52 protein-coding genes and 5 pseudogenes (1 of these 57 running past the window's edge) are annotated in these 57083 nt (G+C 60.5%); 28 read left to right on the forward strand and 29 right to left on the reverse strand.

Annotated features, from left to right (window positions below):
- On the reverse strand, nt 1-212 hold a 212-nt coding region (locus tag MA07_RS28495), incomplete at its 3' end, for a transposase (RefSeq protein ID WP_160195366.1).
- 108 nt (nt 213-320) lie between these two features.
- Between MA07_RS28495 and MA07_RS02930 the strand changes: the two genes are divergently transcribed.
- The gene (locus MA07_RS02930) at nt 321-530 is read left to right on the forward strand and encodes a cold-shock protein (protein ID WP_036346798.1); all 210 of its coding nucleotides are present in this window, start codon (nt 321-323) and stop codon (nt 528-530) included.
- Nucleotides 531-576: 46 nt separating this feature from the next.
- Here MA07_RS02930 and MA07_RS02935 read toward each other — a convergent pair whose 3' ends face one another.
- Entirely contained in the window at nt 577-1260 is a 684-nt protein-coding gene (locus MA07_RS02935) for a hypothetical protein (protein WP_052002773.1), read from the reverse strand.
- 200 nt (nt 1261-1460) lie between these two features.
- Nucleotides 1461-1817, reverse strand: coding sequence for a 4a-hydroxytetrahydrobiopterin dehydratase (locus MA07_RS02940; protein WP_036346800.1), 357 nt, complete (start codon nt 1815-1817; stop codon nt 1461-1463).
- Between the two features lie 393 nt (nt 1818-2210).
- Between MA07_RS02940 and phaC the strand changes: the two genes are divergently transcribed.
- Both phaC and MA07_RS02950 read left to right on the forward strand, forming a co-directional pair.
- Nucleotides 2211-4055, forward strand: coding sequence for a class I poly(R)-hydroxyalkanoic acid synthase (gene phaC, locus MA07_RS02945; protein ID WP_244445139.1), 1845 nt, complete (start codon nt 2211-2213; stop codon nt 4053-4055).
- A gap of 120 nt (nt 4056-4175) precedes the next feature.
- Nucleotides 4176-4415 (forward strand): DUF6489 family protein, encoded by a 240-nt coding sequence (locus MA07_RS02950; RefSeq protein ID WP_036346813.1) that lies wholly within the window; start codon nt 4176-4178, stop codon nt 4413-4415.
- A gap of 328 nt (nt 4416-4743) precedes the next feature.
- On the opposite strand, the pseudogene MA07_RS02960 reads toward MA07_RS02950, so the two are convergent.
- Nucleotides 4744-5445 (reverse strand): annotated as a pseudogene (locus MA07_RS02960) (IS6 family transposase).
- 304 nt (nt 5446-5749) lie between these two features.
- Between MA07_RS02960 and MA07_RS02965 the strand changes: the two are divergent.
- The gene (locus MA07_RS02965) at nt 5750-6940 is read left to right on the forward strand and encodes an AI-2E family transporter (protein ID WP_052002774.1); all 1191 of its coding nucleotides are present in this window, start codon (nt 5750-5752) and stop codon (nt 6938-6940) included.
- A 216-nt stretch (nt 6941-7156) separates the two neighbouring features.
- Here MA07_RS02965 and MA07_RS28500 read toward each other — a convergent pair.
- From MA07_RS28500 to MA07_RS03000, 8 genes and pseudogenes are all read right to left on the reverse strand, one after another.
- Nucleotides 7157-7395: pseudogene (locus tag MA07_RS28500) on the reverse strand (transposase); the annotation flags it as partial.
- A 259-nt stretch (nt 7396-7654) separates the two neighbouring features.
- Entirely contained in the window at nt 7655-8134 is a 480-nt protein-coding gene (locus MA07_RS02970) for a GNAT family N-acetyltransferase (RefSeq protein WP_052002775.1), read from the reverse strand.
- 89 nt (nt 8135-8223) lie between these two features.
- Complete coding sequence (locus tag MA07_RS02975; protein WP_036346819.1) at nt 8224-9501, reverse strand: neutral trehalase; 1278 nt, start codon at nt 9499-9501, stop codon at nt 8224-8226.
- A gap of 18 nt (nt 9502-9519) precedes the next feature.
- Nucleotides 9520-10569, reverse strand: a complete 1050-nt coding sequence (locus MA07_RS02980; protein WP_036346822.1) for an ABC transporter ATP-binding protein — start codon at nt 10567-10569, stop codon at nt 9520-9522.
- 11 nt (nt 10570-10580) lie between these two features.
- Nucleotides 10581-11441, reverse strand: coding sequence for a carbohydrate ABC transporter permease (locus tag MA07_RS02985; protein ID WP_036346825.1), 861 nt, complete (start codon nt 11439-11441; stop codon nt 10581-10583).
- The gene (locus MA07_RS02990; protein ID WP_036346827.1) at nt 11438-12289 is read right to left on the reverse strand and encodes a sugar ABC transporter permease; all 852 of its coding nucleotides are present in this window, start codon (nt 12287-12289) and stop codon (nt 11438-11440) included. The genes MA07_RS02985 and MA07_RS02990 overlap by 4 nt, the downstream gene beginning before the upstream one ends.
- Nucleotides 12290-12353: 64 nt before the next feature.
- On the reverse strand, nt 12354-13637 hold the full coding sequence (locus MA07_RS02995; protein ID WP_036346828.1) for an extracellular solute-binding protein: 1284 nt from the start codon (nt 13635-13637) through the stop codon (nt 12354-12356).
- A 67-nt stretch (nt 13638-13704) separates the two neighbouring features.
- Nucleotides 13705-14712 (reverse strand): substrate-binding domain-containing protein, encoded by a 1008-nt coding sequence (locus tag MA07_RS03000; RefSeq protein ID WP_036346830.1) that lies wholly within the window; start codon nt 14710-14712, stop codon nt 13705-13707.
- Nucleotides 14713-15260: 548 nt separating this feature from the next.
- On the opposite strand from MA07_RS03000, the gene MA07_RS27470 reads away from it, so the two are divergent.
- Nucleotides 15261-16754: a DUF2231 domain-containing protein gene (locus tag MA07_RS27470; protein ID WP_052002776.1), complete on the forward strand. Its 1494-nt coding sequence runs from the start codon at nt 15261-15263 to the stop codon at nt 16752-16754.
- A gap of 142 nt (nt 16755-16896) precedes the next feature.
- Here MA07_RS27470 and MA07_RS03010 read toward each other — a convergent pair whose 3' ends face one another.
- Together MA07_RS03010 and MA07_RS27475 are read right to left on the reverse strand one after the other, a co-directional pair.
- Nucleotides 16897-17328: a hypothetical protein gene (locus MA07_RS03010; protein ID WP_036346832.1), complete on the reverse strand. Its 432-nt coding sequence runs from the start codon at nt 17326-17328 to the stop codon at nt 16897-16899.
- A complete protein-coding gene (locus MA07_RS27475) occupies nt 17325-17732 on the reverse strand; it encodes a hypothetical protein (protein WP_052002777.1) in 408 nt (135 codons plus the stop codon). Before MA07_RS27475 ends, MA07_RS03010 begins: the two co-directional genes overlap by 4 nt.
- Nucleotides 17733-17870: 138 nt before the next feature.
- On the opposite strand from MA07_RS27475, the gene MA07_RS29950 reads away from it, so the two are divergent.
- The gene (locus MA07_RS29950; protein ID WP_052002778.1) at nt 17871-18866 is read left to right on the forward strand and encodes a phasin family protein; all 996 of its coding nucleotides are present in this window, start codon (nt 17871-17873) and stop codon (nt 18864-18866) included.
- A 115-nt stretch (nt 18867-18981) separates the two neighbouring features.
- Here the strand turns inward: MA07_RS29950 and MA07_RS30415 are convergent, their stop codons facing one another.
- The 4 genes from MA07_RS30415 to MA07_RS03035 all read right to left on the reverse strand — a co-directional run bounded on the left by MA07_RS30415 (nt 18982) and on the right by MA07_RS03035 (nt 24585).
- Nucleotides 18982-20916: a PAS domain S-box protein gene (locus MA07_RS30415; RefSeq protein ID WP_052002779.1), complete on the reverse strand. Its 1935-nt coding sequence runs from the start codon at nt 20914-20916 to the stop codon at nt 18982-18984.
- Nucleotides 20917-21819: 903 nt separating this feature from the next.
- On the reverse strand, nt 21820-23109 hold the full coding sequence (gene glgC / locus MA07_RS03030) for a glucose-1-phosphate adenylyltransferase (protein ID WP_036346834.1): 1290 nt from the start codon (nt 23107-23109) through the stop codon (nt 21820-21822).
- A gap of 210 nt (nt 23110-23319) precedes the next feature.
- Complete coding sequence (locus MA07_RS30420; protein ID WP_200879315.1) at nt 23320-23460, reverse strand: hypothetical protein; 141 nt, start codon at nt 23458-23460, stop codon at nt 23320-23322.
- Between the two features lie 399 nt (nt 23461-23859).
- On the reverse strand, nt 23860-24585 hold the full coding sequence (locus MA07_RS03035; RefSeq protein ID WP_081928740.1) for a DUF2270 domain-containing protein: 726 nt from the start codon (nt 24583-24585) through the stop codon (nt 23860-23862).
- A 282-nt stretch (nt 24586-24867) separates the two neighbouring features.
- Here MA07_RS03035 and MA07_RS03040 point away from each other — a divergent pair, with 282 nt between their 5' ends.
- The gene (locus MA07_RS03040; RefSeq protein WP_036346842.1) at nt 24868-25545 is read left to right on the forward strand and encodes a protein-L-isoaspartate(D-aspartate) O-methyltransferase; all 678 of its coding nucleotides are present in this window, start codon (nt 24868-24870) and stop codon (nt 25543-25545) included.
- A 133-nt stretch (nt 25546-25678) separates the two neighbouring features.
- Here the strand turns inward: MA07_RS03040 and MA07_RS03045 are convergent, their stop codons facing one another.
- On the reverse strand, nt 25679-26083 hold the full coding sequence (locus tag MA07_RS03045) for a YigZ family protein (protein ID WP_348270393.1): 405 nt from the start codon (nt 26081-26083) through the stop codon (nt 25679-25681).
- On the reverse strand, nt 26034-26264 hold the full coding sequence (locus MA07_RS31315; protein ID WP_348270394.1) for a YigZ family protein: 231 nt from the start codon (nt 26262-26264) through the stop codon (nt 26034-26036). Before MA07_RS31315 ends, MA07_RS03045 begins: the two co-directional genes overlap by 50 nt.
- 376 nt (nt 26265-26640) lie before the next feature.
- Between MA07_RS31315 and MA07_RS03050 the strand changes: the two genes are divergently transcribed.
- Nucleotides 26641-27096, forward strand: coding sequence for a nuclear transport factor 2 family protein (locus MA07_RS03050; protein WP_036346844.1), 456 nt, complete (start codon nt 26641-26643; stop codon nt 27094-27096).
- A gap of 63 nt (nt 27097-27159) precedes the next feature.
- Here MA07_RS03050 and MA07_RS03055 read toward each other — a convergent pair whose 3' ends face one another.
- Together MA07_RS03055 and MA07_RS03060 are read right to left on the reverse strand one after the other, a co-directional pair.
- Nucleotides 27160-28872 carry a tetratricopeptide repeat protein gene (locus MA07_RS03055; RefSeq protein ID WP_036346846.1) on the reverse strand — a complete coding sequence of 571 codons (1713 nt, stop codon included), beginning with the start codon at nt 28870-28872 and terminating at the stop codon, nt 27160-27162.
- Between the two features lie 479 nt (nt 28873-29351).
- Entirely contained in the window at nt 29352-29936 is a 585-nt protein-coding gene (locus MA07_RS03060) for an IS5 family transposase (RefSeq protein WP_152568700.1), read from the reverse strand.
- A 156-nt stretch (nt 29937-30092) separates the two neighbouring features.
- Here MA07_RS03060 and MA07_RS03065 point away from each other — a divergent pair, with 156 nt between their 5' ends.
- Nucleotides 30093-30608, forward strand: a complete 516-nt coding sequence (locus MA07_RS03065; RefSeq protein WP_052002780.1) for a GAF domain-containing protein — start codon at nt 30093-30095, stop codon at nt 30606-30608.
- A 140-nt stretch (nt 30609-30748) separates the two neighbouring features.
- On the forward strand, nt 30749-31231 hold the full coding sequence (locus MA07_RS03070; RefSeq protein WP_036346848.1) for a nuclear transport factor 2 family protein: 483 nt from the start codon (nt 30749-30751) through the stop codon (nt 31229-31231).
- A gap of 98 nt (nt 31232-31329) precedes the next feature.
- Here MA07_RS03070 and MA07_RS28515 read toward each other — a convergent pair.
- Nucleotides 31330-31452: pseudogene (locus tag MA07_RS28515) on the reverse strand (winged helix-turn-helix domain-containing protein); the annotation flags it as partial.
- A 348-nt stretch (nt 31453-31800) separates the two neighbouring features.
- Between MA07_RS28515 and MA07_RS03075 the strand changes: the two are divergent.
- The 7 genes and pseudogenes from MA07_RS03075 (at nt 31801) to MA07_RS03105 (ending at nt 40508) form a co-directional block, all read left to right on the forward strand.
- Nucleotides 31801-31998, forward strand: a complete 198-nt coding sequence (locus tag MA07_RS03075; RefSeq protein WP_036346850.1) for a type II toxin-antitoxin system VapB family antitoxin — start codon at nt 31801-31803, stop codon at nt 31996-31998.
- Nucleotides 31995-32363 (forward strand): type II toxin-antitoxin system VapC family toxin, encoded by a 369-nt coding sequence (locus tag MA07_RS03080; protein ID WP_036346852.1) that lies wholly within the window; start codon nt 31995-31997, stop codon nt 32361-32363. Before MA07_RS03075 ends, MA07_RS03080 begins: the two co-directional genes overlap by 4 nt.
- Before the next feature lie 10 nt (nt 32364-32373).
- Nucleotides 32374-33291 (forward strand): annotated as a pseudogene (locus MA07_RS03085) (recombinase family protein).
- A gap of 2306 nt (nt 33292-35597) precedes the next feature.
- Nucleotides 35598-36803: a plasmid partitioning protein RepA gene (gene repA, locus MA07_RS03090; RefSeq protein WP_052002781.1), complete on the forward strand. Its 1206-nt coding sequence runs from the start codon at nt 35598-35600 to the stop codon at nt 36801-36803.
- Nucleotides 36803-37873 (forward strand): plasmid partitioning protein RepB, encoded by a 1071-nt coding sequence (gene repB / locus MA07_RS03095; RefSeq protein ID WP_052002782.1) that lies wholly within the window; start codon nt 36803-36805, stop codon nt 37871-37873. Before repA ends, repB begins: the two co-directional genes overlap by 1 nt.
- 651 nt (nt 37874-38524) lie before the next feature.
- Nucleotides 38525-39658 (forward strand): RHE_PE00001 family protein, encoded by a 1134-nt coding sequence (locus MA07_RS03100; protein ID WP_052002783.1) that lies wholly within the window; start codon nt 38525-38527, stop codon nt 39656-39658.
- Between the two features lie 331 nt (nt 39659-39989).
- A complete protein-coding gene (locus MA07_RS03105) occupies nt 39990-40508 on the forward strand; it encodes a hypothetical protein (protein ID WP_036346854.1) in 519 nt (172 codons plus the stop codon).
- A gap of 388 nt (nt 40509-40896) precedes the next feature.
- On the opposite strand, the gene MA07_RS03110 is transcribed toward MA07_RS03105, so the two are convergent.
- Nucleotides 40897-41694 (reverse strand): ABC transporter substrate-binding protein, encoded by a 798-nt coding sequence (locus tag MA07_RS03110; protein WP_081928743.1) that lies wholly within the window; start codon nt 41692-41694, stop codon nt 40897-40899.
- Here MA07_RS03110 and MA07_RS03115 point away from each other — a divergent pair.
- A pseudogene (locus MA07_RS03115) lies at nt 41642-42267 on the forward strand (IS6 family transposase); the annotation flags it as partial. The gene MA07_RS03110 and the pseudogene MA07_RS03115 sit on opposite strands and share 53 nt — an antisense overlap.
- 277 nt (nt 42268-42544) lie before the next feature.
- Here MA07_RS03115 and MA07_RS28525 read toward each other — a convergent pair.
- From MA07_RS28525 to MA07_RS03130, 3 genes are all read right to left on the reverse strand, one after another.
- A protein-coding gene (locus MA07_RS28525; RefSeq protein ID WP_200879316.1) for an IS5 family transposase occupies nt 42545-43398 on the reverse strand; the annotation gives its coding sequence in 2 pieces (ribosomal slippage) (nt 42545-43045 and nt 43048-43398; 852 coding nt in all).
- Between the two features lie 807 nt (nt 43399-44205).
- Complete coding sequence (locus MA07_RS03125) at nt 44206-44886, reverse strand: GntR family transcriptional regulator (protein ID WP_036346858.1); 681 nt, start codon at nt 44884-44886, stop codon at nt 44206-44208.
- Between the two features lie 12 nt (nt 44887-44898).
- Nucleotides 44899-45792, reverse strand: a complete 894-nt coding sequence (locus tag MA07_RS03130; RefSeq protein ID WP_036346859.1) for a dihydrodipicolinate synthase family protein — start codon at nt 45790-45792, stop codon at nt 44899-44901.
- A gap of 175 nt (nt 45793-45967) precedes the next feature.
- Here MA07_RS03130 and MA07_RS03135 point away from each other — a divergent pair, with 175 nt between their 5' ends.
- The 5 genes from MA07_RS03135 to MA07_RS03155 all read left to right on the forward strand — a co-directional run bounded on the left by MA07_RS03135 (nt 45968) and on the right by MA07_RS03155 (nt 50515).
- On the forward strand, nt 45968-46969 hold the full coding sequence (locus MA07_RS03135; RefSeq protein WP_036346860.1) for a sialic acid TRAP transporter substrate-binding protein SiaP: 1002 nt from the start codon (nt 45968-45970) through the stop codon (nt 46967-46969).
- A 147-nt stretch (nt 46970-47116) separates the two neighbouring features.
- Complete coding sequence (locus MA07_RS03140; RefSeq protein ID WP_052002785.1) at nt 47117-47620, forward strand: TRAP transporter small permease; 504 nt, start codon at nt 47117-47119, stop codon at nt 47618-47620.
- The gene (locus MA07_RS03145; RefSeq protein ID WP_036346861.1) at nt 47617-48912 is read left to right on the forward strand and encodes a TRAP transporter large permease; all 1296 of its coding nucleotides are present in this window, start codon (nt 47617-47619) and stop codon (nt 48910-48912) included. Before MA07_RS03140 ends, MA07_RS03145 begins: the two co-directional genes overlap by 4 nt.
- A 39-nt stretch (nt 48913-48951) precedes the next feature.
- Nucleotides 48952-49929, forward strand: a complete 978-nt coding sequence (locus MA07_RS03150) for an aldo/keto reductase (RefSeq protein ID WP_244445141.1) — start codon at nt 48952-48954, stop codon at nt 49927-49929.
- A gap of 151 nt (nt 49930-50080) precedes the next feature.
- Complete coding sequence (locus MA07_RS03155; RefSeq protein WP_036346862.1) at nt 50081-50515, forward strand: RbsD/FucU domain-containing protein; 435 nt, start codon at nt 50081-50083, stop codon at nt 50513-50515.
- Between the two features lie 364 nt (nt 50516-50879).
- Here MA07_RS03155 and MA07_RS30670 read toward each other — a convergent pair whose 3' ends face one another.
- The gene (locus tag MA07_RS30670) at nt 50880-51074 is read right to left on the reverse strand and encodes a hypothetical protein (protein WP_244445143.1); all 195 of its coding nucleotides are present in this window, start codon (nt 51072-51074) and stop codon (nt 50880-50882) included.
- Here MA07_RS30670 and MA07_RS30675 point away from each other — a divergent pair.
- The 3 genes from MA07_RS30675 (at nt 50997) to MA07_RS03170 (ending at nt 54092) form a co-directional block, all read left to right on the forward strand.
- Nucleotides 50997-51464, forward strand: coding sequence for an amidohydrolase family protein (locus tag MA07_RS30675; RefSeq protein WP_244445142.1), 468 nt, complete (start codon nt 50997-50999; stop codon nt 51462-51464). The genes MA07_RS30670 and MA07_RS30675 overlap by 78 nt on opposite strands.
- Nucleotides 51465-52104: 640 nt before the next feature.
- A complete protein-coding gene (locus tag MA07_RS03165) occupies nt 52105-52833 on the forward strand; it encodes an ion transporter (protein WP_348270395.1) in 729 nt (242 codons plus the stop codon).
- A gap of 320 nt (nt 52834-53153) precedes the next feature.
- A complete protein-coding gene (locus MA07_RS03170; protein ID WP_036346863.1) occupies nt 53154-54092 on the forward strand; it encodes a sensor domain-containing diguanylate cyclase in 939 nt (312 codons plus the stop codon).
- A gap of 178 nt (nt 54093-54270) precedes the next feature.
- Here the strand turns inward: MA07_RS03170 and MA07_RS03175 are convergent, their stop codons facing one another.
- Nucleotides 54271-55722 carry a hypothetical protein gene (locus MA07_RS03175; RefSeq protein WP_200879317.1) on the reverse strand — a complete coding sequence of 484 codons (1452 nt, stop codon included), beginning with the start codon at nt 55720-55722 and terminating at the stop codon, nt 54271-54273.
- A 580-nt stretch (nt 55723-56302) separates the two neighbouring features.
- On the opposite strand from MA07_RS03175, the gene MA07_RS03185 reads away from it, so the two are divergent.
- Both MA07_RS03185 and MA07_RS27490 read left to right on the forward strand, forming a co-directional pair.
- On the forward strand, nt 56303-56722 hold the full coding sequence (locus MA07_RS03185; protein ID WP_052002786.1) for a hypothetical protein: 420 nt from the start codon (nt 56303-56305) through the stop codon (nt 56720-56722).
- A 174-nt stretch (nt 56723-56896) separates the two neighbouring features.
- A protein-coding gene (locus MA07_RS27490; RefSeq protein WP_052002787.1) for a hypothetical protein crosses the window boundary here: on the forward strand, nt 56897-57083 show its 5' portion. It continues 854 nt past the right edge of the window; the window shows 187 of its 1041 coding nt (coding positions 1-187); its start codon is at nt 56897-56899; the stop codon falls past the right edge of the window.

The following is a 57083-nucleotide window of genomic DNA, read 5'->3' on the forward strand; positions in this document are numbered from 1 at the left end:
CACGGCCCCACAGACACGAAGTGATGCAGCTGGTCGTAGCCGACAGGAGCAAGCCGAGCCGCGATGGGCTGCAGGCTTTTGCGCTCACCCGGTCCAATCAGCCCAGCCACATAGAGCGGACACATGCGCCGGCGGGCTGGATGATGCAGGTGGGTGAGGAAGGGTTCAAGCCAGGATTGAAGTTCGTGCTCCCACGCCACTGAGGTGCTCATGACGACCTCCCGCGCAAAATCCTTCAGCGAGAAAAGTCGATGGGGTTCGCCCGGTTCCTCTTACCTGCCAAAGTAGTGCTAGGCGATTTCAACAGAGGGAAAAGCTTCGTGGCGACAGGAACGGTGAAGTGGTTCAACGATCAGAAGGGCTACGGCTTCATTCAGCCGGACAACGGCGGCAAGGACGTGTTCGTTCATATCAGCGCCGTGGAGCGTGCTGGCATGCGTGGCTTGGCTGAAGGCCAGAAGATCTCCTATGAAGTTGAGGCGGATCGCCGCTCCGGCAAAGAATCGGCCGTGGATCTGAAAACGGCCTGATCAGGACCGCCTGCCCCTCAGCGGAGTTGAGCGTTCGTCGGGCGTATCAGCGCTGGCGGGGGCTCAAGGAACGGGCGAGTTCGCGAATGACGCTGTCCTCGATCTCAAGATCATCCTGATCTTCCTCGTTGTCCGCTTCGGCTTCAGCCTCAGCCGGTTTCGAAGGGGCAACCGGCTGCGGAGCCGCGGCTTGCGGCTGGTGGGCTCTAAAGCGGCCCTCAAGGGCATCGAGCAGGCTGTTGAGCGCCTCGTCTGTGATCTCCACCTCAGGCACTGACAACACTCCGTTCAGAGCCATGGTGCGGCCCTGGTAGGCAGGGTCTCCGGTGACCTCAGGGCCAAACCAGGCTAGCGGCTGAAACTTGCTGGCCCGTTTGCCGTGCTCAAGTGTAACGGTGATCAGATCCAGCGGTCCGGGTGTGAGGAAGCGACAGAGAATGGCTGTTTGGGAGCCGATGTTCAGGCTGACACTCAGGTATTCCACCCGTCCGGCCGTCAGCCCCAGCAAGGCCTCGGCCTGCGAACGGGGAATGTCTGTGGCCTGCTCGATTGGGCCGTTTGGTTGATTAACGACCAGGATGAGCTGACCCGTCTCACCCTCCAGCTGTACATGGGTGCTCCGGTCTGTGCGATCCGGGAAATAGCCCTGCCGGACGCGGTGGCCTCCCCTCTCCTTCTCGATCAGCCGAGCGAGGGACGGGGCCAGCAGAAAACAGCGGGTGATGCGCATCAAGCTGGGCTCCTTCATCTTAACAAGTCATTAGCGGATTGGCTAAGTTGGCAAAAGGCTATGGGGAAGTCCTCCGGGCGGAAGCGCGTTCTCTCCGGGTCCTGCAGGTGTCCAGGCTCAACGTTAACAGCACTGAGCCCTGTCACCGGCATGGTTTTGAAATGAGCCATGCTTCAGGCCCCGGCACGGCGACGTTGCTTCTAAGGGCCAAGTGGGAGGTTTTCAGCCATGTTATCCAGCTTCGCGGCCATGATGAAGTCATTCTCGTGCAGCCCTTTGATCTTCTTGGTCTGGAGGGACACCGTCGCGTAGCCCCAGCCGAAGCTGATATCCGGGTGATGCCCCTCAGCTTCTGCGAGTTCAGCCACCTTCCTGACAAAGGTGAACGCTTCGGCAAAGTTCTTGAACGTATACGTTCGCTCAATCCGCCGAGCCTCATCCTGGACCGACCAATCGAGAACCTGCTTCCGGAAAGCTGTAACTTCATCCGGCGCGAGCGGCGGGATACCGCCGCGACACGGGGTACAGACCTTTGTGACGAGGTGTGTTCCAGTCATGATGTTCTCCACTGAGACTGAGGCGCTTAACCTCCTCCAAGACTAACCCGTCTTGAGCCATGCTGTCATAGGATCTGACACAAGGCACTTTGACCTTAGCCCATAGGAACCATCCCCGCGCAATGGCGCGTTGTTCCTTGGTCGCCCAATCGTATCAACGTGACGGACAACATCTTGGGCGAGCCCGGCTCATCCCGCTACAATGTTGGATAGCGAAGCAGGAACGGGCACCCACAAGATGCCTTTAAGCACAGGTTAACCGAGGGAAGCGCCCGGGTACATTGGAGGAAGATCATGGCCGGCGAGGACAGTGACAAGACGCAAGCGCAAGTAAGCGGGAACATGCCGGGCCCGGACGTGATGCTGAGGCTTTGGGCCTCATGGATGGACCAGATGTCCGCGCCGGCAAAGGCCCTGGCTGATCCAGGCACCACGTGGTGGCAGATGACAGCTGACAATCCTGCTTCAAACCTGATCACCGGAGGCATCAAGCAACTCCAGAGCAGCCTGTCACAGGATCCCACCCTCCGCTCCATTGACCAGATGTGGAACGCCAATCCTTTGCGCGAGGTGGTGCCCGTCGACTGGGCCGAGATCGCCCGGGCTTTGCGCATCGTCTGGCTGCGTTCGCTGCAAAAGCCCAGCGCAGCTCTGGCTGTGGCGGATCTCAACCAGGATCTGTGGCGCTCTGCCGTTGACGTGTGGCAGGAGGCGGGACAGCGCTGGCTCAACATCACAGGTGCGTCGCCGGCAAATGAACCATCGTCTGCCACAACGGACAAGCGGTTCGCTGCTCCCGAGTGGCATGCAAACCCGGTCTATCGCACTCTTCAGCAGATTTACTTGCTCGCGTCCGACTGGCTCCTGCAGCAGGGCGATGTACATGACATGGACGAGGCCGAGCAGCAGCGCATCAACTTCCATCTGCGGCAGTTCGTGGACGCCATGAGCCCCACGCTGATCCTGTTGTCGAACCCTGTTGCTCTTCGAAAAGCCATCGAGACGGGAGGAACCAGTATTGCAGCCGGGGCCGCCAACCTGGCTGCCGATCTCCAGGCTGGGCGTCTCAGCATGGTCGACACCGAAGCCTTCGCGCCAGGTAAGAACCTCGCCCTTACCCCCGGCAAGGTGGTCCACCGCAATCGCCTGATGGAGCTGATCCAGTATACGCCCACAACGGGGAAGGTTCACAAGACGCCGCTGCTGATCCTGCCGCCCTGGATCAACAAGTACTACATCCTCGACATGCAGCCCAAGAACAGCCTGGTGCGCTACCTGGTTGAGCAAGGGTTCACGGTATTCCTGATCTCCTGGAAGAACCCGGATGCGTCCATGGATGGGATCGGGATCGAGGACTACATGGACCTCGGTCCGCTCGAAGCCAGCGATGTGGTGCGCGAGATTACCGGCAGCCCTACGGTCAACGCTATGGGCTACTGCATCGGCGGGACGCTGCTGACGATGACCTTGGCTGTCCTTGCCGCCAAGGGCGACAAACGGTTCAACTCGGCCAGCTTCATGGTCTCCCTGCAGGATTTCTCGCAGGTGGGTGACACGGCCGTGTTCATGGACGAGCCGGGGGTGGACCTGATTGAGCAGCAGATGATGGAGCGCGGCTATCTCGACAGCCGAGAGATGTCGAACATGTTCAACCTGCTGCGCTCGAACGACCTGATCTGGGCTAATGTGATCAACAACTACCTGATGGGCAGCAAGCCGCCAGCCTTTGACCTTCTGTACTGGAACAGCGACGGCACCCGGATGGCCCGCGCTGCCCACGGCTGGTACCTGCGCAACACCTATGTTGAGAACAATCTGATCGAGCCGGGCAAGATCACGCTCAAGGGTGAGGCGATCGATCTCGGCCGCATTCGACAGGATACCTATGCCGTAGGGGCGGAGAAGGACCACATTGTGCCCTGGGACGCGGCCTGGCGCATCACCCAGCTGTTCGGCGGAGACGTGCGGTTCGTGCGCGCCTCCAGCGGTCATATTGCCGGGATCATCAATCCCGCGGGTGGCAAGGGTGCCTACTGGACCCGGGAAACTGGAGCCACGGCAGCGAACAATCCCGAGCAGTGGCTGCAGAGCGCCAGCCGTCATGAGGGGAGCTGGTGGCCAGACTGGACGGCCTGGCTTTCAGCTCGGTCGGGCGGGAAGAGTGCGCCACCACCGATGGGCCGCGCGAAGTACCCACCCTTGCTGGATGCGCCCGGAACCTATGTCATGGAAAGATAAGATGGCCGAGGCCAATCCAAGTAGCAATCGTGCCGCGTAGCCCGGTTTGGTTGACCTCAGCAGCGATATACGGGACCACCGTTCGGCAGCCCATCTGTTGATGCTGGAGCAGGATGTCAGATGAAGATCACCATGGATGTTGAGTGCACGCCCGAGGAGGCACGGGCCTTTCTGGGGCTACCGGACGTGAAGCCGATGCAGGAGCAGCTCATGCGAGAGGTGCAGGACCGCATGACGGCGAACATAAAGGCGATGGAGCCTGAAGCCATGCTGAGAACTTGGCTGCCAGCTACCCTCAAAGGATTTGAGCAGATGCAGGAAATCTTTATGTCCCAGATGACCGGGACAAAACGGGAGTAGGTGAAGCGAGAGGCTCCGTTGCATAGGGTCGGACCCTGAAGATCTCCGCCCTTCGTGAAAATCCATGGGTCGATCGGTCGATGCGCCGCAGCAGCTGATCGGACGTGAGATGGGCTTCGAGCGGGAACGTGCAGAACAGGCTCTCCTGTATCAGGGGACGCTCCCCATCCTGGCCCGATCCTTCCCTGGCCTGCCCCATACGGGTGATCCAAGTGTGATGTTAATTCAGGGTTGGTCTGGGCGCCAGGGTTGACGCATGGACCACGACCGGTGATGTCACGTTAACTGCTGTAGGACGCAATGAGACTTGATTGACTTTGTAGTTGGTTCAAGCGATGGCACCGACTACAGCTTTCCATTCTGCCATCGCGGTGAGGCGATGCAGATGTGTGGCAAGGGCGGATCGACGGGAACAGGGTGGAACGAAGAGGTTGCGGATGGCTGAGAACACGTTGGTGAACCGCTGAAGGCCTCCTGGTGATCGAAGGCCCTGCATGATCCGCTCTCGCCGACGCAAGGGTAGGTGCGAATTCTCTGCTCGGTTATTGAGCCCTTTGTGCGACCGGTGTTCGACGGCTAGCATGACCTGACGTCGGGCAGCGGCGTAGGAGCCGAGCTTATCGGTGATTATGCGCCGAGGTGGGCAGCCCTGCTTCCGCAACAGCCGCTTCAGCAAGCGCTTGGCAGCCTTGGTGTCGCGTCGATCTTGGACAATCTCATCGAGGACATAGCCGTCCTGATCAACCGCCCGCCACAACCAGTGTTTCTGGCCAGAGATCGTGACCACGACTTCGTCGAGATGCCAAATATCGCGACGGTTTGGTCTCTTGCGCCTGAGGCGGCGTGCATAGTCTGACCCAAACTTCAGCGCCCATCGGCGGACCGTCTCGTAGGACACGACGATGCCGCGCTCGAGCAACATCTCCTCGACCAGCCGCAGGCTCAGAGGAAACCGGAAGTACAACTACAACGCATGGGCGATGATCTCGGGCGGATAGCGATGACGTTTGTAGCTAACAGACTTGCTCATGCCGGCCCGTCTACATGGTCGGGGTCAAACCCGAGTTAACGTGACAACACCCTAGGCCCTTGTTCGACCGAAGGGGCCGGATCTGTACTGTGCCGGACCGAGTTTGGCGGCTGCGCAGCCGCGCCTGCATCGCTTGGCACGAGGGAGGCACGGATCCGCCAAGGCAGGCAAGATAGGCGCCCTGGCGGGAGCGGAAGGGTTCGTTCCCGTTGATCGCCGTTCCGGGTTGGAGATGCTGCCGTTCGAGCGATCCCAGAGCGGATCCTGGGTGGAACGCAGTCGTGATTGAAAACGTCTGATTCTTATGCAGCGCCCGACAGTCGCCCCGGACCCCCAGCCGGCCGTGAAGCCCAACGGCTCGGACGATGAGTTTGCCACCGGCAGTAAGCTCACAGGCGCGGTTGCCGTTTCGATCCATGTCTGCGCCGTCGTCCTCGGCACGGGAGCGCTTTACTTCGCCAAGCCGCTGCTTCTGCCGATCATCGTCGGCCTTCTCATTGCCCTCACGCTCATTCCGATTGTGCGCTGGCTCGAACGACGCGGCGTCCCCACAGGGCTGTCGGCCATCATGCTGGTCCTGCTACTGGCCCTCACCGTGGGGGCAGGCGCGTACCTCCTCAGTGCGCCCGTGACGGAGTGGATCCAGCGGGCCCCCACCATCGGACGGCAGGTCGAGGACAGGCTCGACAGGCTACGCGGCTCGGTGTCGGCGATCTCCGAAGCCAGCCAGACGGTGGAAGCCCTTACCAGCGCAACATCCGATCCGCAGGTTCAGGAGGTCGTGATCAAGGAGGCTGGGTTCCTATCCTCGGCAACCTCGATGCTCTGGAGTGCGCTGACCACGACCGGCATTGCCCTGGTCCTCGTTCTTTTCCTGCTCGGCTCAGGCGACATGGTTTACGACAAAATCGTGCGCGTGCTGCCGACATTCCGCGACAAGAAGACCGCGGTCAGTATTTTGCATGACATCGAGGCGTCGATCTCGCATTACCTGTTGACCATCACCTTGATCAACATGGGGCTCGGCGTCGCCATCGGGCTGGCGATGTGGGCGATTGGCATGCCGACTCCTTACCTCTGGGGCCTTGGAGCCACCTTCCTCAATTTCTTGCCCTTCATCGGAGCGCTTGCGGGCGTCACTCTGGTCGCCATCGTGGCCCTGATCTCCTTCGACTCGATCAGCTATGCGCTTCTTGCGCCGCTAGTCTATTTCGGCCTGACGGCGCTGGAAGGGAACATTGTCACTCCCCTGATCCTCGGCCGCCGGCTTGAGCTCAATACCGTCGCGATCTTCATCGGGGTGGCGTTCTGGGGCTGGGTGTGGGGCCTGGTCGGCGTGCTCATCGCCGTGCCGCTCCTTGTAGTCATCAAGCGGTGCTGCGATCATCTGCCGTCATGGAGCACTCTGGGGGAATTCCTCTCCCTCACACCACCAAAGTCGGAGGTCGAGGCCGAGCAGGAGCAGCCTGACCTCAATCCTGTCGCCAAGACCTGAGCATATTCCGGTTTGGCCAGGAGCCGTAACAAAATCTGCTGCGCTTAACCTGCGGTCGCCCGCTGGCAGGCCCTTGCCGACGATGCGATCCGCCGGACCGTAACCGAACTGGTGGAGCTGGCGCTTAAGGGATATTCCTGACCATCCATGAATGGAGGGCTGCCGGCGGAAGTCAGCGTTGGTCTTGAAGTCGGGCATCAAGCGGCCGGTCCGCTACATCAGCTCAAGGTTGCGCTGGGTCTCTCGTTCCAGCCTCCGGCTCGACTGAATGCGGTTGAGATAGCCGTAGATGTAGATCTTGAGCAGGGTGGCAGGATGATAGGCGGGCAGCTTGTTACCTCCGGCACCACGCCGGCAAAGCCGGGGGCTGCCAGATCCAGTTCATCGACAAAAGCTTCGACGATGCGCACAGGATTGTCGGGCGCCACATAGTCGTTCAGGCAATCAGGAAGCAGGGTGGCCTACCAGCGGTCTTCCCCTTCAATGAAACGCTTCATGCTGCCCTCCGCCGATCAGCACCAGCTTAGCAGATCAACGCGTTTCCACACAGCCTGGGTCAAACTGTACCGTTGAGCAGGCCAGATGAGGGTCCGCTGATTGCTCGTTAAGCGGACTAAGCTCGTACGTCTCAGGAGTGCCAAAAGAAGTCATTCGGGCCCCATCTCCCTCACGCTGAATCTCACTCTTGCAGAGGCAATTCGGCGGAGGCTTGTTTTATGGAGTAGTTCCAGGCCCAGTTGGCCATGCCTCGATTAGGCGCTTGGCGAGAAAAGCGCGGCGATGGCCTTGGGGCTGCTCCCCAGGACCATTCGTCAAGACCCCAAATGGCTTATAACCAAGCCTGATGTAGAAACGTTCAGCTCTTGCGCTGGATGTATCGAGCCATGCCCCGTGGCAGCCGCCAGACCGGGCGATGGCCTCGGCTTCCACCATGAGCCTTGCTCCAAAACCTTGGCCTCGAAGCTCCTCTGCGACCCAGAGCATCTTCACGAGAAGCCAGCCATAAGATGTCGAGCCGGCGAGGCCGCCGACCATACTCCCCTGCAAGTCTCGCGCGACCAAGGTGAGTGGCTTTCCGTCGCTTGGTGGCACGTTCTGACCAAGTGCTTCGAGGAGCTTGCGTTCAACCTCGTCCACGATGGTTCCGCTCGGATCCTCCTCCAGCGTTATGGCGATCGGCGTAGGCTTCGACATGCCATTCCCTCCACATGATCCGGTCCACAGGACTTGCGGAACCGGACGTGAAATACGGCAATCAGGGTGGGTGGTCTCCTTCAACGGGCCTATCGGCGCCTGCCGAGAGCAAGATAGGCGGCAGCGGTCCAAGAGAAGGTGTCGCCACCAAGGCCCTCTCCAGTGGTCGGATCGAAGTATTCGCAGAATCCGGCATTCTCGATGGCCTGGACGGTGGACTGCTCGACCCGTCGGGCAAGATCTTCGGCGCCGTTCAGGCGAAGGCCGTCCGCGATGAGCCAGTTGATGACCGCCCAGACCGGACCACGCCAGTAGCGTTTCGGCTCGAAGGCAGGCGAGAAGGCCGGCGTCGAGGGGACGCCGACAACCATGCCGTCAAGCCAGCGTCCGATCTCTGCCGTGATAGCACTTTGTTGGGCGCCATCCAGTGCCAGTGCGACGAGGGGGATGAAGCCAGCCTGCGTCGGAGCCTCAATGTCAGCCCCCGAGATCAAGTCGAGGGAGACGAAGCGGGAGAGATCGGGGCGCCAGCGGCGGGCAAGGCCATCGACGAGTCTCCGGCGCATCTGCGCCAGCCCGGCTCTATCCTCATCGGTTCCTAAGGCCTCGGCCAGATGCATGAGATCGGCCGTGGCTCGCGCGAGAATCGCGGTCATCTGTACATCGGCCACCTTGAAGGGAGCCTTCGCCCATTGCCGCTTCGGATCCCAGTCGCAATCCCGATAGACATCGACGAGGTGGATGAAGCGCTGGTAATCCTCGTCACGCGGACGCATGGCGGCATCCACGTGGCCAGTGTCCTTGCGGCGGATCGTAGTGGTCGTCGTCGTGGGCACGCGGGCGAGCGCCTCATCCCAAGCGGGCGAGTTGTCGCTGCCACTCTCCCAAGGATGCAGGATCGATACGAGCCCAAGACCGTCTGGATCGCGCGCTTCGAGCCACCAGCGGTGCGAGTGCAAAGCCGCCTGGAACAAAGCCCTAGTGCGTACTTCTGCGTCGGTCATGCCGTTTGCAAGGGCGGCCTCGTGAACATGGCGCAGGGCCATGCCGAAGACCGGCGGCTGGGTGATGCCGGAGGTTAGAATCCGGTGCCGCGTGCCCCACACGTCGGGTCCGGGAAAGTAGGTGTCACTGGGAACATGAAACACAATGTGCGGGATCATACCATCGTCCCACTGGCCTTCGACCAGACGCTCAAGTTCGCGATAGGCTCGATCGACGTTGAAGGTGGCAAATCCCATGGCGACGAAGGCGGAGTCCCAGTTCCACTGGAACGGGTAGAGGCGGTCGGTGGGAACCGTGTAGCCGCCGCGATCGTTGCGCGCGAGAACGGCGTGCGCACCCTCTTCCATGCGAAGCGTGGTCATCTCAATAAGTTCCTTCTCTCAGGCCCGAGCGATCGCGCGTCCGGTGATGCTGTCGATCCAGGTCACACGGGCGGGATCAACAGTGAGGCCGACGCGCTCGCCGGCATTCACCTTTGCGATCGGCGGCGCGACGATGCGGGCGGGCTGACCGTCGATCGAGCCCGTCAGGAGCAGGTGCGAGCCCATCGGCTCCACGACGCGAATGTCGAACGGAATACCGGAGCCGTTGGGGGCAAGGCTCGCATCCTCGCCGCGCAACCCGAGCTCCATGTCCTTGCCCGTCGCAGGACACGGCAGAGTGGCGTCACCAATCCGCGCCATGCCCTGGCTGCACCGGACCTTGATAAAGTTCATGGGCGGCGAACCGATGAAGCCGCCGACGAAGCGAGTCGCGGGTGTTGCGTAGATCTCAAGCGGCGAGCCGATCTGGTCGATTTTACCGCCGTACATCACGGCGATGCGATCAGCGAGGCCCATGGCTTCCGTCTGGTCGTGCGTGACATAGATTGTGGTCGTTCCCGCCTCCCGCAGGACGGCCTTCAGTTCCGTGCGCATCTCGAGCCGTAGGAGAGCGTCGAGATTGGAGAGCGGCTCGTCCATGAGCAGCACGGCGGGCTCGACGGCGAGCGCCCGGGCCACTGCCACGCGCTGGCGCTGGCCGCCTGAGAGCTTCGCCGGATAGCGGTCGAGGTAGCTCTCGATGTGGAGCAGCGCTGCCGCGCGCTCCACCTTGCGCTTCACCTCCTCCTGCTGCGCCTTCTGCATCCGCAGGCCGAAGGCGACGTTCTCAAACACAGTCATATGCGGAAAGACGGCATAATTCTGGAAGACCATCGCGAGACCGCGCTTGCGGGGAGCGAGGTTGCTCACATCCTGTCCACCGATCACGACGCGGCCGGAGGTCTGCGTCTCAAGGCCTGCGATGATGCGCAAGAGCGTGGTCTTACCACAGCCCGAGGGTCCAAGGAGGGCTACGAACTCGCCGTCGTTGACGGTGAGGGAGACCCCCTGCAGGGCGCGGAAGGTGCCGAATTCCTTGACGACACGATCGATGACGATATCAGCCATGGGGTGATCCGTTACTTGCTGGCAATGCCCCACACCGCGAAGAGGTAGCGTCTCACGGCGAAGATGAAGAGCACCGAGGGGATGATGAGGATGAAGCCACCGGCAAAGCGGTAGTGAAGCGGGCTCTCGGCGAGAATCCGGAGCAGATAGGCGGTCAGCGTGCGTTCGCGCACGGTGAGGATCGAGGCGGCGAAGACCTCGTTCCAGGAGATCACGAAGGCGAAGATGGCCGTTGCGGCAAGACCCGGCAGCGCCAGCGGCAGGACCACTTTCATGAACGCTTGGAAGCGGGTGCAGCCGAAGACCCAGGCCGCCTCTTCGTACTCGCGCGGGATGCCCATGAAGAGGCTTTGCGTGACAAGGGCCGCGAAGGGCAGTGCCAGCACCGTGTGGATGAGGGAGACGCCGAAGGGCGTGTCGTAGAGGCCAAGGCGGATGAAAGAAACCGTGAGCGGCAGCGCCAGGATGGCGAGCGGGAAGGCACGCGTGAGAAGAACGAGAAGACGATAGGCGTTCTGTCCGCGGAAGCTGTAGCGCGCTAGCGCATAACCCGCCGGGGCTCCCAAGAGGACAGAAAACAAAACGGTGAGACCGGCAGCGATGAGCGAGTTGACGAGCGCGTTGAACACGCCCTCGATGGCGAGGAACTGCGTCATGGCCGCAAGTGACAGATCCGTGGGCCAGATGGTCTTCGGCCAGCGGAACACACCGAGCCTTCCGCCGAAGGCGCCAAGCGCCACGAAGTAGATTGGCACGAGAACCCAAGCCAGCAGCACCGCAAGCCCTGTCCAGAGCAGCAGGCGCCGGGCGGAGGGTAGAGCCATGTTCCGGCTCTTCGTCGTTTGTGGGAGTTCGGCAGCTTGAATGGTCATGGGAGCTGCTCCGGCCGTGTTCTCAGGACGCGCAGGTAAACGGCCGTCGCGGCGAGCGAGATCGCCATGATGAGCACCGCGTAGGCTGCGGCGACGCCGTAGTTCTGGTTGTCGTTCTGCCAGACATAGGCTTCACCGGCGAGAACGGGGAAGTTGCGCCCGCCGAGCGCATAGACGACCGCGAACACCTCGAAGGCCAGCACCGTGCGCAGGATCAGCGCCGATTGCAAGCTGGGCTTCAGGAGCGGCAGGGTGATCCTCATGAACCGTGTCCAGGGCTTGGCTCCGAAGATCTCGGCGGCCTCGGAAAACTCCTTCGGGATGAGTTGCAGACCTGCGATCAGGATTACCAGCACGATCGCTGTAGCGCGCCAGAGTTCGGCGAGGACGATGGCGAAGAACAGCGCCCAGGGTGTTTCCTGGGACAGCCAGCCGACTGGACCCTGAATAAGTCCAAGCGCATAGAGGGCTGAGTTCAGGTAGCCTGTGTTCTGAAGCAGCGCGAGCCAGGCAAGACCAGCCGCGAGATCCGAGATACCGAGCGGGATGGTGAGCACCCACAGAGCCAAATCGCGGCCCCGGTCGAGCTTCGTCACCATGGTGGCCATGGCGAGCGCCAGTACGACTTGGAGCGGCACCACCACCAGGGTGAGCAGGAAGGTGTTGCGAACGGCAAGCGAGAAGTTCAGGTCGCCAGCCATGCGCTGGTAGTTCTCGAGCGAGAAGCCATCGCCTGCCGAGAACGACAGCCAGATCGTCTGGACGAGCGGCACGAGAAACAGAGCGCCAAGAAAGATGACCGAGGGCGCGATCAGCGCATAGGGAATCCAGGAGGTGCGCGCAGGCATGACAGCCGCTCCCATCGGGAAGAGAAGGCCCGGCGAGCCGAAGTTCGCCGAGCCTTGGGACTGGTTATTGGACGGAGCAAGCGCCCTGGCTTGGCTTGTCTGGAGCCCAGCACGGTGCGCCGGTGTCCCTCATGAGCGCGTCGAGAACCTTGGCCTGGGCTTCGAGCGTGTCCTTGACTGGTTCGTTGCGCAGCACGATGCGCTGGAAGGTGTCCGTATAGACCTTGTTGAACTCACCACCCTTGGCTCCCAGGCCCACAGGCAGGAGCGAGACGAGTGCATCCTTCGCGTTCTGCGTCGCGGCTACCGCGCCGGCCAGCAGCTTGATGCCGGGCGCGAGGTTCGGCGGCAGTTCTGCCTTCACGACCGGGAAAAAGCCGACTTCAGCAGCCGTCGCAAGCTGTGTCTCGGGCTTGGTCATGTGCTCGATCAGCGCCACGGCGCCGGCGCGGTTCGGTGCATCCTTCGGGATCGCGAGCCCCGCAATGACCGGCATGTAGCCGCGCCCCTTCGGCCCTGCCGGCGCCGGGAAAGCCACGAACTGATCGGGCTGCAAGGTAAGCGCCTCCTTCACGCGAGCGATGTGATCCCATGCTACCCAGACCTCGCCAGCGAGCAGAGGCTCCTGCATGAAATTGTAGTTGGTGGAATTCGGGTTCGAAACTGCCCACAGTTCTTTCAGAGCATTCCAGCCGGCTTCCGCGTCTGCCGACTTGAAAGTTGTGACCACACCGCCTGTAAAGGACGGATAGAAATAGCCCTGGAAGAACCGCGGCAGAAGGCCTGTTGGGCCAGCCGGCAAGCCGATCCGGCGCTGGCCGGTCTTGTCGACGATGTTCTTGCCCCATTGTTGCAGCTGCGCATAGGTTAGGCTGTTCACGTCCGCGCCTGCCGGCAGGTATTGCAGCGCCTGCTTGTTGGCGACCATCACGTAGGTGGCCTGCATCCACGGGATGTACTGCTGCTGGTTCGTGCCGAGCTTGCCGAGATCCATCAGATTCGCCGGAATGCCGCGATCCGTCAGCTTGGCGGCGACGTCATCCAGAGGCTGGATATCGGCCGGAACATGCGGCTGAAGCTCACCGTGGAGTGCGCCGACGACACTTGCCGTCCGCTTGCCGGCTTGCGTCTCCGCCTTCATGCGAACAGCAAAGGCCGGAGGTTCGTCCACAACATAGGTGGTCTTGCCCGACAGACCCTTCAGCAGAACCTCACGAACCTTCGTGGCTTCCTCGATCGGGCGAAGCTGCGTCGAGTAGAAGATTGTTTCCTGCGCCTGAGCGACGGTGAGCCCTGCGAAAAGGGCGGTCGCAGCGGCAATGGCGCGAAGCGATACCGGATGCGTCATTTCCTTCCTCCAATGGTCCCTTCTTGGTGCCGCTCGACCCGGGGCCGGAAGATCGAGGGCATTGGGCTCAGTTCGCCGGTCCGTGGGTAGTCCGCGGAACCTGCCGAACCGGCAGAATCGTCTGCAACTCGCGACTGTCTCGCCCACCCAGGCGAGCGATCAGCATCTCCGCCAGCTGCCGACCCACATCGGGAGCCGCGATCTCCATGGTCGAGAGCGGCGGATCGGTGAACGCCGCAGAGGGCAGATTATCATGGCCGATCAGGGCTATATCGCGTCCAGCCTTGAGGCCCATTTCTTTGAGGGCGCTCAAGGCGCCAATCGCCATGCTGTCGGTTGCGCATAAAAGGGCCGTAGGAGGGTTGTCATGCTGCATGAGCCATCGTGCGGCCTCGTAGCCACCCGCTTCTGTCGGCTGCGCGATGTATTCAGGCCTGTCTGAGAAACCGGCTTCTGCGAGGGCTGCCAGCCAGCCCTCGCGGCGGAGATAGGCGAAGGTCAGATCCTGCGGAGCGGCAATATGAGCGATGCGGCGGTGTCCCAGGGATGCGAGATGCCGCGCGGCATCTCGGAAGCCGGCTTCACCGTCTCCGTCGATGAAGGCATGCTCGTTGGGGCGGGCGGTGCGGCCATGGGTGACGAAGGGAATGCCACGTTCCCTCAGGAGGGCGACGCGCTCATCGTCCAGCCTCGTGCGCACCACGATCACTGCATCGGCCCTTCGGCCGTCCAGAAGCCGCCGGTAGGTCTCCATCTCCTCCGCACGGCCGGCAGTCGGCAGCAGCATCAGATCGAGACTCTCCTCGGCGAGCCGCTGGCTGCAGGCCGCCAGCATGTTCAGGAAGGTCGGGGGGCTGAACTGTCCTGGCTCTGTCGGCAGCGTCACGGCCACCGCCTCAACCTTGCGCCGACGTAGACTGCGCGCTGCAGAGTTCGGTTGATAGTGGATGGCCTGTGCGGCCGCTCGAACCCGCTCGCGGGTCGTTGGCGCCACATCGGCATAGCCGTCGAGAGCCCGCGACACTGTCGTGATCGACAGGCCCAGCGATTGCGCGAGGTGCTTCAGGCTCGACACAGGGAGCACTCTCTCCTTTATCAGAAATAGATTCCCAAAACGTTTTGGAAAGTCAAGCTAGAGGACCGGAACCCAATGTAAGGGGCCAACACTGGTCGAGGGCAGACCCGAGGCGTTCTGCTGCACAACGTTTTGTCTGCTTGGCAAAACTTAATGCACAATCCCCTTCGAGTTCATGCCCTATTACGATCCTGAGATGGCGCAAACACCTCCATCATGTCCTCTGAGCCGAAAGTCAGCACCGGGTCAAAGTGTAACGTAGATCAGGCCACATGAAGGTCTGCTCTTAAGCGCCAAAGCAGACCAGGCTCTTACGTCTCAGGAGTACCGAACTCAGACTTTCGGCATCCTTGCGTCAGGAGTGATAGAGCCGGTTGCATGACAGGCGATTAGCCCCCAGGCAGGCGGCTCCTACGAGTATCCTCCCAAAGCGCCGGACGAGCCCAGCGAACCAAAATTGCCGGAACCGATTGTCTGCTTGACGCTAGCTGGGCCTTACCACCCGCGGCACTCTCCGACACCCATGCGTCATGCAACGAGAGGACCTGATGGAATCGCACCGCTCCAGCGTGACCGATAAGGCCATTGGCCGGATTGAGGCTGCCGAGTGGCTCGACAGACCCGCCTTCCAGCTCGCCAATGCCCTCGCCCTGCCCCAGCGCCTGGCCGGCACGCCTGGGAAAAGGGCTCGCAACGCGCTGCACGGCACTTGGTTCGGGCATCCCGTGCACCCGATGTTCGTTACCATCCCGATCGGAACCTGGACGCTGGCTCTCGGGCTCGACACGCTCGAGGCGCTGGGTGCGAAGCATAGCCGCGACTACGGCAGGGCTGCGGATCTTGCCGTCCAGGCGGGAGCCGCAGGGGCGGTTGCAGCGGCCGCCACAGGGTTGATGGACTGGCAGCAGACCCATGGGCGCTCCCGTCGGGTCGGCCTTGTCCACGCACTCGTCAACAGCACGGCACTGGGCTTTCAGCTCACCTCGATTGCCCTGCGCCGGCGGGGGCGCCGCAGAGAAGGACACCTCGCAAGCGCCGCCGCCTGGGGCGTGATGTTCGTGGGAGCTTACCTGGGCGGGCACCTCGTCTACCGCCGCCGCCAGGGTGTCGATCAGGCCGACCGCAGCGTTGAACCGCGCGACTTCGTGCCGGTTCTGCCGGTTGCCGAACTCAAGGACGGACAGCCGCGGAAGGCCGAGGTCTGGGATGCCGTAGAGCGGGCGCACATCCCCGTTGCCCTGGTGCGGCAGGGTGGGCGCATCTTCGCCATGGGGGCACGCTGTTCACACATGGGCGGCCCCTTGGACGAAGGCTGGCTTCTGAAGGGCGGCCTCGTCTGCCCCTGGCATGGCTCGCGCTACGACCTTGAGACAGGCCAACCGCTGGATGGCCCATCAACCTGCCCGCAGCCACTGTATGATGTGCGTGTGCGCAATGGCATCATAGAGATCAGGCGGCAGCAGGAACCCGGTGCGGAGGCGGTGACGTCGGAGGACATCGAGTGGGCAGCACAGGTGGAGCAACCGACGTCAGCAGATACTCCTCTCGGCCGGAAGGCGGACGAGGTGCTTTTCGAGCATCACGAGTTGCTGCGTAGCATGTTCCGGCGGATCGAAGACATGTCGCCGGATGATCCGCAGCGCCGTGACCTGATGCGGACCCTTGCATCTGAGCTTGAGATCCATGAGCACATTGAGGATGAGATCTTTTATCCGGCGGTCCGTCCAGTCAGCGAGGATATTCCAGTGGCTTACGCGGAGCACCAGCAACTCGCCGATCTGCTGGCCGCGACGCTGAAGCTCCCGACCTCCAGCCCAGAGTTTGAAGAGTACCTGCGGGCTCTTCACAAGGCCGTTGACCATCACGCCTCGTCTGAGGAGCACTCGATGTTTATTGAGGCCCAGCGCCTAGGCGAACGCCGCCTGCGCGAGCTCGGGCATGAGCTCGAGACGATGCTCGAAGAACAGCGAACATCGCGTTTCCAGCGCGCTTTCCGAGAGCTGAAGATCAGTCTTATGGCCCAGGCCGGCAGGGAAGCCTAAACGCCATCAGCCGATGATGGAAACGAATTGCATGTGAAAGTCCGCTCACGCCAGCAATGCGGAAATCCCGGTAAGGTCCGCCTTGGCCAATTCCAGTCGTTCGCTGCGGGTCCGCAAGCATCCTATGCCGGGCTGGACGACCTCAAAGGTTTCCAGAAGCCTCATCCTCTGGTGGCACCTGGAGGGTCTCAGTTGAAATCCATCCGATGCAGGTTCTCAGGATCGGCGCCAGATAGGCTTGGCTGCCTCTGATTTCCACCACTCGGCACGCATATGCTCGCTGGTCGCCGGTAGGGCGGTAGATCACCGTCGCTCCAGGTCGAAGGCCAGGGACTGCATCAGTCAGGGACAAGTCATCAACCTTGCGGTTCTCTTCCAATGTGGCATCCTGACAGACGGCGGCCTCGCTGCCGGCTCGCATGCGCTCAAGGGCTGCAATGACAACACGGGCCTGCTCCCGATAGCGCTCTGTCACCTCCCTCAAGAGCGGCCCCGGCTGGCGTCCCGGATACCAAGCCGTCCCGCCAATCTTCGCTAGCTCCTCAGCGACGACCTCGACTTCCTCCTCGCTCATGCCGCTCTGTTCCTGGTGGTGTTGCGGGTCTGCCCAAGCTCATGCATCGTGCGCAGTCTCTGGAACAGGTAAAAGCCATTCAACCGGATGCCGGTGACAGCAGCATGCTCACGGAAACCCGGCGGCGCAGGATCTGAAGGGCCAAGCGAGCCTTCACACAGCCACTGCTCCGGCAGCAGAAAACCAGGCAGCGGGTGCTCTGTCGCCACGGCACAGATGAGTTGAGGCCGCTGCCTGTTCCGAAAGAGGTGATAAGTGCTCTCGCGCTTGGCCCCGCGCGGCTCTTGAATCACTGGCAATGTGCTTCCCCCGGGACTGATGTTCTTTAAGCTTGGCAAGTCGCCGCACACCAGCATGCACCACCCCGGCCAGGTGTCATGGCGGAACATCCCCACGTAGAACACCGATGCCCCTGTCCCATCCAAGTCGTTAACACAGGTTAAGCCGACCGGATCAAGTTAGCTCCGGCATCACCAGTTCTCAGTTCCTGTTGTTACGGACGCCCCGCATAGGGGCGCCTTTTTGATGAATTGCGAGGCACAATGGCAAGCAACGGACGATTCAACCACACCCCACCCGACAAGGCGAACGAGCTGTTCGAGAGGCTGCTCGCCACCTCAGACAATGCTGTCAAAACCCGCGAGCGGCTGTTGGCCGACCTGAAGGAGGAGCTGGAACTCCTGGCCAATCTCCAGGAGGAGCATCTCTTCCCAATCCTGACACGACATGGGATGCAGGATCTTGTGCGAGACGCCACCCGCGACAACGAGAAAACGAGAGCCCTCCTGACCGAGCTGGAGCGCATGCCGAAGAATGCTCCTGAGTTCATCGGCCAAGTAACCGAGCTCAGGCGAACGTTCCAGCAGCACATCCGCGACGACAAGAAGGAGCTGCTTCCGGCTGTGCTCAAGGTCCTGAGCGACGAGGAGGTTAATGCAGTCATTGAGAAAGTGGAGGATGAAATGGCAACCATTGACGAGACCAAGCGAGCCGAGGCCCGCCGCGCCCGCGATCAGGGTGAAGCCGTCCAACGGGTGACGGAAGGCGTCGCGGACACCATGAAGGCAGGAGTGGAAGGCGCTCAAATCATGGCGAAGACCATGCAGGAGACTGTGGGGAACAGCCTTGGCACCCTCTCGGAGATGGCGCGTCGCTCGACCGAACAGGCTGTACGGCTCTTTGGTCTTCCATCCGGGAATGCCGAGGACCTGACTAACCAGACCTCGGAGAACCTCCGCGCCGTGACCCAATCCGGCACTGCTCTGGCGCGTGGTTTTCAGGATGTTTCCCGCGAGGTGTTCGAACTGAGCCAGAAGCGCCTGCAACGGAACCTTGATGGTCTCAACCAGATCGCCCGCTGCCGGTCAGTCGCCGATCTGGTGGCAGCGCAGAGTTCTTTCCTTCGTGACAACCTGGAACAGACCCTCGACAACAGCCGCCGGATAGCTGAGCTCACGATCCAGGTGACCGAGGAGGCGACCAGAAGCGCGACGGTGCAGACCCAGAGAACAGCCCAGCGCTCCAGCCGCGCGGCGTAACCCTCTATCGGCTTGGTGATGATGTGCTCCTGGCTCGCGGCCAGGAGCACGTGCTTTCCGAGATGCCACGGCTGAACATCACCGCACAGCCTACTGCGTTCAGCTTAGCGCCGGTTTACCGCACGGGCAGTTTGGCTTGCTGACCGGCCATAACAGCAATCTGCACCAGTTCCGGCAAACTTTGGGCCCCCAGCCGCTCCATGATGCGGGCGCGGTGCGCCTCGACCGTACGTGGGCTGAGGCCAAGGTCCCGGGCAATTGTCTTGTTGGTGCCCCCGGCCAGAAGTCCGTCCAGCACCTCCCGCTCACGGGGCGGCAACGCAGCAATGAGCGCTTTCACGCGCTCGGTGGCTTGATCCTGCTCGGCCCTCTCGCGGATGGTCGCCTGGGCTGAGGCGAGCGCATCCAAGAGCTCTTCGGGTCGATAGGTCCCATCGAGGAAATCCACCGCTCCGGCCTTCATCGCCTGAACCCCGACCGCAACATTCCGACCAGACTCGCCGAGCACAATGACCGGCAGCCCGGCCCGGCGTGCCTTCAGCTCCCTTGGAATCGTCAGTCCGCCGGCTTCGGGGCTGCGCGTATCAAGCACCACGCAGCCCGGCACCAACACCGGTGCTACCGCGAGGAAAGACTGGGCCGAGGCAAAGGATTTCACCTCGTAGCCGGCACCCTGGAGCAGAAGGCACAGGTTCCGACGGGAGGCCTCGTCGCCATCCACCACATAGACGGTGGAGCCATCGTGCTGGGTGATATCCTGGGCGATACCGCCCACCCGCCGGATCCGTCCCTGCTCATCCCGGATTGGAAAGAACGTGTCACGGATCCAGCGCACGCCGCCGTCAGGCCGGATGATGTGGTACTCGTGCGTGCCCTCCTCCCCGCGTTGGACCCGCTCAAGGGTGGTGCTGGCCCGGTCACGGTCATCGGGGTGGAGGGCCTTCGCCCAGTGACCCGGATCGCGTAAGGCGGCCTCCACGGGTTCGCCCCAGATCGCCTCGTAGGCCGGGCTGACGTACTCCATCTCATAGGTTTCGAGATCCTGGATCCACAGCACCGTGGAGGAGTGCTCGGCAAACTGCCGGAAACGCTCCTCACTGTCCCGGAGCGCCGTCTCGGCCCGGGCGCGCAGGATCGAGGTCCAAGTGCGCTCAGCCACTTCCTGGACCAGAGACACCTCGTCCTCGCGCCAATGGCGCGGCTCGGTCTGATGAACATAGAGAGATGCAACCAGCCGGTCCCCCTTGATCAATGGCGCAATGATGGCGGCGCGCTTTCCCGCCCGGAGGAACTCGGCGGCGATAGGATCTTCCGCGGTGAGCGGATGCGCCACGGCATCGTCGATGCACACGGTGCGACCCGCCTTCAACTCGCGGTCGATCAGGGGACCAAAGTCACTGATGCGGTGCTTGCCAGCAAAGCTTGGAGTCGTGGCATCGGTCCAGTCGCGCTCGACCGCAAAGGACGCACCACTCCCACCCAGTTCATAGTACCCGGCGCGGTTCGCTCTCAGGTGGCGTCCCAGCATCTCCGCTGCCGTGGCCATGACCTCGCGCGCCTCGGCCACCCGACGTAGGCGTGTGCTCAGATCGACCAGAAACCGAAGCCGCTGCTCAGTGAGCACGCGCTCTGTCGTCTCCTGCAAGATAATCAGAACACCACCAGGCTGGTCAGTCCCATCCATGACAGGGCTGACTGAGCCGGTCCACCAGGTCTGCTCGGGGTAGCCTCGTCGCTGCACGATGTCGATGGGCACGTCTTGAACATAGGTCGTCTCGCCCCGAAGGGCTCGCGTGACCATCGGGGATACGATTTCCCAGATCTCGGCCCACGCCTGCGGCAGAGGTTGCCCGAGTGCCTCCGGCCTTTGCCCACGTAACTTGAGCGCGGCATCATTGTAAAAGGTGATGAGGTCCGCTCCCCATGCGAGATAGGTCGCGAATGCGGAGTGGAGCATGTTGCCGAGCGTGATACGGAGCGCTTCCGGCCAAGTTTCGATGGGACCAAGCGGCGAGCCTGACCAGTCGTACGCCTGGATTTGGGCGCCCATGGTGCTGCCCTTCAAATTTCGCATCGTGCGCAAGCCGCCATCTCTCCGTCGATTGCCTGTGATCACGACCGCTCAATCTTGGCTATGATAGGCTGCGCCTCAACCTGGGCGCATCAGTCGTGCTCATTGACCATTCTGCTCCGTCCGAGACTCCGTACTGTCATGACATAGGTTCACATTGAGCGGCTGGAGGGTATTTCTCCGTCGTAGTATGCCGACATGACAACGCGGACGCGCCGGAATAGATAAACCATACCGGCATCGTTAATTTTGCCCCTACGGGCCGGACCTTGGAGCGCCCCCTGGAACAGAGGGCGCTCTCTCTTTGTTAGGGGCAGGATCTTCAGGAAACCTGTCTCGCAGAACGCTAGGCTCTGCTAAGAGCGGGACCTCAGAAGCAAACGCTAGTCCAAGCAGCCCTTGCCACCCTCTGCCCATCACTGCTGTCATCGTCCCGAACGGCAACGCCGACTTGGTTTATCAGCATGTCGAGCGGTGTCATTCGTCCAGGCTACGTGCATGGGAAGGGCAGCTCTGGGTCACGAGCAGGAGATCGGCGCAAAGTAAGGGACATCTGGCCTACCCTGGTAAGCTGACGAAGACCTCAGGACAACCGAGAGAGGGGCTCCAGTTGACATCCCGAACGTCGCCTTCGGGTCAAAACCGGCCCATCAGTATGTCCGTGAGAAGGTCAGCTCGTCCCCACATTGCAGACGTTCGTCCGGCTTAGACCAGGTGAGGCGAGGCTGCCGGGGATTTCGCGATTTTCGTCCGCTGTTACCCGTTACGTTACCCAGAGGGAATATGGCCCGCACAACTGCCGACATGAGAAGATGATAAAACACTTGTTGGTTAAGGTTTGAGGTGTTGAGCGCGCTGGAACTCGAACCCAGGACCCTCTGATTAAAAGTCGGAGGCTCTCCCGCTCGTCTCCTTAAGCCTGTCGAGCATGGGCTGAGTGATCAGGCAGACGCCACTCTCGGTGCGGCGAAAGCGCTGCGCATCGTGGTGTGGATCCTCTCCAACGACAAGGTCCTCCGGGATTCGCACCCCGCGATCCACAATCACCTTCCTCAGCCGCGCCGAGCTGGCAATCTCAACCCCTGGCAGCACCACCGTCTCCTCCAGCTGGGCACCGGGGTGAACGCGTGCGCCGGTAAACAGCAGTGAATCTCGCACCACCGCTCCCGAGACGATGCAGCCGCCGGACAGAACGGAGTTGATCACCTCGCCTCGCCGTCCCGCCTCCTCTTGGATCACTTTGGCCGGCGGAGTGATCTCGGCATGGGTCCAGATCGGCCAGGCAGTGTCGTACAGGTCAAGGCCCGGTGTGGCATGGGTCAGATCGATGTTGGCCGCCCAGTAGGCGTCGAGCGTACCTACGTCGCGCCAGTAAGCCTCCGCCTCATGGGAGGAGCGCACACAGGAGTGTGGAAACCGATGCGCCACAGCCTTGCCGTTCTGCACCAGGTACGGGATGAGGTCCTTGCCGAAGTCCCGGCTCGAGCCGGGTGTGGCCGCATCGCGACGGAGCTGGTCGATCAGCACACGGGTTGCAAAGACATAGATGCCCATGCTGGCCAGCGCCATCTCAGGCTTGTCGGGCATGCCGGGCGGGTCTTTCGGCTTCTCCAGAAACGAGATGATGCGGTCGGTCTCGTCGACGGCCATGACCCCGAAGCCGGTCGCTTCCAGGCGCGGCACCTCAAGACAGCCGACCGTCACGTCTGCACTCTGGCTCACATGCTGCTGGAGCATGAGCTCGTAATCCATCTTGTAGATGTGATCACCCGCCAGGATCACGATGAACTCGTGGGCATAGCTCTCGATGATGTCGATGTTCTGGTAGACTGCATCGGCCGTGCCCTCGTACCACATGGACTCGGACACGCGCTGGCTGGCCGGCAGGATATCGAAGCTCTCGTTGCGCTCGGAGCGGAAGAAGTTCCAGCCGCGCTGCAGGTGACGGATCAGGCTATGAGCCTTGTACTGGGTGGCCACAGCGATGTGGCGGATGCCAGAGTTCAACGCGTTGGAGAGGGCGAAGTCGATGATGCGTGACTTTGCTCCGAAGTACACGGCTGGCTTGACGCGCTTGTCGGTGAGCTCGAGGAGACGGCTGCCACGTCCGCCGGCCAACACATAGGCCATGGTGCGGCGTGCGAGCGGGGCAGAGGCAGGGATCTGGGGCATGGGCGTTTCCTCTCATCCGGCGGAGCTCTTCTGGCCCGCTAAGCTTGTACGCTAGGAGATGATGGGAAGTTCCTTGGCAGCAAGGGAGGGGACCTGATTGTGCCAAGCTCTTAAATCACCAGAGCGGTAATTGAGCTGCCGAAACAGCTAGGCTTGAATGCTGTGACTCCTTCCTATGAGCCTCAGCGAGGTCACTCATCGTGAGGTGGCCTAGCGCAGCTGAGCGGTCGTCACTACCGGAGACCACGCAGCGCTCAGAAGCGGCTGGGCGACGATAGCGCCAATGAGTCCGAACGAGGCTACTGCGAGGGCAATACAGCCGCACAGGCGAAGACGCTTCGTGTCAGGCATGGCTTGCCCTCCTGAGCATCATTGATCGCGGATAACGCCTCGAGCGCACACCGGTTGCAGCGAGCTGAATGCACAATCCCTGCAGAGATTCACCAGGGCTCCCCTGTCCCTTCTGTCAATTCTTAGGCAGTGATGCCACGGCTGGCAAAGCGGTTGGCCTGCTTCCTGAATGCACAATCCCTGCAGAGATTCACCAGGGCTCCCCTGTCCCTTCTGTCAATTCTTAGGCAGTGATGCCACGGCTGGCAAAGCGGTTGGCCTGCTTCGTTGCCGCCATACTGGATCCAATGTGGATCCTGGGCATGGGCCTGGCATGCCACGCCTGCTCAAGATCCCAGCAGGCCTGGGGTGAGGTCTTCACCAGGAAAACGATTATTTACCAACTCAGCCCTGTCATAGTCATACATGGACATTGCCGAAGGCCGGCTCGCCCTCGCCTTTCGGCCGGCGCAGCGAGGTAAACAGGATCCAGGCGTAGAAGAGCGTGACTGCCAGGATCACGCTCCAACCCGGCACCGGGCCGATGGCGGCATTGCGCACCCATTCGCTCACCGACGTCACGAGATGAGCCTCCACAGCATTCTCCTGCATTCGGATGAAGGTGGTCTTGACCAGCCAAGCAACCAGCAGGATCAGGAATAGCCAGCAGTAGTTGCGTCGCAGGCGGCGGGAGATGGCCTGGCTTTGACTGGTCAGGAACATGGGCTGTCTGAGATCATCGCCCAACTTGAGGATCCAATCATCGGTTGTCCTCTCCTCTGGCGCGAAGATCTGGGCATAGTAGTTACGCTCCATCCGGCGCACCCGGTTGCGGTAGACGTCGAAGAAGCGGTAGCGGCGAGCCTCAATCACCAGCAGCAACAGAACCAAGACCATCGCAAAGAGCAGCACGCCATGGTGAGCGGTCGGCGTCGAGAGCGAAACTGACAGCATGGCCGCCACGACAGTAATGGCCCAGTTGGTGGTGCGGTCAATCCGATCCCGCCAGCCTGCCATGCGGGCGATCTCGGCGCGGTGGTAATGCGCCATGACGTTGATGAACTCGGTCGAGGTGCTCGGGAACACCGGTGCCGTGATGGTGGGACGCAGGGTCTGCACCATGTTCTGATCGCTCTTCGGCCGCATGGTATCCCTCCCTCTTCATCAAAGCATTGCAGGCTTTCCGCTGAAGCTATTGACCTACCTGTTCAGGATCTCACCAAGGCAGGGGAACTATAGCACCGGAAAGCTCCCTCGCGGATCAGTTTCGTCCGCACTCCCGTCAGCGACCAATAGAGCCTGACCGTGGGGATCGGTATCAGCCTGTCTGTTCCGCTGAACGCTCTTCGTTTCTGGGATTCTCAGCTTGGGTCTACAATCAAGTACATCACCCCTGACCGCACCACACCGAGCGGGAGATTTTCTGCCATGAAGCCGATGACTGAGACGCATCTCGCGATCCTGCGCCGCCACATGGTGGAAGTGATTGCCCTTCAGGCTGATCTGATGAGCGAGGAAATCGGCAAGAGCTCACTCGATGAGCGGGTGCTGGCGGCAATGCGGCGGGTACAACGTCATCTCTTTGTCCCACCACAGCTTGCGACCATTGCCTACCAGGACACACCGCTGCCGATCGGCTTCAGCAAGACAGTGTCACAGCCGTTCATCTGCGCCCTCATGACCGACCTGTTGGACCTGCAGCCGCATGAGACTGTGCTGGAGATCGGCACCGGTCTCGGCTACCAAGCGGCTGTCCTGGCCGAGCTTGCTCGTCAGGTCTGGACCGTGGAAGTGGTTGAGGAGTTTGCCAGCCATGCCGAGGCGCGGCTGCATCAGCTTGGCTATAGCGATGTCACCGTCAGGGTTGGCGACGGAACGCGTGGTTGGGCAGAGCATGCACCCTTTGATAAGATCCTAGTAACGGCTGCTGCCGAGCAGCCGCCTGAGGCGCTACTGAACCAACTCGCGCCGGGAGGCCTGATGGTGTTGCCCCTGGGGCCGGAAGAGACGCAGCAACTCACGGTGATCAGCAAGCAGCCCGACGGGCAGACCACTGCGCGAGCCATCATCCCGGTGCGGTTTGGTCAGCTGGAGACCGCAATGTGAGCGAGGCCCGGCGGGCGATCTGCTGCATCCGCAGCGATCCTTCTCCGAAGCAGGTTTCACGAGTGGGCGCTGCAGTTGGGCATTGAAGCTGCGGGCAGTGCACCGCCTCTCCGCTGCTGGGCAGATTGCGGCGTCACGGATCTCGAGTGACTGATGCCCGGCCGCTGGTGATATCCGTGATCATGCGGGCGATCTGCGGGGCGGTTGCGTCGGGCAAGTCCCCTGTGAGCGTCGCACCGACCTCGGTGAAGCTCTCCCGACGGATCTGAACACCAGCAGTGCTGGCCAACCGCACCTTCACCAGCGCAAAATCGGAAAAGGTTACGGCTATGGTGGCTTCGCAACCTGCCACGATCTCGACCAGCTTGCCTGCCCGCAGGCAGGCGGCTGCAGCACCGCCATAGGCTCGGATGAGACGACCGCTGCCGAGGAGAACTCCTCCAACCCAGCGGGTCACGATAACATCGACATTGTCGAGGCTCAGCCGATCAATCGCCTGCAGGATCGGTTTGCCTGCTGTGCCGCCGGCTACCGTCATCGCTTGCGCGATAGCTCTGACCCACCTGCCAGGCCCAGCAGTTGCGGTTGGCATCTCCGTCCGAGTGTGCGGCGATGAACTCCTTAGCGGTCTGCTCGCTCGCAATCGGGCCGGCTGTCGCAATGAACCGGCTCTTCTTGATGATCTCTTCGAACGAGGTAGGGCCTTCCAAGGTGTACATGGGCTCTGCGAGGGCCTCGTCGGCTGAGTGGGGAGCATAAGTGTCTGTGGGGCACCCAGTAGTGAATCAGTTTCAGAACCTGCCATCTCAACCCGTTTACATTCCCATCAATACGGAATGTCCTAGAGCGCTCTATAGCTGCCCCACGAAACCTCATGCTCTCGTCCCTGCCAGAGCTGACATTCGGCTTACTTCCTAGAAGTGCCAGTCTCGGACCTCCTGGCCCCTCTCAATCTTGCGAAGGGCCATCTATGAAATCAAACTGATCCAGGTCAGGCGTCTCTGGAGTGCGATACCAATGTACCCTGGCATGGCCTGACGGATCTGTTCAATCGGTGTAAAATGCGTTGTGGGGCTGGCATCGGAGGAGGCTCCCATGTGGACAGGCTCACGAACTACCCTGGCGGCGGTTCTCATGCTCTGCGCGGGTTCCGTTCAGGCCGGAACCGAAGATGAGGTCAAGGCACAGTTCAGCAAGTTCGTTGCCGCTCAGAACGCCCATGACCTGAAGGCCGTCGGCGCCATGCTGCTCGACTCCCCGCAGTTTCTCTGGATTACCCGGGGAGCGCCGATCTGGGGCCGTGAGGCGGCTCTCAAGCGGTTCGAGGCGCTCTATCAAGGCACATGGTCTCTCGATCCCAAGACGGACGAGCTCAAGGTGTTCGAGGTCCAGCCGGGCGTGGCCCAACTCTACGTCCCGATCACCTTCATGGTCGCCCCTGCCGGTCAGAGCGCCCAGCCCGCCCGCTTCCTCATGAACCAACTCTTGGTCAAGACGACCGACGGCTGGAAGATATCGAGTGTTCTGCCGATCCCGGCGCCAACGCAGTGATCCGACTTAGCTCGCGGATGGTGCGTCAGTCGCAGAAGCCTATTTGTGGGACGGCCTGTGCCGTCACGGTGGCATTCCCGCCTCCTCCAGCCGGCTTCGCAACTGCCGACACAGCGACGGGTCACGGTAGCGCTCCTGGAACAGGAAGCGCGACACGGTGAAGTTCGGCTTGCCCGCCATTGCTTCCCTGACGAGCGGGTGGGCCTCCTGCGCTCGGTTGAGCGCCATCAGCGCCGCGGCCCGGTACAGGCGCGAGCGAAACGTCTGGAACACGAGCTTGCCCAGAGCCGCGAGTGCTACCTCGTAGCGGCCCAGCGCATAGAGGGCGACGCCGCGCTCCTCGACGCACCACACCGGCAGCAGCGGGTCGAGGGCTTCCGCCTCATCGAGCAGCCGCAGCGCCTCCTCAGGCTCGCCGATGAACGTCGCGACAGCCGCGCAGCGCGCCTTGATGTAGGCGTCGGACGGGTTCAGCTCCATGGCCCGGCGCATCAGCACCGCGGCCTGGTCGAAATCTCCCTTCAGCAGCGCGAAGAAGGACGCGATCCGGTTCGCTTCGGCGTCGCAGGGATCCAGCTCGAGCGCCCGGCGGATGTCCGGCTCGCTCTCCGGATAACTGAACTCCGGGAGATCGGACGCTGCACAGACCCGCCAGGCGTAGGCTGTTCCGTAATTCGGGTCAAGCTCGACAGCGCGGGTGAACCAAGTCACCGCCTCGCGGGAGTGCTCCTCCAGCACGCCGCCGAGACGGTGATGCTCAAGGCCGCGCAGGAAGCATTCAAAGGCTGACATGTTCTCGGGCGGCTTACGGCGGGCCGTGACCATGCCGCCATCCTCCATCCGGCCGAACACGGTGGCGGCGATCCGGGCCGCGGTTTTGTCGAGCAGGTCGAGGAGCTCGGCAAAGGGACGCAAGATCTTGTCGCTCCACACGACCGAGCCCTTCTCCGTCTCGATCAGCGTGAGGCCGATCCGCACCTGACCGTCAATCCTCCGAACCTGCCCCTCCAGGACGTATCGGACACCCGGCATTGCGCCGACCCTGATCGGATCAGCGTCGACGAGGGCAAAGCTGGCGCTGCGCGAACTGACGAACAGGCGCCGGAAGCGGGCTAGTTCGACGATGAGCTCATCCGTCAGTCCTTCGGCCAGGAACCGCTGATCCTCGTCCCCGCCCATGACGCGGAAGGGCAGCACCGCCAGCGACAGCGGACGCCTCTGGACGGTGGTCGGGACCCGCGTCGGGGCAGTTTGCAGCCTGTGCCGCGCCAGTTCCTCCCGCAGCTGGTAGATACGGATCGGCTCCGACAGATTCTTCAGACGCTGCTCGCCGAGGTCATCGAAAGCAAAGGGCGAGTTACGCCGCACGTGGTCAAAGAACAGGCCGCTGACGCAGATGCTGTCGGGCTCGGCCTCCTGCTGGATGCGGGCCGCGACGTTCACCCCGTCTCCGACCAGGTCGTCACCCTGGACCACGACGTCGGCGAGATGAAGCCCGAAGCGCAGCCTGAGCCGATCGGTTTCGGGATCCTCGCTTCCGGCGAGCGCGTGGCGGATCTCGGCCGCACAACGCAGGGCATTGATGGCGCTGCCGAACTCCGCCAGCCAGGCATCGCCCGCGGCGTTGAAGATCCGGCCGCCGAGGGAGGCCACCTTCTCCCGGACCAACTCCCGGCAACGCGAGACCCGGTCGGCCGTACGCTCCTCGGCCTCTTCCATCAGGGCCGAGTAGCCGACGATGTCGGCTACCATGATCGCGGCCAGGCGGCGTTCCATGCCGAACTCCCAGCTTTCGGGCGGTGTCCGCCCAATCTACGCCTCACTGGCCGGAACGGCGAGTCTGGTGCGGGCAGGCTCCCCTGCCCCGAGCGTTCGTCCGGACCGGAAACCGCTCATGGCACGGCAACGCTGACTGGCAGGGCAGTTTCCGTTCGTTACGGGCAACCGTGTGAGGGTCCGGCCCGTCGCCGATCCTGATATCCTGCCCGGTTACAGGGGACCGCTGTATCAGAGGGGCGAGGTGCCGGAGGACCTGGCGCAGAGGTGGAGGATGGCATTTCGGAACGCGGGTTCCGCAACGTGACAGAGGCGGCGGCCCCAGCCGCCATCCTGCGGGAAGCCTGACGCTCGACCTTACGGTGGACTCGGGCTGGACACCCCACCCGGCTCACATCAGAATTGTGGCTCAAACAGCACCGAGGTCCGATGGGTCCGAAGGAGCATAGGGTCGAGCGGCGGCTAGCTGTGAGTTCTGATCAGGTTATTCCGGCGAGAGCCTGAGCCGGTGTTCGTCGGCCGAGACTACCATGTGGGCGCTGCTGATTGTACCAGGTCAGCCACCGCGGCAGATCCGTGCCCCGGGTATCCGACGAGTTGAACGGAATCGCATAGGCCCATTCCCGCAGAAGCGTCTGGATGAAGCGCTCGGCGACGATGTCATAGACGCCAATCTGATCGTAGGCTCCATCGCCAATGAGTGAGGCGAGTGGATCGGTGATTTGGTCAAGCAGGGGCTCGACCTGCGAGCCATCATCGACATCATGGGGTGTCAGCTCCGATGCGAGGATCTGCCCGGTGCTGGCATCGACACCGATGTGCAGCTTGCGCCAGGATCGGCGTCTGTGGGTACCGTGCTTCTCGACCATCCACTCGCCGGATCCACACAGCCGCAGGCCGGTGCTATCCACCAGTAAGTGCGCCGGTCCCGTGCTTGGAACTGATCTTGGCACCTCCAGCCTTTCGGCGCGGCGGCTCAGGGTTGAGTGATCCGGCACGGCGAGATCCAAGCCCAAGAGTCTCAGGATCGAGCCGATCAGCTCCTCCGTCTGACGCAGCGCCAACGGTCTTATGATCGAGCCCGAGCGGCGGGTGGACCGCCTACCACCTTGTTGCATGCCGCCGGGCATTGGCCGGCAAGCTCCACGTCGGTACAGTGACACTGAGGCAGCCTAGCACGCCATGGCCACGTGGCGGGCCCAGCAGGCATAGGGGCGCACATGACGAGCCTTGCCGACCATGAGGAGGAGCGCCTCCGGATCCTCGAGGAAACCGGAGCTCTGGCAGGTCCCGATCCGGTGCTCGACGCGATCTGCCGCGAAGCCAGGGATCATTTCAGCGTCCCGATCGCCCTCATCACGCTGGTCGACCGTCAGAAACTCCGGGTAAAGGCGGCGCAGGGACTGAGTGTTTCAGAGCTCCCGCGTGACACCGCGTTCTGCACCTACACGATCCTGAGCGACGACGTTTTTGTCATTCCCGACATGCTCGCCGATGAACGCTTCAGGAGCAATCCCCTGGTGCTGGGGCAGCCTCATCTGAGGTTTTATGCCGGAGCCCCACTGGCTTACCTTCGGGACATCCGGCTGGGCTCCCTGTGCATCCTGGAGACCAGACCCCGCAGGTTTTCACCCGGTGACAAGGCCGAACTCGCGGAGATGGCGGACCGGGTCGTCACCGCGATTGCCACACAGGAGCTGAAGGCCCTGGGTACGTTGTTCGCCAGCCGTCACTGACGCGTCATGCACGCTCTGCCTGTGCTATTGTAATTAGGGTTTGCGTCTTGTCCCCTTGGGGATTGGCTGCAGGATTGCCCATTGGGTTGCCCCAAGGTTTGAGGCGTAAGTTTGGTCAAGAACGCTTGGAAGGACGCGCCATGGTGACCCACGAACACCGAGAGGAGGTCCAGGCCATCGAGGCGATCATCGCCCGGCAATTCGGAAGCTTGAACTGGAACCCGGGCACTGAGGGTGACTGGGAGACGTTTGCTGTCGACTTTCACCCTGACGCAGCTCTCTTTCCCGCCGCACGTCCGGCCAGACGCCAGACGGTTGGCGACTTCGTCGCGCGGATGAAGGTTCTTGCCGGCACGACGCTCCGCTCCTTCCATGAGGAAGTGATCGGGACGCACGTTCATGTGTTCGGCAATGTCGCGGTCGCGGTGGCTGCGTGCGAGATCACCGAGAACGATGCGGAGGTGAACCGCGGGGTCGAGATGCTGCTTCTCGTCCGGGACGAGGGCCAATGGCGGATTGTGTCGCAGGCGTGGGACACGGAGAACCCGTCCAAGCCCATCCCGACATTTCTCACGGCACGCCGCTCCAAGGCCGGAGAGCCGGAGCCGGATGCCGATCCCTAGGGCGGCTTTGCATGGGGGCTAGGACTCCGGACGGGGCACCTGCACTCCTGCTGGCCGGACCAGAGGCAAGAACCTCACCCCGCTCTATGGGCCATCGCTCAGTCGTCGGACCGCAGCCAATAGCCGATCCCGGTCTCCGTCAGGATGTAGCGCGGTTGCTCCGGGTCGGGCTCCAGCTTCTGGCATAGGGAGCGTACGTAGGTGCGCAGGTACTGAAAGTCCGCTCTCGGGCCCTTCAACTCCACATCTAAGCCGTTGATGAAGCAAGCTATAGCTCAGCTGGGTGAAGCAAAGCAGGGTATTACTACATCGATGGGTGCAGCAGTTTGGCACCCCATCAGAGAGCTTCCGCGGCGATCGGATCCGCTGCTGCCGGCGAGCACCTACTTGAGGTGCTTGGGAGCCAATGCAGGTCCTAACATCTGGTAACCGAGGATTGGGTTGAACATCTCAACCAGAGCAGATGGGGGTGAGATGATAAGCTGCTGAACCAAGAATCAGCACTCTAATTGCATTTCTATCAACATCATCTGATGCTATTTTTCGCGCCTTAGGGTGGAGGAACTGACGTGAGAACAACAATTGCGCTGGATGACGAACTAGTCGCTAAGGCGCAGGCATTTACGGGCCTGCAGGAGAAGTCGGCCCTAGTGCGCGAAGCGTTGAAAGCTTTGATTGAGCGGGAGAGTGCCCGAAGGCTGGCTCGCCTTGGCGGCACTGAGCCTGACCTTAAGCCTGTCCCGCGCCGTCAGACGGATGCTCAGTGATCATTGTCGATACCTCGGTGTGGATCGACCACCTGAAGACCAGCGATCCCGTGTTGGCAGATCTCCTCGGAAAGGGGCAGGTACTGGCGCATTCCTTTGTCACGGGTGAGCTTGCTCTCGGCAGTCTTCGCCAGCGCAGAATTGTGCTTGAGTCCCTCCGCGACCTGCCCCAGGCCAATGTCGCCGGCGACCATGAGGTCATGATGCTGATTGAGCGGGAGCAACTCTATGGACTTGGGATAGGCTTTGTCGACGCGCACCTTCTGGCAGCAGTAAGACTTACCCCTGGAGCTCTACTCTGGACCCGGGATCGGCGGCTGCGGCAGGCGGCTACGGGACTGGGGCTTTCCTCAGATCTCACTTGACCAGCGAAGAATGATGCACCCCTACCCTTCCAGGAAGCGCCTAATTGGCTACGCCCGAGTGTCCACCGAGGATCAGGTGCACGATGCCCAACTCGATGAACTGCGCGTTGCCGGTTGTGCCGAGATCCACCAAACGCATGGCTCCGGAGCAAGTCGAGCGCGGCCTGTGCTGGCACGGGTAATGCGTGAGATCAGGCCGGGGGAGGTGTTGGTCATGGTGCGCTTAGATCGCCTGGCCTGTTCGGTGAGCCACCTTCTTTAGGTGATCGAGACACTAGAAGCAAAGGGGCCCATTTCCGCTCTCTCCGGGACCCGATCGACACCTCTACACCGCAAGGCATGTTCTCCCTGCAGGTGCGTGGCGCAGTCGCGCAGTTGGAGCGCCCTCTCATCTCAGAGCGCACAAAGGCAGGGATCAAAGCGGCCAAGGCGCGAGGCAAAAAGCCAGGGAACCCGGGAATGCGTGGACGTCAGCCAGAGGCCATCCGCAAGATCGCTGTTGCCCGGAAAAAGATCTACCTTGATGAGCTGATCGCCGGTTCGGGTCAATAGATGCAGACGGTTCGGCGCATGCGCCCTCAGCACCCGTGGGAGTGTCGGCGTGCTCGCCGAAAGCGGGCAACTGTGGACCGTGGCTCGGCTGCGCCGCGCCGTCGGCAAGCTCGTGTCGCAGCGCATGGCGGACCCTGCCCTCCTGCGCCCTGTCCCATGCAAGAACCCGGAGGACCACCTCATGACGCTGATCGCCGGCATCGCTATGACAGACCCGAGCCTCTCGCTGAGGAATATTGGCGCGCAGCTGGAACGCATACGGGAGCGGACACCGCGTGGGGGCTCCATATGGTCAGCCTCCTCGGTGAAGAAGCAACTCGACCGCGCGCGCAAGGCTGGGCTAGCGGTACCAATGTCACCACGAGACGTGGTGTAGCAAGCCTGGGGTCACGCCAGATCGATCGCGAAAATTCTGCTTATCAAAGGGCTCCCTTTAGCCATTTCAACATCGCCAGACGGCTCGAGATCTTTGCCCAATGCCTCGCACACGTGGGCGGAGGCGCCGGGTGGAAGACGCAGCACATTCCTCTCTGCATTCTCGACAATCTCGCCTGGTCCGGGTTATCCGCCGTCTGATAGCTCGGCAATGATTTGGGTCTGGAAATAAACTGCACCTACAAAGATGGTTCCAGTCGCCTGCTCTCGACGGCGGCTCACCACTTCTCGCCGGAGCCTCAGTCGCCATCAATTCGCCGGCGATACGGTGAAGGGCATCATCAAGGGGGGACCTCCCTCTGTTGGCCCCTTTGGGTTGAAGCCCCCTCCCCTGCCCTCGGGTGAGCCTCCGCTTAACGAGCCGAGTTGCCTCAACTGCTAAATAGGCCAATTCCCGATCCGGCAGCCCACCCATGAGCTCGTCAATCTCTGATTGGTGACCCGGTTGCCGATCTCACTCAACGATACTGGCTCTGGTGCCGAGACGTCCTCCCGTGCCAGCTTGGGTGGAGAGGTTCGACGAGCAGGTTTGGCTGGCGACGGAGTACCCTCAAACAAGTCTCCCTGTCGCTCGTCGCGAACCGAGTTTCGCGCCATGCCACCTCTACCCATTCTGATTTCGTTAACCATACCGGTTCTTAGCAGTTTCCCATCTACTTCACTGCCGATCTGCTGCGCCTCGCGCTATGGGGGTGGGTGCCAACACCCTCCTTGCCCTCGCCTACCATGAGGCTGGATTCCATGCAGCCACTGGAACCGTTTGCCGCGGCTGGCCGTCCCCGGCTTCTCCTGCAACTCACTACGCATATTATGAGCGGCCTAGACCGGTAAACCGCCCACCCGGCCCACGGCATGCCCGAGGTCCACACGCCCTGAAGACGATATCGCGGCGCCTTAATTACCGGCCCCTGCATCAGTGGAAAGGCATAGAAGGGGGCGCGATCAACCAAGCGTCGAAAAGACCGTTCTATTATCGATTAAGGCGATGGGACGCGCACCAAGTGCAAGCGTCGCAAACCTATCCCTTGCGTAGTTCTCGACCGTCTCTTGGCAACCTGCAGCAGATCGAGTGCCATTAGCCTGCGCGATACTGCAATGCTCCTGATGGCATCTGCCGTCGGCGAACGGCGGCGCAGCGCGGTCGCAAGTCTAAAGCACTCACAGATTAGAGTGGCCCTTTCGATCAAGCGCCGGTCAGTCGAACCTGCATCCCTAAGTATGCCGCGTATTCGCATGACGCCCGTGCGTATAGAACAACCACGGCAGGGTAGGGTGCCTTAGCCCTTGCCGAACGGCAGTTGGTTATCACCCTGCAACAAAGGATGCGGTTCGCTAAGACCGCGCCCGAACAGATCCTCCGAGTGGTTCGCAAGTATTGCTCAGCCGGCACAACGCCGCTCACCCAATCGACGAACCTTACTTCCGAAGGGTGCTGTCGAATGCTTAGGCTGGAAGCTGCGGACCTCAGCGCAGATGGCCTGCATTCCGGCTTTGTGACCCAGGCCAGATGAAATAGGCTCCAGCTGTGGGTGCCGTAGACCAATGAACTCACAAATGAGTCAGGGGCAGCTGGCGGCTACCAAAAGCAGGAGCATTCCCAAAGGATGTTGAGGCGGGTTGATATATAAGCTAGTGCAGGGGAGATCGTCGAGGGAGGAGTGTATAATTTTATGACCCTCCTGAACGAGTCTTAGGTCAGCGTCTGGATCCTATCCTTGCGCCCGATGAGACTAAGTTGGTCGCGACCAACTTTGCCATATTGTTGCAGTTTATGGGCGCTGGAGACGCCATATATACGCTCTGACCCGCCTGAGCATGCCGCTCACTAAGTCCGCAGGGCGTAAGTTGGTCGCGACCAACTTAGCCACATTGTTTCATTGGGACTCTTGAATGAGCAGGTCACATAATGTGCCCCAACCGCAACCATTTCAGTGCAGAGTTAAGGCGCTGACGTGGTGTTCCTACATGCATCGTACGTAAGTTGGTCGCGACCAACTCAATGGTCCTGACACATCGGACCAGTGGAAGTGCTTCAATCGCACGACCGCTGTTCATCGAGCCGCCTTCAAATAGGGGAGAGGCTGCAAATTCTGAAGAGCTTCGGGGCGAGGTGGGCAGCAGATGGTTAAAAAATTCCAGCGACGACCCCGCTCTTAACCTAGTATTAACCTCTAATTAGGCGTACTCGGATCAGCGCACTTTTAGCGAGTTCAGCTCATTTCCGCGCAGAATTACCCGAGGCTCCTCATGACAGCACAGCACTCCGTTGACTCACCCGCTCCAGAGCTGGTTAAACAGAGCCTGAGGAGGCAAATCTCAATTGATGCTAGCGAGTTAGTCGCAAAGCTCCAAGCCCACCAGCAGCGTATCTTTCCGCCTAAGGCAAAGAAAACCCTACGCAGGTTCTCATCGGCAGAAGCTGCGAAGTTTCTCGGTATCCATGAAGGATACCTCCGTCAGCTAGCTGCCGAGGGGAAGGTGCCTTTATCGGAAGCTCCGGTAGCAGGGCGGCGGACTTACTCGATTGAGGAGATCAACCTCATCCGCGAGTTTCTCGAGAACACTAAATCGAGCCGTAGGTACATTCCTCACCGACGGGACGACGAGAGGCTCCAGATCATTTCCGTCATCAACTTTAAGGGCGGCAGCGCCAAGACGACAACGTCTGCTCATCTGGTGCAGTATCTCGCCCTTAGAGGGTATCGCGTCCTCGCTATCGACCTAGACCCTCAGGCAAGTCTTTCGACGCTCTTCGGACACCAACCCGAACTTGATGTGCGACCAAACGAAACTCTCTATGGCGCGCTCAGATACGATGACGAGTGTGTCGGGATTGAGCATGTCATTCGCTCAACCTACATCCCAAACCTGCATATCATTCCTGGGAACCTCGAACTGATGGAGTTTGAAACTACCACTCCTCAGGCTGAGGAAGTAGCAATGTTCTACACCAGGATTCTGCAGGCGCTTGATCCGGTATCTGAAATGTACGACGTCGTCGTAATGGATTGCCCGCCGAACCTAGGGTACCTGACTATGGCAGCGCTCTACGCCGCATCAGCGCTGCTCATAACAGTTCACCCGCAGATGCTGGATGTTCTCTCCATGGCCCAGTTCCTTCGGATGACCTCGGACACTATCGACATCCTAGCCAATGCCGGGTCGAAGGAGGACTACGATTGGATGGGCTATCTGATTACACGCTACGAACCAAACGACGGCCCGCAGAACCAAATGGTCGGGTACCTAAGATCAATCTTTGGACCAAGAGTACTTGAGAACACGATTCTAAAAAGTACTGCCATTGCGGACGCCGGACTAACCAAGCAGACGATCTACGAGGTTGACCGGCAGAAGTTTCACAAAGGCACTTACGACCGTGCCATGGAATCCGTTGATCTAGTTAACAGTGAGATTGAAGCGCGCATTCGCGGAGCTTGGGGGAGGCAGTAATGGCACGACAAGTCATGGTTTTTGACGACACCGCATCGAACGCAGAACCTGCGACCAACACAAGCGCTGAAATCCAGGCGAAGCTGGCAGAAACGCTGGCTGATGATGGGGCAGCAAACGCGATGGACGCAGACCGGCCGCTTCTGAGATCGGGTCCATTAGCTGCGCTCAAGCGCGGACCACTGCGCACCTCTCCGCTTGAGACCATCGCTAAGACAGCGGAGTCGGTCGAAAGGGCAAAGAAGTTAGAACAACAGCTTTCGGCCGGGCAGGCAGTGGTAGAGCTGAATCCAGATGACATCGACGCATCGTTCGTCCCCGACAGAATGGCACCGTCGGAAGAAGATCATCGAAAGCTTGTCGCTGCCATCCGCTCTGAGGGCCAGCTTGTACCCATCTTGGTTCGCCCTCATCCTGAGAAACATGGACGATATCAAATTGCTTATGGCCACCGCCGCCATCGTGCTGTTAGGGAACTTGGCATCACCGTCCGTGCCGTCGTGCGGGACCTCACGGACGAGCAGCTCGTCGTCGCGCAGGGCCAAGAAAACAACGAGCGCACGAACCTGTCGTTTATTGAAAAAGCTCGCTTCGCTTCCCGGCTTCAGGAGCGCGGCTTCAAGCGCGAAGTTATCATGCAAGCGCTGAGTACCGATAAAGGCACTCTGTCGAAGCTCCTCTCAACGGTCGGAAGCATCCCTGCGGACATCATCGAAGCCATCGGTCCTGCCCCTAGTATCGGAACCAGACGCTGGCAGGAGTTTGCTGAAAAGCTCCCCAGGCGGCTGCACGATAGGGTCCGTGAGGCGATCGCAAGTCCTGGCTTCTCTCATCGCGACAGTGATGCTCGATTCGAGGTGCTGCTAAAGCTGCTCGGCAACAAAGAGGAGCGCGCACGCGCAGAACCGTGGATTGCATCCAATGGCATCCGCGTGGCCCAGGTCACGAGGTCAACTGACAAGTTCTCACTCGTAATTGACCAGAAGATTGCACCTGATTTCGGTGACTTTCTGTTATCAAGAATGGAAGCTCTCTTTTCAGAGTTTCAAGCATCTGTAAAGCCTGAATAGTCGGGCGGAGGCACTAGACATCGGAAGGCCGGATCACGCGCTGATCAATCTGTTTTCCTGCCTTCATCATTACAAACATGTCGTCTGGAAAGGGCTTTTGAAGTTTCAGGACCTCTCGCGTCGGAGGGGTCAGCCAGACATCATACTCCTCAGATGTGGTTGGGACGACGGGCATTGTCTTCGAATGATTCGATCCACTACTCCATTCTGCTCAGATGTGAGAAACAAAGAGAGCAGGTGTTCACGCTAACAAGATCAGCCTTTGGTCCACGGCACTAATCTACCGTCACCAATCCAAGAGAGCAGGGGATATTGGTTTATGATACTTGCTGTCTGTGCGATGAGTTATATGCAGAGTCGGATATCGTCTCCAAACACTTGGTTGATAACGCCGTGAGAGGCGCTTTCAGGGGCAAAAACGCTCAGGTTTTTTAGCCAAAGAGCCGGATTTCCCTCTAAAGACGCGCAAAACCGGCTCAAGATGCCTCGGGGTCGCCTGAAGGGCAGTTTGTAAACGCACAACCATTGGAACAGGGCGATATTGCCGCTACCATCAGAACGTAACTAGTGCTGATTTCACTGCCGCCACTGCTGTGGTGCTAAACTATATCAATAACTTAACAAAACAGGGGATGATAGCCGTTGCGGCAGATGTGGGCAGATGATGAGCCGAGTAGGGCAGCGATCGACCTTCCTGAACTGCCGTGGGAGAAAATCGCCGGTCGTCTGGAGCAGATCACGATTGCTGTGCTCCGTTTTGATGCCCGTTTGGAGGCGTCTGGCCTTGCGGCTGGGTGGCAGTCCCGTTGCGATATGACCGAAGCCGTCCGGGCGCTGATGCTCGACGGGCACTTGGTCGATGTGGGCGATCTTGTCCTTCACGATGCCGGCATGGATGTTCGTAGCCCGACCCATGAACTCACCCGGGCGGCGGCGGCCCTGCGAAGCCGTCGCACGGCTATAGCCCGTAAGGCGCCTTGGCCACTTTCAATTGACGGTCTTGCAGCCTTACGCGGTGTGACTGGCGTTGGGGCTGAAGCATCTGCAAAGCCGAAGAGAAAGCGCCCGGACCCGGATGACGATGAGGCGTACCCGCCTTATGCCACTGACGCCGATCCGTGGAAGGCGCATTTTGCTGAGATCGACGCCCTGCTCGACCGCACCAGCAAGGTACTGGCCGGCGAAACCCCGCTGCCCAAGAGCCGCTCGCATCTGGTCTATGACCCTGACCAGGACGAGGCCGAGAATGAGGATCTTTGGCTCGACTTCGTTAAGCGGACGAACCACTGGCCAGCCATTGCAGCTGGTGCAGTGGCCTGGAACGCGTGGCTGGACCTGAACCTTTATACCCGTTTGCCGTGGCTCGGATTGACAATGGCAGCGTCCATTCTCCGGGCGAGGGGCCTGACGAGCCATCTCCTGCCATTAGCCGCCGGCTTCAAGAAATCCAAGTTCCGACCTCAGGGTAGGGAAGGGGCGAAGGAAAAGCTCGACGGGTTCTGCAGCGTTGTCGAGGAGGCGCTTGAGATCGCTAACAAGGACCTGGACCGACTGGTCCTGGCGCGGGAGCTGATGAACAGGGTAGCCGACAAGTGCCGCAGCAATTCAAAGCTGCCGGAGTTGGTCGACCTTTTCTTATCCCGTCCCTTGGTGACTGTGCCACTCGGCGCCAAGCTCCTGAAGGTCACGCCAAAGGCGGTCGATCTGATGCTGGCCCAGCTCGGGGGAGCCTTGCCGCGCGAGCTTACCGGTCGTACCCGCTACAGAGCGTGGGGCATCGTCTAAGCTTCTCCTTAACTTATATGCAGGCTTGTCATTGGCTGTTCATATTCATCAAGGTAAGGCTTCCCCCCGTTCTAAGGGGCGGGTTCGCATGTTGATGTGGAGTACGGTTGTTGCATTCCTCCTCTCGCTGGTGGCGGTAGGCCCCCTGCGAGGCGTCTCGCCGGAATGGCTCCTGACTGGCGCTGAATTCCTGGCCGTCGTCAGCATTTTTGCTCTGGTGTGCCTGCTGGAATCCAGCGGCAACAATGACCGTTCAAACCCCGCCTCCTAAACAGTTTTAGTAACGCTCTGCGGTCTACTGTGCTGCTCCACGCCAGATTGGAGACAGCCTATGAAAAGCTTCCTGCTCGCCGCGATCGGGATTGTCCTGGTGTCTCCAACAGCCATAGCCGACGGCCTGAGTCTTTCAGGCTCCCTCTGGCAATGTACTCGCGCCTCTGACCGGACCCAGTTCGTGATCACCTTCTATCCGGGTGGCGGCGTCGGGGGTGGAGAGTTCGGGAACGGGGAGGTAAGCCCCTACATCTTCGATGCCTCTCGGACGAAGCCTGGCGAATGGCCGGGCAAGTGGGAACAGACAGGCCAGCGCTTCACCTGGACGTTTCCTGATCAGAGCATCCGGATCGAGGGGAGCCTAGCAGGCGCTGGGCAGCCCGCTGCGCGGCTCACCGGCAGCGAGACCTCGTCGGGAGAGCGATCGGCCATTACCTGCACCGCTCTCTCCAGGCTGCCGAAGATTGGGGAGGGGTTGGTCATCCCCAAGGACAACCGGTTCATCGACTTGGATCAGAAAAATGGCGAGCTGAAGGTACCGGCAGGGATCTCGCTTCAGCCCCAAGATGCACGATAACGTGCAGCATCGGATTGGATGGTCAGGCCAACGCGGAGAATGCAAGCGCCGGCGATATTCCGGACGCGGTTAGGAAAGAATCCACAAGTGTCTTGACGGCACGCAATCAGCCTTGGTTTGTAGATCGCATATACCAATAAGCGATTTTAGGGGCACCCATTTTATGCGCGTCTGGCAGTCTCTTTGCCTGATAGGAATGGTCGTAGGCCTTTCCTTCTCAAAGGCTGTGAGAGCAGCGGAAATTTTGCTGGTACAAAGTGGTTCCTGCCACATTCGTCTCAGTAGCCCGATCGCAGCTGATGACGCCAAGTGGATCGGGAGCATCGTCAATTCCGCTGAGGACAGCAGGCCGATCAAAATCGACGACTCGTCAGAGCATCGCACTGTCCTATGTCTCGACAGCCCGGGAGGATGGTATGTCGAGGGTCTTCGGCTTATGAACCAGATGAGGGAAAAAGGAATCGGGACGCTGATCGAGAGAAGTGCAGGCTGCTTTTCGGCATGCGCTCTCGTATTTATGGTCGGGGGCAACCGCAAGAAACCGTGCATCAGGATAGGCTGCAAGCTCATGAATGCCGATGAGGAAGAAGTCCCAGAAATTCGTCGGCCGGTCCCAGGCGTTGGGTATGCCCAAGCGGTTCAGCACATTGCCGAAGAGGCTGGCGGTGCCGTAGATGCGAACATGATGGCCATCCACGAAGCCTGCCAATAAGAGAGGCTCGATCCGCTGGCCTTCCAGGCTGCGTTTGGTGGCTGCAAAGCTGGCCTCAACTCGCGCAAGGACAGCCTCTGCCTGGGCATCGCCTCCCGTCTCGCGGGCAATCTCACGCAGCACTTCCGCAGAGCGGTTGAGAGGATGACCTTCCGGTGTGTAGGTTGCGAAGGAGTAGGTTGGGGGAATGCGCTCCAGGAAAGGGCAAACGCTCTCGCTGAAGGGGGTAGTGATGATCAGATCCGGTTTGAGCGCCGCCACAACCTCGAGATTGGGCTCGGTGCGCACACCGACGTCCTGAATGCCTTGAGGTACCAGGCAATCGTCAGCCCAGCAACGATAGAGATCGATTTTCGCATTCTCTACAGGCCTGATGCCGAGGGACAAAACAGTGGATGTGAGGCCCCAGTACAAACGCCACCGTTTCCCACTGAGCCTGCGACTGATCGAGGAGATGCTCTTAGAGCGCGGCATCGTCGTCTCCTATGAGACCGTCCGTCGCCGGGCTCTGAAGTTCGGGCCTGCGTTTGCCTGCCGCCGTAGGCCCAAGACGCCAAGCACTCGCGACATTGGCATTTGGGTGCGGTTGTGATCATCATCGCTAGCAAGAGGCACTGGCTCTGGCGAGCAGTTGATCAGAACGGCTATGTGCTTGATGAGATCGTCCAGACGCGCCGCAACACCAAGGCCGCCAAGCGTTTGCTGACCCGCTTGCTGAAGAAGCAGGGCGGCCCACTGCGGCGGATGACCACCAATAAACTAAGCTCCTACGCGGCTGCCCGGCGTCAGATCATGCCATTCGTCGAACAGCGGTCGCACAAAGTGCTCAAGAAACGAGTAGAGAATTCGCATCTGCCCTTGCGCCGACGGGAGCGGATTATGCTGAGCTTTCGATCACCAGGAGGCTTGCAGAGGTTCACCAACGTATTCTCCGCCATCCGCAACCTCTTCGTTCCACCCTATTCTCGTCGCTCCGCCCTTGCCACCCATCTGCATCGTCTCACCGCGATGGCGGAATGGATTGCTGTGATCGGCGCCACCGCTTGAGCCAACTACACCGTTAATCAAGTCCCATTGCGTCCAACACCGCTTAACGTGACAAGCCCTTGGTGTGTCCGAAGCATCCTTTGAGGCATTGGCGGCTCTGACCCGGACCGCTCACCTGATGCAGATGTCCGACACCGCCGTTGTTTTAGCCTACGTCTCGATTGTTAGTGCATGCCGAGGCAGAGCCGCCGAGCGTTGGGTCGCTCCTGTGGCGGTTTCTCGACTAAGAGCCGTCTCAAGACAGGCCGGGGCAGCGATCCGCTATGCTCTTGCTTGACTAGATCCTGTCTGACGGCCTGAGTGTGCGCAGGTACTGCCGCATGAAAGCGAGCTTCACCATGGCTGAGAAGTTGACGGCAAGTTTCTCGTGCCGAGTGGCGATGGATCGGCATCCCTTCAGCCATCCAACACAGCGCTCGATAGCGTTGCGCCTGCGGTAAAGATCAGGATCGAAGGATCGCGCGCAGCCCTTGCCCATGTTGCCGCCGGTCCGAGGTGGAATGATAGGCCGGATATGGCGCCGCCGCAGATAAGCAAAGACAGGTCGGTAGCTGTAGGCCTTGTCGCCTGCCAGGTGCTTGGGTCTTGTGCGTGGACGGCCTCTTGGGCTGGGTAGGCGGACTGCCATCAAGGTTGGCTCGAAGGCCGGCACTTCGTGCCGCTGCCCAGGTGTGAGCGTAAACCCGAGCGGCAGACCAGCACTATCGCTCACCAAGTGGATCTTACTGCCGAACCCGCCCCGGGAGAGGCCGAGCGCATGGTCGTCCGGCTCCTGCGGATCCCCTTTTTGCGGGCTTCTGCGGCCGAGCGGCTGGCTCGCACACTCGTGCTGTCGATGCACCACAGATCCAGGTCGATCAACCCGCCAGCATTCAGCTTGAGCCGGAGCCGATCCAGGATCGTGTCGAACAACCCCTCACGGCGCCATCGGGTTAGGCGCTCATAGACGGTTTGCCATGGGCCGTAGCGTTCGGGCAGGTCGCGCCACTGCGCTCCGGTACATAGCTTCCACATCAGCCCGTTCACCACCTGCCGGTGGTCGCGCCAGCGCCCGCCGCCGTGGCGACCAGTCCTGGGCATGAGATCCGCAATCAGCTCCCATTGAGCATCGCTGAGTTCATGCCGCCGCATCGCAGGTCTCCGCCTTGGTGAGCCCACCAAGGCAACAGCCATAGCCTCATCCAGGTTCACAGGCTGTCAGACAGGATCTAGCTGATCGAGCTGTGCGACTTTACCAGAGCGGCGGCTTTGTTGCACGGATAGCGAGTTGGTAACTGTCACTGGGGGACATAGGAGGGCTGCGCTCTACCTGTTGGATATCTGCCAGGCCCTTCAAAGCCAATGCCGCTTGCCGTCACCATATCCCCAAGCAGCGGCACCGGGTCACAGATTGGGCGGAGTATGACGCGGCCTACTACAACCTTGAAGACGAGCGCCTGACGCTTGCGCGGGTGGGCGACCAAGCGGTCTACCGCTTCAGGAACGACGGCTGGATCAGTCGCGTGGGTGTGAACGTCCGCTTCTGAGCCGACGGGCTTAGCCCGGGAGCAAAGGGGATGGGGAATTCATTTCGCTATCTCCTTCTGTCCGCCCTTCGATACGCAATCCGGCTGGCACACCTCGTGGCTTATTGCGAGATCCAAAGTTGACTGGCAGCGCCGCAGCGCAATGAGCTTGCGATGGGAATGTCCAGAAGTGGCACATCCCAGAAAATCTCGAATGTCTGCCTTCCCGCAGTGAACAGACGTTCATTCCGTCTGCTCAACTTCCTGGTTTGACCCGTTCAGGACATTTAAGGAGGCTTGCGTCGCTGTCATTGAGGTTCACGCCATGCGGGTCCGACTGCCGAACTAGGCCGTAATCATGTGCGGGTGAAGGCGGCCCCATTCACATATTGGCGGCCAGAGCCCAGTGAGACGATTGCCCAAAGTCATTCGATCACCGCAGACCGAGAGCTCGGCTCCTTGCGCTGTTGATATGATCATCGATGGCCGCAACGGCCCGGGTAGGGTCGCGGGTCTCGATAGCTTTGATGACGGTGAGGTGCTCCCGCATAACAGGCATGACGAGGGCGTCGGACAGGAGGGTCTGCTCCTGTCGGATGAGCCGCACCTTGATCGAGTTCACCCGATAGGCATCGGCTATGATCGCGTTGCCGAGAGACGACATGATCGTCCAGTGCAGATCCCAGTCGACCGCCTGAGCCCGGACGACGAGATCAGACGTGATACCTCCCTCTTGAGTCGCTGCTTCGGCAACGACACTTTCATGGTCCTGCCGTAAGCGCGCGAGAGTCGCGTCGCTTGCTTCTGTCGTGAAGATCGCTACGGCCTCCCGTTCCATGAAGAGCCGAAATTGGAACGCATCCCGGATCAAGCTCAGGTCCACATGGGCAACCTGCATGCCCCGCTGCGGCACCGTCTTGATGAGGCCCTCCGATTCGAGCCGGGGAACCAATTCGCGGATGGCGGCCAGCGACAGCCCGGTCAACTCTACTAGCTGGCGCTGCGAAACGAACTGGCCCGGGCGTATGTCCCGGGCGAGAAGATGGTGGGTGAAGCGGTCATAGGCTTTCTCCCGGAGGTTAGGCCCATCCCGGCCTGCAATGGCGTCGTCCATCCTGCTTCCCCGCTAAGCTGCCTTGTCGATGAAGAGATCGTCGTAGAAGGTGCCGAGGCGCTCAACATCCGCCGCCGGCAACCGGACCAGTGGTGCCCGCACGTTCAGCCATGCCTCCTCACCCGTCCGACGTGTCAGGAGAGCCTTCACGGCAGGCACGACCGGATACTTCAGCACTTCGTCCACGAGCCTGTTGATACGTTGGTCGTCCTGTCCATCCATGGCGAGGGGGCGAAGGATCTCCGGGCAGATATTCGCCAAGCCAGAAATGGCGCCCTGGCCGCCGCGGCGCACGCCTTCGGCGAGATAGCGCTCGTCTCCGATCAAGATCGCAAGATCGCCATGAGCAGCGAGAAGACGCTGCGTGTAACTCCAGTCTCCGGATGAGTCCTTTACGCCCTCGATGACGCCTGGAAATTCATGCTTGAGGCGTTGGATCAGTTCGACCGAGAGCGACACCTGGGTCACCGAGGGGATGTTGTAGAGAATCACGTTGCGAGCAGCTGATCCCAGCTTCTGCAGAACCGCAGCGAACCAGGAGAAGACGCCGTCATCGTTGACGCCCTTGAAGTAGAAGGGAGGTGTCAGCAAGAGGCTGCGGCAGTCGAACTCTGCTGCCATGCGTCCCTGCTCAACAGCCTCGTGGATCGATGAAGCGGCAATGCAATAGACAACGCTCTCACCCTTTATCCGGGCAGCAGCAAGTGCTCCGAGAACCTGCTCGCGACCTGATATCCCGACTGATACTCCTTCACCGGTCGTGCCGAACACTGTAACGCTCGCGCATCCATTGGCAAGGCACCACCGAGCGTGATCAGCCAATCGAGGCAGATCAAGCGCTCCGTTCGCGTGAAAAGGAGTAGTCATCGCAGCCGAGAGGCCAAATCGATCGGCGGAAAGGGTCACGTCGAAAGTCCTTAGGTTCCGCTTCAAGCCACTCGGAGCCCGAAGCGCTGGTGTATCTCTGACATGTTAGTGTCATTTCAGATGTTTACAAGTCCGCTGTGAAAGGTGCAGTATGGTGGGAAGGGCGAATTCGATAACGCTCTGAAAAAGACAACTACTGTTGGGAGGACACCAAATGCTCGCATCGCTTTCACGGCGACTGTTCATGGGAACGGTCGCGGCTGCTGCCATCGCAGGTCTTACGCCGGCTATCGCTGCCGATCCCATTAAGTTGCGCATTTCGACCCCTGCGGTCGAGGCCGACTGGCACGCCAAGATGCTGCCCGTCTTCAAGGACGAGTTGGAGAAGGCGGCTCCCGGCCAGTTCGATGTGGAAGTCCATCTGAACGGAACCCTCTTCAAGCAGGGTACCGAGCCCGCGGCCATGCAGCGCGGCAACCTCGAGATGGCGATGATCTCCGCTTTCGACATCGCCAAGCAGATTCCGGAATGGTCCATCTTTACGGCTGGATACCTTCTGCGGGATCCCGAGCACCAGACCAAGGTCTTCGAGAGCGACATCGGCAAGGAGATGTATGGCCTCGTTGAGGACAAGATGAAAATCAAGATTCTCAGCGTGGGATATCTTGGTACCCGTCAGCTCAATCTGAGGACGGAAAAGGAAATCAAGACGCCAGCCGACCTCGCGGGCGTGAAGCTCCGCATGCCGGGGTCGGACACCTGGCTCTTCCTCGGCAAGGCACTTGGTGCCAATCCGCTGCCGGTTGCGTTCGGCGAAATCTACACAGCGCTGCAAACCGGCGCCATTGATGGACAGGATAACCCACTTCCTACCGTTCGGGCCGCCAAGTTCTACGAGGTGACGAAGCAGGTTGCCCTCACAGATCACCTTGTGGACGCGATCTTCCTTTCGCTGGCCGGTTCCACCTGGAACAAACTCGACGACAAGCAGAAGGCTGCGGTCATGAACGCTGCCAAGGCCGCTGTGCGGTTCAACAACGAGAACCGAATCAAGGAAGAGGCGCAACTCGCCGACTTCTTCAAATCGCAGGGGCTGAAGGTCTACAAGCCTGACGTGGCGGCGTTCCGTCAGCAGGTGCAGAAAGCCTATCTCGAATCCGATCTGTCGAAGTCCTGGCCGAAGGGCATGGTCGATCGCGTAAACGCGATCAAGTAAGCTGATTGCCCAACATCGAGCGGATGCCCCGGACAGGTCGTCGAGCCCGGAGCATCCGCTCGGATGCCCAAGATTGTAATTCGAGCGCTGTCTTATATGCGGCCACCTTGTCGCCGATTCGATGTGGTGCTCAACCTGTGAGCTTAGATGCAATCTGTTCGTGCCCGTCTCCGCTTCCTCGCTGAACTGGTCTCCGTGCTCCTGTTCGTCGCCATGTTCGCAGCGTTCCTGCTGCAGGTATTCACCCGTTACGTACTTAACGATCCGGTTGCGTGGACGCAGGAATTCGTGCTGATCACATATATATGGATCATCTTTTGGTGCGGAGCGTTCCTGCTGCGAGAGCGGGAGCACATCACCTTCGACATGATCTTCATGTCTCTGCCTCCCAAACGAAGGCGCTGGCTCGCGGTTGCGCTCACGATCCTGATCGGCGTTGCATTCATTGCAGCCATTCCGGGAACATTCGATTATGTTTCCTTCATGAAGATCGAGAAGAGCCCAGTTATCGGGCTCCGCTTCGATTTCCTCTACTCCATCTTCGTCATCTTCACAGTCGCGGTTGTCGTCGGTGCCATGATCCGCATCTGGCGCCTTCTCAGGCATTCCTGGGAAGATGAGCTGAACCACGAGGGTGAAATCGAGCCATGAGCACAATCTTCATCCTCACCCTCGTGGCCTTCTTCGGTCTTGCCGTTCTGGGAATGCCGGTGGCGTTTGCGATGTTCGTCGCCTCCATCGGCTACCTGATTGCGACGGGCCGCGACTTGGGACTGTTCGGGGAGCAAGTCCTGAATGGTCTCTACGATTCCTTTGTTCTTCTTGCGGTGCCGCTGTTTATTCTCGCCGCCAACATCATGAACGCGAGCGGTGTATCTGACCGGCTCTTCATGTTCTGCCAAGCTCTTGTCGGCCGCTTTCGGGGCGGCTTGGCTCAGGTCGACATTCTGGTCAGCATCATCTTTTCAGGCATGTCGGGATCCGCCATCGCGGATGCGGCTGGACCGGGCAAGCTCGTCACTCAGATGATGATCAAGCAGGGGCGCATTCCACCGGGATTCGCGGTCTGTGTGGCGGCGTCCTCGGCGACCATCGGGCCAATCATTCCCCCGTCGATTCCGATGGTGATCTATGCGGTGGTTTCGGACACGTCGGTTGGCTACCTTTTTCTTGCCGGCATCATTCCCGGTCTGATTATGGGGCTGTCACAAATGGCCCTGGTAGGCTTCGTAGCACGCACGCGAAACTTTCCGCGCGGGGAGGGCATTCCGCTAAACAAGCTCCCGGCCACGACTTTTCGGGCCTTCCCGGCACTCCTCATGCCGGTCATCCTTCTCTACTGCATCTATGGCGGAGCGACCACACCGACGGAAGCCGCCGCCATTGCGGCGGCCTACGCACTTGTTCTCGCGGTATTTTTGTACCGTGAACTCTCATGGAAAGAAGCCTTCAGTGTTCTGGTCGATTCCAGCAAGGCAACCAGTGCAGTGGCGCTTCTCATCGCGGGCGCCCTGATTTTCAACTATATCGTCGCCTCAGAGCGCCTTCCTGAGCAGATCGGTCAACTCCTCGGCGGCCTTGAGGTCTCACCGCTGGTCTTCCTCCTCCTGGTCAATCTACTCTTCCTTCTGCTCGGGTGCCTGTTTGATGCCACAACCATGCTTCTCGTTCTCGTGCCGCTGTTCCTGCCGGCAGCGCGTGCGCTCGGGATCGATTTGGTGCATTTCGGCGTCGTGATTGTCGTGAACATCATGATCGGCATGATAACACCTCCCTATGGCGTGCTGCTGTTCGTCATGAGCGGCCTGACTGGAATTTCACTGCGCGAGATCATCCGAGAGATCTGGGCCTTTATCAGCATCCTGATTGCGGCTCTCCTGCTGATGATCTTCCTGCCGGATCTCGTGCTCTGGCTGCCGCGCTACTTCGGCTACAATGGATAGCCCCAACTGGTCGTCGTACTCAATGAACGGAGCGATCATATGCCTGCCGAACTGATCCCGATGAACCTGCTGGGGCGCACGAATCATCCCGTCTCGAAAATCTGCTTCGGCACCTCTTCACTGGGAGATATGCTCGGCACTTATGGCTATGGCGTCGACGAGGGAAGAGCCCGAGACACGATCAGGGCCATTTTTTCAGGTCCGGTGAATTTTCTGGACACGTCCCGTATTTACGGGTTCGGTCGCAGTGAAGAGCGGATCGGCGATATCATCCGAGAACGAGGCGGCCTCCCTAAGGGCTTTGTCGTCTCTACCAAGCTGGATCGAGACCCGGACACGAACCGCTTTGATGCTGTCCAGGCAAGGCGGTCTCTGGAGGAGAGTCTGAAGGCGCTTGGTCTTGAGCACATCGACGTCCTGCATCTGCACGACCCGGAACATGCGGATTCTCTGGAAAGTACTGTCGGGCCTAGGGGTGCGCTTCCGGAGCTTTTCCGGATCAAGGAGGAGGGACTGGTGAAGGCCGTCGGCCTCGCGGCAGGCTCCGTCGAGATTATGATGCCGCTCCTGCGGGAATGGGATTTCGATGTGCTGATAACGCATAACCGCTTTACCCTTACCAATCGCAATGCAGACGCAATGATCGACTTCGCGCGATCGAGAGGAATTGCCGTCCTGAACGCGGCGCCATATGCCGGTGGCGTTCTTGCGAAGGGCTCGACGGCCTATCCACGCTATGTCTATCAGGAGGCGTCGGAGGCGGCGCTGGATCCTGTCCGGCGGATCGAGGCTATCTGCGCCAGGCACGACGTTCCGCCGGGCGCGGCCGCATTGCAGTTCTCGATGCGCGACGAACGGATAATGTCCACCATCTGCGGGGTCAGCAAGCCTGAACGGGTCGAGCAGACCATCGAGTGGGCGCGTTGGCCAATCCCGGAAACGATGTGGGAAGAATTGGCATCTCTCCCGTTCTCGACGGACGACCCGGAAGCGAACCGTCAGTACGATGCGGGATAAACAAGCCTGCTCCAGGCGCAGCCTGAGATGCCGGCTCCAGGGATCCGCCATTTGTAGGCTGATCGGACCGCCGCTTCGCTCGCTCTCGGCTTGATGGCCTATTTGCAATCACGCGCCATACAGTTCTAGCAACAACTGAGATAATCTCTGCATGCTGAAGAACATCAATCCCCTCCTGACACCCGACCTGCTGATAGTTCTTCGCTCGATGGGCCATAGCGATGAGATAGTCGTGGTCGACGCGAACTTCCCCGCAGCCTCGATGGCGCAGCGACTCGTCAGGCTGGATGGATTGACCGTGACAGCTGTGACTGATGCCATTCTGTCCGTGATGCCGCTGGACGACTTCGTGCCGGAGGCTGCTTGGCGCATGGAGGTGGTAGGGGACCCACAGGCCGAGCAGCCGATCTTTGACGAGTTCCGGGCCATCCTCGCAAGTCGCGAAGGTCCAGGCTGCCGCCTCGCCTCCCTCGAGCGCTTCGCCTTCTACGAAAGGGCCAAGGCCGCTTATGCCATCGTCGCGACCGGGGAGGGGCGGCTCTACGGCAACATTATCCTGAAGAAGGGCGTCGTGCGCTCCGCGTGAGCCCGAACGGAACCGCCTCCGGCCTCGAACCCGGAGGCGCTCGGTGGAATAATATATGATCAAGCTTGAGGGAGTTCCGATGCAGATCGATTCTCATCAGCACTTCTGGCGCATCAGCCGCTCTGGCGCATCAGCCGCGGCGACTACTCCTGGCTGAGCCCGGACCTCAAGCTGCTATCCCGCGACTTTGGCCCTGACGATCCTCAGCCTCTTTTCGCCAGCCACGGGATCGATCGGACGATTGTGGTGCAGGCGGCGCAGACCTTGGCAGAAACCGAGTTCATGCTGCAGCTTGCAATGTCCGCTCCTTTCGTCGCTGGGGTGGTCGGGTGGGCCGAGTTCACGGATCACGGGGTGGTCGAGATCATCGAACGAATGGCGGCCGCTCCCCCTGATCGTTGGGCTCCGCCCGATGTTGCAGGACATTGCCGACGACGATTGGCTCGTCCGTCCTGACCTGACACCAGCCTTCCGGACGCTGATCGAGCAGCGGCTCGTATTCGATGCGCTCATTCTCCCGCGGCACCTGTCCCGTCCGCTCCTGGTGGCGGACCGCCATCCCGACCTTTCCATAGTGGTTGACCATGGGGCGAAGCCTTTCATCCGCGAGGGCGTTCTCGATCCGTGGCGGGCAGATATGGTTGCGGTTGCTGCCCGTCCCAACATCGTCTGCAAGCTCTCGGGCCTGGTGACCGAGGCAAAGGCGGACTGGACCGTCAGTGACTTACATCCCTACGTCGATTATCTGCTCGAGGTTTTTGGGCCGCAGCGACTCCTCTGGGGGAGCGACTGGCCGGCGTCAATCTTGCGGGCGGGTATGACCGGTGGAGAGAGGGGACCCTTGATCTCCTCTCATCCCTCTCCGAGACAGACCAAGCGGCCGTGCTCGGAAGTAACGCGGCTCGGATCTATATTTCCAGCCGGGGGCGGCCTGAGGCGGGAAGGTTGAAATAAGCTTTCATCAGCGATCTACTTCTGATTGGTGCTCATTGAAGTCTCGTCAGAGGCGAGGGAGATTATGACCCTGGGGACATCGTTCGGCATCAGCTTCGGCTTCAGGTATTGTCGCTGCAGAGGTTCCTCATTATCCCCAGCCCGGCGCGATAGCGTTCATGGGACTGTGGACCTGCGGCGGGAACCTGAGCAATAGAGCGCCAAAGTCGTGGGCGGGACCAAGCGCTTCAGCGAGGCATCGCTGATGGTACGTTCGGGAAGTAAGCCGAATTTATACCAAGGCGCGGTAAGCAGACTCTTATTTGGCTCAACCACCGTTACGCTTTGACCCAAATGAGACTTTCCGAGTTAGCTTCCGAGGGCAGGCTGCGGCCTGCTGTGAACATCTGGGAGCTTTGGGGCCGTGTAGAGATCGGCCGGGGCGTGGCTTGGCATAGATCCCGCTCGAACCATCCCCACGCGTGACACTTCCGAAAATGTGGCCCTCATGCTTCCTGCCGTGCTGCTGGATTCTTCCACAGGCATCGGATGAGACGTATAAGCCCTCGATCCCTGCGCCGCTTGGATCCTGGCAAGAGAACAACAGTATGGTTGAGCATCTACGATCGCGTCTGGAATCTCGCTCCACAGAGCGTGTGATCACCACCCTCATCATCATCAATGCAGTGACTTTGGGCCTTGAGACAAGCGCATCCGTTATGGAGGGTTTTGGATCACTTCTCCAGGCTGTAGATCGCATCATCCTTGCCGTCTTCGTGATCGAGATCGCAGCTCGACTTGTGGTTTACCGTCTGCCGTTTTTTCGCAATCCCTGGAATGTCTTCGACCTTACGGTGGTGACCATCGCCGCACTGCCCGCAACGGAGGGTTTCGCAGTCCTGCGGGCGCTGCGAATCCTGCGCGTGTTGCGTATGATCACAGTTCTGCCATCACTGCGGCGCGTCGTGGGAGCCCTCGTGGGAGCCCTACCCGGGATGGGGTCGATTATCCTCCTGATGTTGCTGGTCTTCTATGTCTTCTCGGTAATGGCAACGAAGCTGTTCGGGACTGCATTTCCGGAATGGTTCAGCACTATCGGCGCGTCGGCCTACACGCTCTTCCAGGTGATGACCCTTGAGAGTTGGTCCATGGGGATCGTGCGCCCCGTGATGGAAGTCTACCCCTACGCGTGGGTGTACTTCATTCCATTCATCCTGTTTACAACCTTCACCATGTTGAACCTATTCATTGGCATCATCGTCAATGCCATGCAAAGTGAGCACGAGGAGAGGTTGACGGCTGAACGCGCTGAGATCGCTGCCGCGCGAGCGAATGGAGGAGGAGCGCCTGCACATGGATCAGGTGCCGCCGGAAATTGCCGTTGAGCTTCACGAACTGCGCCAGGAGATCCGTGAATTGCGTGCGGTCCTGCGCCAGGAACCCCTAAAATGAGAGACTTGTATTGTGGCGGAAGGTCAGCTTCTGGCACTCCTGAGACATAAACGTTTGGTCCGCTTGAGGACTCAAGAGCCGACGTTCGTTGAGCGGCCGGAATGTGAAATTCTGACCCAGAGCGGTCCTAGGCGCGCTGCCCAAGAGGTTGCTTCCTGCACGGGGCGAAGTAAGGGGAACCCCTCAGGGGATGGCCAGTTTGCAGGTTGGCAACGGCGGGGTATCCTGCCTATCTTCTTTGCTTTAGGTTTCCATGATCTCCCTCCCTTTCGATCCCGACGACGAAGCCCTCCGCTGCCTAGTGGAGGCACTCACCGAAAGCGGGCAGGCAGTCTCCATCTTCGATGCTGAGGATAATCTCCGATACGCCAACAAGACCTACCAGGGCATGTTCCTGGGCAGTTTCAACGGTCCGCTCACCTTCACCGGCATCCTCCGCCACGCTCACCGGAGCGGGCTGGGAGTGCGGATCGATGACAATGACGTCGAAGCCTTCATTGCCAGGACCCTGGCCAAGCGCCGGAGCGTGCCCCGCAAGTCGTTCGAGACAGACCTTGTGGATGGCCGCTGGTTCTGGATCGACCATACGGTGCTCCCGAACGGTTGGGTGCTATCTGTTGGCGCTGATATTACAACGTTGAAGAACAACGAAAAGTCCCTGCGCCAGGCTCATGAGGCGGCGCTAAAGGCGTCGCAGACCGATCAACTCACCGGGCTGCCGAACCGCCGTCACATCCTGGGACTGCTCGATGAGGCGCTTGCCGCCAACGAGGGCACAGGTTCGGACTTGTGCGTGGCTGTGATCGACATCGACCACTTCAAGGCGATCAACGATGCACACGGGCACGAGGCGGGCGACACGGTGCTTGAGCATTTCGCACGCTCCTGCCGAGAGAGGGTGCGCGTCCAGGACCGCGTGGGCCGGATGGGCGGAGAAGAGTTCCTGCTGCTGCTGCCCGAGGTTCGGCTCGCCGATGCTGTGCGCATCATTGATCGCGTCCGGAACGGTTTCCCCTCAGCAGTCCTGGGGCACAATGGGCTCGAACTGCCGTGCACCTTCAGTGCTGGAGTGACTGAAGCCCGGCCGGACGACGACCGCAGCTCGATCCTGCGCCGGGCCGACCGGGCTCTGTACACGGCCAAGGAGGAGGGGAGGAACCGCACCAGGATCGGCTCCGAAGCAGCACATTGAAGACGCCGGTCACCTCGTACCCAGCAGTCGACCAGTGTGGTTGGACAACGCACTGTCAGTGATCAACCAGGATGTCGAAGACCCGGTACTCCGGCGAGAAGGTGCAGTTATTGCCCGTGAACGGATACAATGCGCAATTGACCATGGCGCTATTCGCCGTAGGTGGAATTCAAAGTCCCTATTCAGGGATACCTGCCTTGAGAAGACCAGCAACGAAGACGTCGCAATGCGCAAACCTGTGCATATGCCTGCGGACGAGGCTTAGGCTCAGGGGCGCACCACCCATGCGGTTTCGAACGGCGATCAGTTCCTGAGCCTCTTCAATCAACCCCAGGTGCCCGCAGCAGCTGATCAGTGTGTTGAAAGGTCCAGTGTAGTCCGTGAAAGCGGAAATGGAGGCCCTGAGAAAGGGGAGTGCCTCCTCGAAGCGCTGCGCCGCCAGGAGAGCTAGGCCGTGGGTGGTCGTGTAGAACCCGGAGAAGCTATCAAGTGGGCTCATGCGCAGGGCCCATCCGGTCTCGACGAGCGCATCATCGAACCGGCCCGCTCTCAGGAGCGCCCAGCCGAGTGCCGTATGTCCGAGCGCAAAGCTCGGGTTGAGCGTCAGCGCGCTTCCGAGCTCCGCCAGTGCCCGCTGGTGCTGACCGGCCGTGCTGAGGCACAGCCCTGATACCATTCTGGCCCATGGCTCGCCGGGATCGAAGGCAAGTGCGTCCTGGGCGTGAATGGCCGCCTGCTCGTAGCCAGCCTCTACGTCGGGCGTCCACAGGCACATGGAAGCCCACCAGATCGCCCAGCTAAGGAGAGCATGGGCTCTCGCATAGCGCGGCTCCAGACTGATGGCGCGCCGCAGGAGCAGTTGGGCTTCCTCGTTCCGCGTCCGCTCCACCGCGTTGAGAAGGGTCATGGCCCGGACCACGAGCCCCCAGGCATCAATGCTGTCCGGCTGCTGCGTCGAGGCCCGGAATCCTTCCTCGGCATAAAGGTGCGGCTCGACCGCCGCCACAACCCGCTCAGCGATGTCGTCCTGAACGGCGAAGATGTCCTGCATCTCGCGGTCGTACTTCTCGGCCCAAATATGCTTGCCCATTGTCGCATCGATAAGCTGGCCCGTGACGCGAATGCGCGAACCGGCGGTTCTGACGCTGCCCTCCAGGACATACCGGATCCCCAGATCCTGGGCGACCTGTCGGACGTCCACGGCCTTGCCCTTGTAGACGAAGGTGGAGTTCCGGGCGATGACGAAGAGCCAGCGCAGACGCGCAAGGGCAGTGATGATGTCCTCCGTAATGCCGTCCGCGAGAAAGTCCTGCTCGGGATCCATTCCCATGTGCACGAAGGGCAGGACGGCGATGGATGGCTTATCGAGGGGCTTCAGGTCCGCGGGCTTAGATGGCTGGCGGGCAGTGTCGTCCGGGAGCCGGACCGATCCGCCGCTCATAGGCCGCAGGGACAGCTGCGTCTGGCTTTCGACGATCGACAGCGTCTTGTCCGAGAAGTGACCTGTCAGCAGCTTGTCGACCGTCGACTTGCCCAACTTCGTCTTGAACGCGAACTGCTCGCGCGAAATCCGTTCCCGCGCGATGTAGTCCCTGATCACGGCCGCAATCTGTTTTCTGTCGTCCAGCATCACCCAGCCTGTCCGTGGGCTCCCGGAAAATGGTCGGGCAACTTTCGGAAAATACAGACAACTTCCGACAAGAGCCACGGAAAAGAATGCTCGCTACAACCGGCGCACAGCTGAAGAGGCGGGCAGGGAAGCCATCGCCGGGCGTAACATCAGGAAGGAAGACCATGTTCGATTGTATTGTGCAAACAAGCGAGGCCTTGAGAAGAGCCGCGGAACGAAGCTCCGGGATGCTGTTCCCGGCGCTGTGTGGCTGCGAGGCATGCGGGACCACGCAGCTGATTGCAGCCCCTTCGATCGGCACCTGCTCCGTGTGTCGGGCAGAACTAACGGTGCTCACATCCGCGACGACCTCGCAGGCTCTCGACCAGGAGCCAGAGGTGCTGTCGCCATTTGCAGCGTAACAACATTCATGAAAGCCGGGGCACATACCGGTGCCGGAGCCGTGAATTGCGCCAGATCCCGACCAGATCCCGAACTGCGTGACGTCTCGGCCTCGGGCCACGGGCCACGGGCCACGGTGGATCTCACAATCGTGGCAGCGTCTCGCCAGTGCTAAATTGCATCAAAAGGATCAGAAGCTGTGACCAATCTGTCGAACCTCTTTCTCCGGACAGCGCTCTTGTTTCTCGGAGCGGGAATTGCCATGGGCATATTCATGTCCCTGTCGCAGGATTTCACGATCAGACCCGTGCACGTGCACGTGAACCTGCTCGGTTGGGTCGGGTTCTTTCTCTACGCGCTGTTCTACCGCCACTTCCCACATGTTGCCGCAACCCGGCTTTCTTGGACGCATTTCGGGACCGCTGTCATCGGCCTCCCCGCAATGATGGCAGGTCTCACGCTTGTTGTGCTCGGACACATGGATTTGGGCTTGCCTCTTCTCCTCGGTGGTGAATTCGTGACCGTGATCTCGGTCGCAGTCTTTATCTATATTGGCTTCGCGGCAACGAAGGCTGAGCCAGCCCCGACGCATCGCGAGGTCGTCGCACCTGCGGAGTGAGCCGCCCCGCTGCCATTGTCTGTCTCCGGCCAAGAGGGGCAGCCTTCACGGGCAATCCAGACGTAGCAGGGGCAGGGAGCTCCGTTCGGGCAGTGGGATAGTAGGCCCGACGGATAGCCAAAGCCGCCAAGCACCCTACGTTCCGCAGGACCACTTCGATGCGGATGAACCGAGATGCCCAAGCCGAAGCTCGTCGACGCGGAAACCGTCAGGAGGGCGCTCGAGCTTGCCGGGGAGGACATCCGCGAGCGAGGGATCCTCGGAGAAATCATGCTAAATGGGGGCTGGGCCTGCCTCCTTCGCTATAGCTGGACCGATGATGGTTCCCGTATCGAAGCCGACATCTCGTTCGACGGGAAAC

This window comes from Microvirga sp. BSC39, from assembly GCF_000739015.1.
Classification (GTDB): Bacteria; Pseudomonadota; Alphaproteobacteria; order Rhizobiales; family Beijerinckiaceae; genus Microvirga.

Bases quoted from the DNA above. Each gene is read 5' to 3' on its own strand.
- MA07_RS02935 (WP_052002773.1), bottom strand. From the start codon at position 1,260: ATGCGCATCACCCGCTGTTTTCTGCTGGCCCCGTCCCTCGCTCGGCTG.
- MA07_RS02940 (WP_036346800.1), bottom strand. From the start codon at position 1,817: ATGACTGGAACACACCTCGTCACAAAGGTCTGTACCCCGTGTCGCGGC.
- phaC (WP_244445139.1), top strand. From the start codon at position 2,211: ATGTCCGCGCCGGCAAAGGCCCTGGCTGATCCAGGCACCACGTGGTGG.
- MA07_RS02950 (WP_036346813.1), top strand. From the start codon at position 4,176: ATGAAGATCACCATGGATGTTGAGTGCACGCCCGAGGAGGCACGGGCC.
- MA07_RS02965 (WP_052002774.1), top strand. From the start codon at position 5,750: ATGCAGCGCCCGACAGTCGCCCCGGACCCCCAGCCGGCCGTGAAGCCC.
- MA07_RS02970 (WP_052002775.1), bottom strand. From the start codon at position 8,134: ATGTCGAAGCCTACGCCGATCGCCATAACGCTGGAGGAGGATCCGAGC.
- MA07_RS02975 (WP_036346819.1), bottom strand. From the start codon at position 9,501: ATGACCACGCTTCGCATGGAAGAGGGTGCGCACGCCGTTCTCGCGCGC.
- MA07_RS02980 (WP_036346822.1), bottom strand. From the start codon at position 10,569: ATGGCTGATATCGTCATCGATCGTGTCGTCAAGGAATTCGGCACCTTC.
- MA07_RS02985 (WP_036346825.1), bottom strand. From the start codon at position 11,441: ATGACCATTCAAGCTGCCGAACTCCCACAAACGACGAAGAGCCGGAAC.
- MA07_RS02990 (WP_036346827.1), bottom strand. From the start codon at position 12,289: ATGCCTGCGCGCACCTCCTGGATTCCCTATGCGCTGATCGCGCCCTCG.
- MA07_RS02995 (WP_036346828.1), bottom strand. From the start codon at position 13,637: ATGACGCATCCGGTATCGCTTCGCGCCATTGCCGCTGCGACCGCCCTT.
- MA07_RS27470 (WP_052002776.1), top strand. From the start codon at position 15,261: ATGGAATCGCACCGCTCCAGCGTGACCGATAAGGCCATTGGCCGGATT.
- MA07_RS03010 (WP_036346832.1), bottom strand. From the start codon at position 17,328: ATGAGCGAGGAGGAAGTCGAGGTCGTCGCTGAGGAGCTAGCGAAGATT.
- MA07_RS29950 (WP_052002778.1), top strand. From the start codon at position 17,871: ATGGCAAGCAACGGACGATTCAACCACACCCCACCCGACAAGGCGAAC.
- MA07_RS30415 (WP_052002779.1), bottom strand. From the start codon at position 20,916: ATGGGCGCCCAAATCCAGGCGTACGACTGGTCAGGCTCGCCGCTTGGT.
- glgC (WP_036346834.1), bottom strand. From the start codon at position 23,109: ATGCCCCAGATCCCTGCCTCTGCCCCGCTCGCACGCCGCACCATGGCC.
- MA07_RS30420 (WP_200879315.1), bottom strand. From the start codon at position 23,460: ATGCCTGACACGAAGCGTCTTCGCCTGTGCGGCTGTATTGCCCTCGCA.
- MA07_RS03035 (WP_081928740.1), bottom strand. From the start codon at position 24,585: ATGCGGCCGAAGAGCGATCAGAACATGGTGCAGACCCTGCGTCCCACC.
- MA07_RS03040 (WP_036346842.1), top strand. From the start codon at position 24,868: ATGAAGCCGATGACTGAGACGCATCTCGCGATCCTGCGCCGCCACATG.
- MA07_RS03045 (WP_348270393.1), bottom strand. From the start codon at position 26,083: ATGACGGTAGCCGGCGGCACAGCAGGCAAACCGATCCTGCAGGCGATT.
- MA07_RS31315 (WP_348270394.1), bottom strand. From the start codon at position 26,264: ATGTACACCTTGGAAGGCCCTACCTCGTTCGAAGAGATCATCAAGAAG.
- MA07_RS03050 (WP_036346844.1), top strand. From the start codon at position 26,641: ATGTGGACAGGCTCACGAACTACCCTGGCGGCGGTTCTCATGCTCTGC.
- MA07_RS03055 (WP_036346846.1), bottom strand. From the start codon at position 28,872: ATGGAACGCCGCCTGGCCGCGATCATGGTAGCCGACATCGTCGGCTAC.
- MA07_RS03065 (WP_052002780.1), top strand. From the start codon at position 30,093: ATGACGAGCCTTGCCGACCATGAGGAGGAGCGCCTCCGGATCCTCGAG.
- MA07_RS03070 (WP_036346848.1), top strand. From the start codon at position 30,749: ATGGTGACCCACGAACACCGAGAGGAGGTCCAGGCCATCGAGGCGATC.
- repA (WP_052002781.1), top strand. From the start codon at position 35,598: ATGACAGCACAGCACTCCGTTGACTCACCCGCTCCAGAGCTGGTTAAA.
- repB (WP_052002782.1), top strand. From the start codon at position 36,803: ATGGCACGACAAGTCATGGTTTTTGACGACACCGCATCGAACGCAGAA.
- MA07_RS03100 (WP_052002783.1), top strand. From the start codon at position 38,525: ATGTGGGCAGATGATGAGCCGAGTAGGGCAGCGATCGACCTTCCTGAA.
- MA07_RS03105 (WP_036346854.1), top strand. From the start codon at position 39,990: ATGAAAAGCTTCCTGCTCGCCGCGATCGGGATTGTCCTGGTGTCTCCA.
- MA07_RS03110 (WP_081928743.1), bottom strand. From the start codon at position 41,694: ATGCCGCGCTCTAAGAGCATCTCCTCGATCAGTCGCAGGCTCAGTGGG.
- MA07_RS03125 (WP_036346858.1), bottom strand. From the start codon at position 44,886: ATGGACGACGCCATTGCAGGCCGGGATGGGCCTAACCTCCGGGAGAAA.
- MA07_RS03135 (WP_036346860.1), top strand. From the start codon at position 45,968: ATGCTCGCATCGCTTTCACGGCGACTGTTCATGGGAACGGTCGCGGCT.
- MA07_RS03140 (WP_052002785.1), top strand. From the start codon at position 47,117: ATGCAATCTGTTCGTGCCCGTCTCCGCTTCCTCGCTGAACTGGTCTCC.
- MA07_RS03145 (WP_036346861.1), top strand. From the start codon at position 47,617: ATGAGCACAATCTTCATCCTCACCCTCGTGGCCTTCTTCGGTCTTGCC.
- MA07_RS03150 (WP_244445141.1), top strand. From the start codon at position 48,952: ATGCCTGCCGAACTGATCCCGATGAACCTGCTGGGGCGCACGAATCAT.
- MA07_RS03155 (WP_036346862.1), top strand. From the start codon at position 50,081: ATGCTGAAGAACATCAATCCCCTCCTGACACCCGACCTGCTGATAGTT.
- MA07_RS30670 (WP_244445143.1), bottom strand. From the start codon at position 51,074: ATGGCGGTCCGCCACCAGGAGCGGACGGGACAGGTGCCGCGGGAGAAT.
- MA07_RS03170 (WP_036346863.1), top strand. From the start codon at position 53,154: ATGATCTCCCTCCCTTTCGATCCCGACGACGAAGCCCTCCGCTGCCTA.
- MA07_RS03175 (WP_200879317.1), bottom strand. From the start codon at position 55,722: ATGCTGGACGACAGAAAACAGATTGCGGCCGTGATCAGGGACTACATC.